The organism is Martinezella lusitana, from assembly GCF_014207095.1.
Lineage (GTDB): Bacteria > Pseudomonadota > Alphaproteobacteria > Rhizobiales > Rhizobiaceae > Rhizobium > Rhizobium lusitanum_B.
In genome coordinates this window covers 1-57671 of sequence record NZ_JACHBG010000028.1, presented here as the reverse complement: position 1 = coordinate 57671, position 57671 = coordinate 1, and the positions used below count along the sequence as shown (strand labels likewise).

Sequence of the window (57671 nt, the reverse complement as noted above, 5' to 3'; positions counted from 1 at the left end):
TTCTTCCACGATCACGCCGCCATCCATAAAGATCACTCGATCGGCCACTGTCCTTGCAAATCCCATTTCGTGAGTAACGACGATCATCGTCATGCCTTCACGGGCCAGATCGATCATCACATCGAGGACTTCCTTGACCATCTCGGGGTCAAGGGCCGAAGTAGGCTCGTCGAACAGCATCACCTTGGGCTGCATGCAGAGCGCACGCGCAATCGCGACACGCTGCTGCTGTCCGCCCGACAACTGTCCCGGATATGCATTAGCCTTGTCGGCGATCTTGACGCGCTCCAGGAGTCGCATTGCCTGAGTTCTTACCACCTCGGCCGGGGTGCCTCGGACGATACGTGGTGCCAGCATCAGATTCTGCAGCACCGTCAGGTGGGGAAACAGATTGAATTGTTGGAAGACCATTCCGACCTCTCCGTTGAGGTCGGCGATGTTTTCACAATTGGGGTGCAACTCGTGGCCATTCACCAGAATTTGCCCGCTGGTCCGCGTTTCCAAACCGTTGATGCACCTGATCAAGGTACTTTTCCCCGATCCGGAGGGACCGCACAGGACCACCCGCTCGCCGGCACGAATGCCGAGGCTTACACCCTTAAGCACTTCCAGGGCTCCGTAGGACTTATGAATCTTATCAAGGCTGATCATTGTTGGGCCTGAGGTCATTTTGCACCTCGGCCAGATCGTTCTTGCTGCGCGCTCCGGGCAGAAATCGTCGGATGGTCGACGACGCCACGATTGGAAGGCGCGATGGTCCCATCCCTGGTAGATATCAGAAAGGGCCTGAATTTCCTTCTCGCCAATGGTAACGCGGTTGCAACTGCTGGCGCATCACCGAACGGCTCGGAGTTGATGTTGATGGCATTTTTGAACATTGCAATTCCCCCTCCGACACGACTGTGTGAGTGGGGACAGGCTAGCGATCGCGAGATGCCTTCGTCTATCCGATCTTTCTGGCTCTTACATCGAAAAAAGAGATATATCCTAGCAATGCCGAGGATGGAGATGGCTCACAGCTTAGTGCGAAATCCCAAGCCGACGAACCTATCAGCCGAGTCGCCAAACCGTCCTCGCCGCCCACATGGGAAATTCGTTTTTGATGCTCCGTCGCATCTCCTAGCGTCTTTTCTTCCTGATGACGCTTTCAAGGGGCTGTATAGACTGCGGATATTCCTTGGATTTCAGAATTTTTGCTTCGCGCACCCTATTTATGAAATTTCTGATAAGAAGATTTTCTTCTGCGTTGTTTTTATGGAGAAGATAAAAGGGAGAATAGTATTCCACGCTTTCCCTCGTTGTGACCCTCGTGAGTGACGGAATAGTTTCACCGTAGTGCACAGGCAGATAGCCGATGAAGCGACCCGATTGTATCAAGAGCGCCTGGGATTCGATTTCCTCCACGACTGCGCCGGAACTGACATGCCCAACGCGCTCAAGATCGTATCGGTGTAGATAGCGACGCGCGACAAATGCGTATCGTTTAAGCTCGGCGATCTCGACGGCTTCCCGGCCTGCTAAAACATGCTCGTTGGAACAAAAGAGCGCATGCTGCTCATTGAAGAGAGGGATATAGACAATGCCGGTAGTTTTGCGGGTAAAAGCACCGGCTATAGTAACGTCTCGTGCCCCTTCGATTACCAGCCGCTCCATATTGCCGGGTGAATCCGTATAAACTTCGATTACGGTCTTCTTGGCCCGGTCGTTGAACTCGCCGATAATTGCGGACAAGTCCCACGCACGATTTGTGATCATCGCGTCCACAATACCTAGCCGCAATACACCCCTGAGCTCACCCGAAATCGAGGCAGCGGTGTTCTGAAACCTGTCGGCTGCGGAGAACAGATCCTGACAGGCGTCATAGATCTGCTGCCCGGCCGTCGTGAGCGCAAACCCTGAGCGACCTCGGTAACAGACGCGAAACCCGAGTCTTTTCTCAAGATCGGCCAATTGTGTCGAAAGTGTCGATTGTGACACGTTTAAAGTGAGCTGAGCCCCTACTACGCCGCCCGCCTCAACGATCGCGCGGAACGTACGGAGCAACTTAAGATCAAAGTCGTGAACGCGCATTTCACCTCCCCGGTTATGGATCAAGGATGTTACATCGAGCAATCCGATGCAATATGTCCTAACCACTATTTTTCTGGAGCAATAAATTCCTCATACATCCTCTGTGGTGGGCGTTCGAGGTTTGAGAACTATCGGCTTGCCCACTGCGCGCATGCCGACTGAAACCAAGGATCTGGAGAAGCCTTATGACAACCTTCAACCAACCGCTCGGTGGTAATGAAATGCCCCGCTTCGCGGGTATTACAACGATGATGAGGTTACCTCACGTGCCGGACGCCAAGGGGCTGGACGCCTGCTTCGTCGGCGTGCCTATGGATATCGGCACGTCGAACCGAAGCGGGACACGCTTCGGTCCGCGTCAGGTTCGTGCTGAATCGGTAATGATCCGCCCTTACAATATGGGAACCGGGGCGGCGCCATTCGACAGTCTGCAAGTCGCCGATATTGGTGATGTTCCCACAAACCCGTACGATCTCAAAAAGTCGGTGCGCATCATCTCGGAGTTCTTCGACGGCATCTTGAAATACGACTGCAGGCCGCTTTCCATTGGCGGAGACCACACCCTCACCTATCCAATCCTGCAAGCAATGGCGCGCAAATATGGCCCGGTTGGGCTTATCCATATCGACGCACACGCCGACATCAACGAGCATCAGTTTGGCGAAGCCATTGCGCATGGAACACCGTTCCGGCGCGCTGTCGAAGAAGGTCTGCTCGATTGCAAGCGTGTAGTTCAGATAGGGCTGCGAGGGTCCGGCTATGCTGCTGAAGATTTCGACTGGCCGCGCGGGCAGGGCTTCCGCGTCGTTCCAGCCGAAGATTGCTGGCATAAGTCCCTTGTTTCTCTCATGAGCGAAGTCCGCCAACAGATGGGCGAAGGTCCTGTCTATGTGAGTTACGACATCGACAGTCTCGATCCTGGAATTGCCCCCGGTACGGGAACGCCGGAAATCGGTGGACTTACGACCATCCAGGCCCTCGAAATTATTCGGGGATGCCAAGGATTGAACATAGTCGGCGCCGATCTCGTTGAAGTGTCGCCCCCTTATGACACCGCGGGAACAACAGCGATTACCGCTGCCAACCTTTTGTTTGAACTGCTTTGTGTCCTGCCTGGCGTGGTCCGCCGATAGCGAGTGGAGCTGGCGCGCCTCCGGGCGCGCCAGCCAGGCCAGATACTGGGATAGGTGTACCGCTCTTATTGCGATCTGATTTCGACAGAGCGAGGTTGCTACAACTTGCTGGCCAAACAGAAAATGCCGATCAGGCGCGGCGGCTTAGGCCGCTCGCATCGAATTGGTGGCAGCTTACGCGCTGATGCCGCCGGTTTGGTAGCGTGCCAGTTCAGATTTTGCGCGACGGGGTTGTTCTATTCAACGATCGCGGTCCCGAGGGGCTCGGTCATAAGGATCCGGGCAAGTCTTCTCTCCTGAAAGACGAATAGCGGACGGCCTTGGCGCATGGACCCCGCCTCCAACGCGGTGTCCGCTCTCACCCCGTCGGTCACCTGTCCGCGTTTGCGCGCAGCCAGCTCTCAAATGTCCGTAGCCAAGGCCGCTCGGCGCGCATGACGTTCAGGTCGTAATGCCAGCCGTGCCTGCCCATCCAGCGGTAACTGGAATAAGGCTTGCGCGCTAGTAGATGAATGGCGATCGTGGGGAGGTACGCCACATTTGGTTGGCGCAATGTTACAAGCACAAAAGTCTCGATGATTTGCTTGTAGGTCAGTTCGTCGCCTGCCAGCTCAATGCCCCGCAGTCCCGACTTATCTGGGCGATCTTCAGTGAGAGCCTCTGCGGCGACGCGTCCGATATCGTCTACTGCGATCAATTGGACCGGTCTGCCACGCAAACCGTGGCGCAGCAACTCAAGAATATAGTGGGCGCGCGGCTCTGAGCTTTGCAGCACCGAATCCATAAACATCACCGGCCTGACAGCTGTCACGTCAAGGCCGATCGACTGCAGGTGCCGCTCGATGATCCCCTTGCTCTCGAAATGTTCAAGACCTGTCGAGACATCTCCGGCCGCTACGGAGGCCTGTACAAAACGCCGGACACCGGCAGCCTTGGCCAGATCGCCCAGCATTATGCCCTGGCGAACTTCTGCATCTACGCCATTAGCCCACGGGTCTTGTACGCCAAAGACGGCGCCGACTCCGCTGAGGGCATGCGATATCGATTCGTGATCGTCGAGGTCACCCTTGACGATCTCTACATGTTGGGCGGCGAGTGCCTTCGCTTTCGGATTCGAGGGATCGCGTATCAAGGCACGTACTCGGGCTCCTCGTTGGAGCAGATGCTTCAGTACGGCTCCGCCTTGTTTGCCGGTTGCGCCGACTACGAGAATAGTTTTGTGGGGAATCATGGTCTTCGGGTCCGGAGTTAGTGATATGGCTGGCGTTGCCGGGCCAAGTGTATGCTGGTGGCATGTGTGCCCTCGTCGCAGACCGGACAGGATTCGACCGGAGGACTTGGTCAGCTTTTTCCAGTGGAGTCAGGCCGCTACGAGCCTAGAAACCGATCGAGTACGTTCTTGGTGATCTGGATAACAATGTGGTCATCACGAACCAGCCCCATGATCCAGTCCGAGCTTCCGGCATGGAAGACCTCGCCCTTTCCGCGCAGAAAGTGGACGATCGCTCCGCATCCCCGTTTTGTCTTCTCGATGCTCGCCTGATCAGCAGACCCGGTCAGAACCGCAGCCACATACTCCGCGTCTTCCCGGCCTAAGAACGTGTGGCCCGGCTTGATCGATTCACCCTCCTCGATGGTTGATGAGAGACCCAGAGCCAGTATTTCCATACCGTCTGGTGCGCGCGCTCCCGGAGCAACGAAGGGTAAGCCGCCACGGATTTCATAGCCGATCCCGTCGACCTCATAGCCGAACACGCCGCTTTGGCTGCCGATGATGTCTCCGTAGTAAAGGCCAGTGCGCGCGAATGCCCAATGATCCGGACGATACAGCGGGAAGCCTTTGGCGCCCCGGGGTGAACAGCCGGACCAACTCGCATACATGCCTTGCGTTGCGTTCAGGCCAAACGTTGAAGCACCCGGTCGCCCTATCTCACCAGCCTCCCATGACTCCGTTACAAGATGCCTTGGCCCTGTGTTCATAAACGGGTCTCGCTCACGAGCTGTGTATTTGTAGCAAACCTGCGTATTTCCACCGTCCTCCAGTCGGATCTGCCACATGAAGTTTCCGGCGAACCTGGCAATGCGGCCGCCACATTCAACATAAGCATCGACCGCGTCGCGCATTTCCCAGGACCAGTACTCGTCATGGCCGACCGTTGCTACGCATCGGTAGCCAGACAGGATGGTTGGATCCTCATGCAGATCGGTTTGAGATATGACGTCGACCTGATAGCCCGCTTTTTCGGCCCAAATGACAAATTGGCGTTCGAAACTCGCCCATCCCGCGGAGACATATTTTTTGCTGTAGCCATTACGATAGGCCCACTCCATGTGCGGGTATTCCGGTTCTGCCAGAATGCCCGGCTGATCCAGCAGCACGGCGCGGGGAGCCTCGTCGGGAAGGCTGACGAAACCTCGCGCATAGGGTCGCTGAACGCTGAGACGCGGGGAGAATTCATTCCCATCAGGCCCGGAGAGGCCTTGGTAATGATTAGAGCCGCCCCAATCATTGTATGCGGTCCATGTGGCTGTTGCCGCTACGAGAAGCAGTCTGTCGTTGATCTCCGTCGTCCGCGTTTGATGACCCGGCCCGATGATGACGACATGCTCGCTTTCGGCGGTAACGCCACCATCATCAGATGGAACGAAGGCCCTTATAACGAACCCGCCGGAACGCCAGCTTTCTGTCTCGGATACGATTACTGAAACCGGCCAGTTGCAGCCCAGCTCTGAACAATTGATGTTTGTGTCAGACCAGGTGCCCGGGATTCCCTCACGGCGGAACATCGCCTGACGATGGGCGCCGTCGCGGTATACTTCGAGCGAATAGCGTTGTGCGTTCGTGTTAACCGAGATCCGGATAGGATCGCCCGGTCGATATGAAATCCGGTCTGCATACAACCAGATCCGGATCGGCCCCCCCGGATCGGAGGGGGGCCTTTCTGCGTAGTTTCCCTGCACGGCCTCGTGCCGCCAGTCGGCATCAGAGGGCATAGTTTGAGATGAACCGTTCATGGTGCGAGCACCCCGCTTACTTATCGTTTCCGATGGGGAACGGGAAGTATTTGGCCCAAATCGCGTCAAACTCACCATTTGACCACATCAGATCGACGGCCTTCTGCACCTCCGAATGCAAAGGCTCATTGCCTTTCTTGATGACTATCCCGGCGCCATCTCCAATGGATGGGTCCGAAATCTTGGCTTCCGAGATTTTGCAGCAATCCTTTCCTTCGCCTTGTACCCAAGTATAGAGAGTGAGGGTATCTCCCATTACAGCATCGATGCGACCGGCGCTGAGATCGGCGTAAGCTTCAATCTGGGAGGGATAGAATTTCAACGTCGAACCTGAAAAATTCTTCTCGAGATAGGAGGCAAAGACGGTTCCTGTCTGGCCCCCAAGTGATTTTCCTTTGAACGCGGCCGGTGTCAGCTCAGATCCGTCGCTATCCTTCGGCACCAAGAAGCTCGTGGTGTAGTTGTAGTACTTGATCATGTCCACGGCCTTCTTTCGTTCGGCCGTTATCGAGTGCGAGGCGAGAACCAGGTCGTAGCGCCCGTTCTGCACGGCGGGTATCAAGCCTTCAAAGTCTTGCGCCGTCCATTCGCACTTTGCGTCGAGCTTGGCGCAGATTGCGTTCCCGATTTCGATGTCGAGGCCGCTCACCTTGCCCGAGTTGTCGACGACACTGAAGGGCGGATAAAGGCCGTCGGTTCCAATCTTGAGCGTACGCTGCTCAGCCATTGCCGAAGCGACACTGAGCGATAGCAGTCCCGTTGCGAGCAGCACATTGTAACGATTTACCAGTTTCATTTTGGTTTCTCCCAGTTTGCCTACTTGCTTCTGATCCGGGCCGCGTCACGCCGCCCACTGATTGCTCGTCTATGTTGTTCACTCAGACCAGGTGCCGTTCCCATTGCCATCGGCCTCGGGTTCGCCGTCGAAGTGATCACCATCGAAAAAATGATTGCTCCAACAACCTGAAAGCGAACCTGACATTGCCTCCGAGGTAGCGGGTCGATCGCTCCCTTCACTGCAACTCCGGTGGGGCTACGCCCTCCCTGCGTCGCACCCCACAAGCGCATCACCACGACAACGCAAGCCTGGCAGTCTCGATGTCTCGAATACTTGGTATATCCAGCATAGCGAATTAGGCCCCTTCAAAAGGAGCGCCGCCCGAATTCGCCAAGCTGTGGGAAGTTGATAGACTTATCCAGAAGATAGGTGATACCGACGTAACACAGCTTTGTCACTATTCTTATGGGCGCTCCTGAAAGTACTCGCTATTGCTTGGCCTGAACTGCAGCAACCATGGCAATCACCATCAGGCGGCCTGCTGTGATGCTAGTAATCTGATTGGGGAGATCCACCCCAGGCGCGACTTCAACCACGTCCATTCCGACCAGCTGCGCCTTGGCCAACGCGCGTACTATCGGTAGAACCTGGTCGAAGCGAAGACCACCTGGCAAAGGGGTGATAACCGCAGGCATGACCGACGGGTCCAATCCGTCTGCGTCAACGGTAAGGTAGAATGGACCCTTACCGTCGAGATGCTGAAGAATGGGGGCCACCCCCCCTTCGTGAACTTCCCTGGCCGTAATGATTTTTGCACCATAATCCTGTGCGGCTTCGACCTCCATGGCGCCAATGGTTCCAGTTCCTCGAATACCAATTTGGGTAATTCCACTGATCCAGGGCAGTTCCGATGCTCGTCGCATCGGGCTGGAATATCCTCGACGCACGCCCCGGTTCTCGTCCCGCCAATCCATATGGGCGTCGATTTGAACGAGGTGCACAGGTTGCCCGATAGCTTCCAAGGCGTGAACCACCGGAACAGTAACGCCGTGATCTCCTCCCAAAATTCCGCTGAACTTTGATGACGCAAACTGTCGCTTCAGGATCTCTACTGCCGCAGAAAAGTATTCATCGAATGACTGCGTGGTCGGGTTGAGATTCCCGCAATCCCTTCCACCGTTGGGTAGAAACGATTCGAGCGGGCCACCAATGTCAAAGTCCCAGGTGTGAGGTCCGTCACAAATTTTCCCAGACTGACCACGGATCGCTTCAGGCGCCCAAGCCTGGTCGTTGGGCCGCGGTTCGCCTGAATAGTGCTCGCTATAGGGAATACCCAGCAACGACACGGCAACCTCCGTCCATCGCTCCCATTCGGTATTCACGGACCAGTCGAGAAATGGTCGTAGTGGCGCAGATAACTTCATTTTTTCCTCACAGTATTTTTCAATATGGGGGACACCCTCTGACTGCATTAGTGAGTGCAATTCTGCGAGAATGTTAAATCCGAAGTATCCTGTGCATACATCGTGAATGTAGATGTATCGATCCGTTCCAAAGGCCCCGCCTATTCAAGCGGGCATACCCATATGGCTCGGAGCCGACGGATATGAGAAGGTACGCGACCACCAAACGCCGGCGTCGCATCGACAACGGACCCGCACGCCGAATTTGACGAAGCCCCGCAGTGCCGATGGTACTGGCCTCGCTTTAGCAACAAATTTGAGACGGATTGAACGAAGCCGCTGACACAGCATTTGCCAGGACGGTTTGCGGAGGATGCTCCTCCAAAGGACTGAGGGTGTTGAAGCGCAATCGGAGATGAAATTTCTCGAATGAGCCGCTTCGCGGGCGCCTGCCGGCGAACTGACTATCCGCAATGTACTATCGGGCAAGCCTCCATCCCACGTGAGTGGACGCGCGGTCAGAGAAGAGCCACACTGCAGAGGAACCCTATCGTGTTACATCGACCAGTCCGATGCAATACTATAGGGTCGCTGTTATCTTGATCTCAGGAGTGACAAGGTCAGCCGAATTGGCGGGCTAAAGATATTCATTCCGGTTCTCCTTGCGGCATCGTTGTTAAGCGGCATGGCGGCGGCCAAGGAGCGAGTCCGCGATCTGGGCGTTGCAATGAAACCGCGTGCGTAGGGTCGCTGGGCGCTAAGACGCGGCGTGGAATCATTTCCATTGGGCCCGGAAAGGCCCTGATAATGATTGGAGCCGCCCCAAACATTATAGGCAGTCTATGTGGCTGTGGCCGTTACCAGAGCCCGTCATTATTCCCGGTCATCCGCGATTGCGAGTTGGCCCGATAATGACGACGTGCTCGCTCTCGGCGACAACGCCATCACTATCGGACGCAACGAAAGCCCTTATAACGAACCCGCCGGAACGCCAGCGTTCGGTATCGGATACGACTACCGAGACTGGCCAGTCGCAGCCCACCTCCGAACAATTCACGTTTGTGGCAGACCAAGTTCGTGGAAGACCGGTCCGGCGAAACTCCAGCTTACGATTTGCGCTGTCCCGGTATATTTCGAGCGAATAGCGTTGGGCGTTGGTGTTGACCGAGATCTGAATGGGGTCGCCTGGTCGGTATGAAATCCGGTCTGCGTACAACCAGATCCGGATCGGCCCCCCCCCCGGATCAAAGGTGGGCCTTTCTGCGTAGTTTCCCGGTACTGCCTCGCGCCGCGAGTCGGCATCAGGGGGCACCGTTTGAGATGAACCGTTCATGGCGCGAGCACCCCGCTTACTTATCGTTTCCGATGCGGAACGGGAAGTATTTGGCCCAAATCGCATCAAACTCACCATTTGACCACATCAGATCGACGGCCTTCTGAACGTCCGAACGCAACGGTTCATTGCCTTTCTTGATGACGATGCCGGCCCCATCTCCAACTGCCGGGTCCGTAATCTTGGTCTCTGATATCTTGCAGCAGTCCTTGCCCTCGCTTTGCACCCACGTATAGAGAGTCGGGGTGTCGCCCATCACGGCATCAATCCGACCCGAGCTGAGATCGGCGTAGGCTTCAATCTGGGAGGGATAGAATTTCAGCGTCGAACCTGAAAATTTTTGCTCGAGATACGAAGCATGGACGGTTCCTGTCTGGGCTCCCACCGATTTTCCTGTAAACGCTTCCGGTGACAGGTCAGATCCATCGCTGCTCTTCGGCACAAGGAAGCTGGCTGTATTGTTGTAGTACTTCACCATGTCCACGGCCTTCTTGCGCTCATCCGTGATCGAATGTGATGCAATAACCATGTCGTAACGGCCGTTCTGAATGGCCGGGATTAGCCCTTCGAAGTCTTGCGCCGTCCATTCGCACTTTGCGTCGAGCTTGGCGCAGATTGCGTTGCCGATTTCGATGTCGAGGCCGGTCACCTTGCCCGAGTTGTCGACGACACTGAAGGGCGGATAGAGACCGTCGGTTCCAATTCTGAGTAGACGCTCCTCAGCCATTGCAGAAGCTACACTGAGCGATAGCATTGTCGCTGCAAGCAGCACTTTATTGTGAATTACCCGTTTCATTTGGTCCTCCCATTTAACATTGCTTCACCTGCGGTCGCGTCATGCCGCCCGCTTATTGCTTCCCGATATTGCTCACTCAGGCCAAGTTTTGACATCATCGACTTAGGCTTCTGGATGAGATCGATCACCATCGAAAAAAGGATTGCTCTATTGCCCTGAAGGCGAGTCTGATGGCGGATACAATACAAATATATATAACCGCTGCCCAAATATAGATTCCGATGTCAAATGTTCGTGAGTATATAACTTTGACAACTCCTAGTAATTCATAGAGAGTTACAGCCATTGTAATGGAGCTTGCCTTGATCAAGAGAACGATCTCGTTTCCATATCCCGGCAGGGCTCGCCGAATGGCTTGCGGCATGATTACTTTTCGAAGCGTAGTGAACCAGCCAAGCCCAAGGGCGGTAGCGGCCTCCCATTGCCCCTCAGGCAGGCCGTCGATTGCTCCTTTCACCAATGCGGCTGTATAGGCTGCCGAATTAAGGGCAAAAGCGAGAACGCTGCAGAAGAAGGCGTCGCGGAAAAGCCACCAGACGCCGAGGTCTTCTAATAGGGGTCGAAATTGACCGCTCCCGTAGTAGAGCAGGAAAAGTTGAGCCAGGAGCGGAGAACCGCGAAAGAAGGTGAGATAGGTTTGGGAAACAGCCCGTGGCGCCCAAGCATTCGAACGCAATCCCAAAACCAACGGCACGGTTAAAATTGCGGCGCATATGGCCGACAACCCTACCAACGCAAGCGTTAGCTTGAACCCATCGTAGAGGCGAGCGGCGTTCTCGATAACAAGCGAAGTGTCCATTATACCGTCCTCACAAGGTGACGGCTCGTTCTGAGGCTCAATCGTTCGAGAGCAAACTCCGATATTTTTGTCAGGAGGATGTAACCGAGGCAGGCAAACAGATAGAGCACAAAGTATCTATGGGTTGCCGCAACCGCCAGGTTCACTTCTCTCATAAAATCGGAGACAGATATCAGCGAGACAAGCGCGGTATCTTTGAGGAGGATGATCCAGAGATTTCCGAGTCCAGGAAGAGCAAGACGAAATGCTTGGGGCAATATTACAATTCGCAGGGATGCGATGCCCGGAAGTCCAAGGGATATTGCCGCCTCGTACTGGCCACGCCCGATGCCCGCCAGAGCACCCAACCATATCTCGCTTGAATACGCAGCGAACACCAGACTGAGAGCAAAAGATCCGGCCGCAACGCCAGGAACTGTCCAGGACGTCTGAATATTGAGTTCCGACATCAGGAATTGAATCAGCTGCGAACAACCGTGGTATATCGCAAAGATAGTCAGCAATTCTGGTATCGCCTGGAATGCATTCGCATAGCCAACCGATGCGGCCCTGACGAGGCGCGATTTGCTCCGTCTACCCAATGCGATCATGAGACCGAAAAACAGACCCAGCGGTAAGGCGAGTATCGCCACTTCGACAGTGACGAGCAGTCCACTGAGGAACGACCAGCCCCAGCCACCTGCACCAAAACCTAATAACTCCATGCAGTATGCCTCCCATCACCAACCACATGGAGTTGATTAGTCCCTGCGCTTATAAAATGTTAAATCCGCAACGTGCTGCAGAAACATCGCAATTTTCGATGTATCCAATTCGTTCGGGGCGACCCACTTGGAGCGCGTAAAGTCAAAATAAACGCGCGCAGGTGATTTGGGTCCCTTTCACACGGTACTGGGCGAGCTACCGTCCCAGCCAACCGCTGCGTACCGTGTCGAACCCATGCGATGAGCGCCTCGCCAGAGAAAACCTACTTTCAGGGGACACCTGTCCCGTCACATCGATCAATCCGATGCGATGTCCAGCCTGTCGCTATTTGTCTCTCTTTCAGCAGCGATAAGTTGGCCGAACACACAGCTTTGGGAGGTTTGGCGTGCTTAAAATATTCACTACGGGCGTGCTTGCGGCGTCGCTGACGAGCGCCATGGCGTTGGCCAATGACCGTGCCCGCGACCTAGGCGTCGAATTCGAAGGGACACCGGGCAAATTCAACGCAATTACCGACGTGCCTGGCGTCGAGGTCGGCCACGTTACCTTGATCGAGGGGGACGGGCGGACTCAGGTGGGGCAAGGTCCGGTTCGGACGGGCGTGACGGCTGTGCTGCCAAGAGGGCATGCCAGCTCGAAACCGGTGAATGGTGGTTTCTTCAACCTGAATGGCTACGGTGAGATGACTGGCCAATCCTATCTCCAGGACCTCGGCCTTGTTTATGGCCCCGTAGGAATCTCGAACACCAATGCCATTGGACAGGTCTATGCCGGGATACAGCGCTGGACCGCGGAGAAATTCGGCGAGGCGTCGACGCCTGTTGTTGCCGAGACGTGGGATGGCGGCATCAATGACATTCAGGGCTTTCATGTCACGCCAGAGCACGCGATGGTGGCGATCGAACAGGCGAAGGGCGGTCCCGTCGCCGAAGGCAATGTGGGCGGGGGCACCGGCATGCGCTGCTTCGGCTTCAAGGGCGGTATCGGAACAGCGTCACGCACGATTTCTATCGGCAAGACGCCCTACGTTGTGGGGGTGTTAGTCCAATGCAACACGGGCGCGCGCGACGTCCTGCGCATTTCAGGGGTTCCGGTCGGCCATGAACTGAACGCAAAGTGGCTGCCCTGCTACGCGCCGGTCCAATCAGCCCAGAAAAAGGAGCCGGAATGCCAGGTCGATGGCACCGGCGGGAAGCCCGTTCCTGACGACGGGTCGATCATCGTCGTTGTGGCGACCGATGTGCCGTTGAGTTCGATGGTTTTGAATCGTGTCGCGCGACGCGCGTCGCTTGGTATCGGCCGCCTCGGGTCTTTTTCCGGCAATGGGTCCGGCGACCTGGTCGTATCCTTCTCCACGACCTCCGCCGCGAACGATGCGCCCGACGAGCAACTGAAGGAAGGCCCGATGGTTGCCACGGGACAACTCGATCCCGTCTTCCAGGCAACGGTGGAAGCTACGGAGGAAGCGATCGTCAACGCTCTGGTCGCCGCCCGCACGATGACGGGCGCGGACGGCTACACCTTGTTCGGCCTGCCGCACGATGAGCTGAAGACGCTTCTGGGACGGTACGGCAGGCAGCAGGCAAAGTGACGGTGTTTCGCTCATTGCCTCGGATCAGGCATGCAAGCCTACAGGACGACCCCGCGAATTTCAGAAGCCGGCATTGACCAGTGGCGTCCTCACCGATGCCGTTCGGTTCCGCGCCAGATCACAACCCCAGACAATTTGTTTTGCGGAAGCACTCGATATTTTTTTGAAGAAATGCTCCGCGAATATGCCAGAGAGGCTACTCTTCTATGACCATTTCCCAGACGCTGTTTGCCAAGCTGAAGGATCCGTCCCTCGTCATCGACAAGGCGCTCATCGCTGGTGAGTGGGTCGCCAGGAGCGATACCGGCCAGACCTTTGAGGTCGTCAACCCTTCCAATGGCGAGGTGATTGCCACGCTACCGGATATGAATCGTGCAGAGGCGTTTCGCGCCATCAATGCGGCCTACAGGGCCCAAAAGGACTGGGCCCGGAGGACAGGCAAGGAGCGGGCCGGTATACTTCGCAAGCTCTATGACCTGATTGTCGCAAATGCAGACGATCTCGCCGCGATCCTGACGATCGAAATGGGCAAGCCATTGGCTGAAGCGAAAGGCGAGGTGCTCTACGGAGCGTCTTATGTCGAGTGGTTCGGTGAGGAGGCCAAGAGGGTCTACGGCGACACTATTCCCGGTCATCTGCAGGATAAGCGCATTATTGTCATCAAGCAGCCAGTTGGGGTCGTGGCGGCAATAACGCCGTGGAATTTCCCAAATGCCATGCTGGCCCGTAAATTTGCACCGGCTGTGGCTGCGGGCTGCGCCATAGTCTCAAAACCGGCTGCCGAGACGCCTCTTTCGGCGCTGTCGTTCGCCCTTCTTGCCCAAAGGGCAGGCGTTCCGGACGGCATTTTCAGCGTCATCCTTTCGAACGATTCGCCGTCGGTCGGCAGGGAGTTCACCGAGAACGAGAAAGTCCGCAAGCTCACGTTCACAGGCTCGACCGGAGTCGGGAAGATCCTGATGCGCCAAGGCGCAGAGCAGATCATGAAGCTGGGTCTCGAGCTTGGTGGAAACGCGCCCTTCATTGTCTTCGAGGACGCCGATCTCGATGCGGCGGTTGAAGGCGCGATGATTTCGAAATATCGAAACAACGGTCAGACTTGTGTGTGCGCTAACCGCCTGTATGTCCAGTCTGGCGTCTATGACGCCTTTTCCGAAAAACTCGCCGCCAAAGTCGGTATAATGAAGATCGGCGATGGCTTCGAGCCTGGTGTAAGCGCGGGCCCGCTGATCACGGAGGCCGCCGTGGCGAAGGTCACTGAGCATATCGCTGACGCACTTGAAAAGGGCGCCAAGGTGGCTGTTGGCGGGAAGCCAGACGCAAGGGGCGGTCTGTTTTTCCAGCCGACTGTCCTGACCGGCGTCACGATGGAAATGAAGGTTGCGCGCGAGGAGACCTTCGGTCCGGTGGCGCCGCTCTTCAAGTTCGATACAGAAGAAGACGTAATCGAAATGGCCAACAACACCGAGTTCGGTCTGGCGTCCTACTTCTACTCAAAGGATATGGCAAAGATCTTCCGTGTAGCAGAAGCGTTGGAATACGGCATGGTCGGTATCAATACCGGGCTGATCTCCACTGAAGTCGCCCCGTTCGGCGGCATCAAGCAGTCCGGCCAGGGCCGCGAAGGTTCAAAATACGGCATCGAGGATTATGTCGAGGTAAAATATCTTTGCCTCAGCGTGTGACGCCTAACGAATGGCGCGGGAAGCCGTTCGGGCTATTAGTAAGGCTCATCCAGCAACCCGTGAACAGATATTCTCCGGAAAAGGCAAAACTTGATTATCAGTTTCACCCGCGATCTCGGTGCTACGCTGATCAGCGAGATGGGCGGACGTGACGAGGGGACGAACCCGACGACGGTCCGCGCTGCAGCGTACGGTATTGATACATTGAAGGGGCCAATCCGTATCTGCGGAAAGCATTCCAGCGCTCTCAACTGACCGACAGCTTGTTTTGATAAAGCCGCCGGTCGGGCCAAAGGGGACGATGGTTCGTTACAGCGGCCTGCGGATCGGATGGCCGGAAACGCTTCTCGAGCGGACAGTCGTCATCAGTTTTGATCGTTTCGATGCGGATCACTCAATAATCATCTGGCTCGCTCGGATTGTGCAGTTCGAAGTAGGGCGAGACTGATCTCGCCAGTGTCTCTAAGCTATAATGAAGGGAAAATTGCTGGACAGAGGCTTTTATTGATCAGGCTGATGCTTCGCCAATAGCGCTGAAGGGGTCAATTCCGGTAAGCTCGTGGAAACACAACATCCTGATCGACCAGTACATTGAACTTATAGCCCGGCCGAATCTCCAGCGTCGGTTGCACATTGAGGTTTCGGCTGATCGTTTGCTCGGTAACACGGCCGAAGCTTTCCGCGAAATTCCGCCGCGCCGCATCTGAAGCCGTCTCTCGCGTTGCAAGTGTCGCGCTCTCCGGGATTGCCGCATCGATCCCCGTCCCGATCAACGCGATCAGCGCCGCCGAGCCGAATGTCCGCCAGTAGTGATTGTTGATCTTGTCGTTGAACCCGCCATAGCCCTGCGTATCCGTGCCAACCATGCCGCCGATCTGCAGCGTGGATCCATCAGGGAAGATAAGGTCCGTCCAGACGACAAGAACGCGGCTCTGGCCGAAAGATACTTTGCTGTCATAGCGCCCGAACAGTTTTGCGCCCTGCGGGATCAGCAAGAGATGCCCGGTGGCGCTGTCATAGACGTTCTGGCTGACCTGCGCCGTGATCCGTCCGGGAAGATCGGAATTGATCCCGGTGATAAGGGTCGCCGGAATGACAGAGCCGCGCTTGAGCTCGAAGCGTGATTGCGGCGGTACGACCGGGTTTGGGAGATAGCCAAGCTCTTTCAAGTCGCTGTTGAAGAATTCCTCCTTCGAGGTTTGTCCGTTCTGATCGACATTTTGACCAAGCAGACCGTTCTTCAGGGCCGCGGCATAGAGGTCGGGCATGGATGATCGTGTCGACGACCCGGTGTCCGTGTTGGCCGAGCGCTGATCGTCGGTTTTCGCGGCCGCCTCCAGTTTGCTGCGATCGATGACCAGCGGCGCGTCATAGGCCGCGTCGCTGGCCTGCAGCCGCGCCATACGCTGGCGTTGCTGCTCGCGCAAATACTGCTCCTGGTTTTCACGATGAAGCCGTGCCCGCCAGACAGCCTCGGGTTCCAGCTCCGACTTTTGCTCTTCAATTGCCGTCCGATGTGTCGGAAACGGGTTTGTGACCCGCTCTTCCTTTTTCTCTACCGGCGTTGGCTGATAGGTCACCTGGCTTTCGGGATCGCCGATAATTCCATCGGTGACGCCACGCTTGATCTGATCGGCGAAGGTGGAAGCCGGGGTGCCCGTGTTGGTCTCCAGCCCCGCGTCTTTGCTGAAGAACATTCCGCGCGAGGTCAGGCCGTAAAAGATGACGCCGAGGAAGGCGACCAGCAGCACGATGACGATGATGATCGGCAGGCGGTTGATCCGGCGCATGCCGGACTGCGCCTCCTCGTTGGTAGCGCCACCGAGTTTCAGCGATTGTACCATGATCCCCTCCCCTCACCCGCGCTTCAGGAGCGATAAAGCGCTCGCTGGCGTCGCCCCGTTCGCCGTGACGGTGTAGGCGCGCCCGAGCTCGACGTTCGCGGTTGAGAGACGGGCAAGCACCTGGCCCTCGAACGGCATGATCACATAGGTAAGTGGAATGATCTTTTGATCAGCCTTCTGGTCGGTGACAACAGCATAGCCCCAGCCTTTGAGCGCCGCCTCGAGCGCTTGGCCGAAGGGAGACCCGTCTGGCTTCAGCGCTACGGTCGCCTTACCTTGTCCGATCTCTTCGGCGAGCCGGCTGACCATGTCACCGGCGATCGCACTCGCCGCCGGCCCGGATAGGTCAGGCGGGGCATCGCTGACCATGAGACCGTCACTTCCAACGCTCTGGCATCCGGACAGGAGTGTTGCGATGAGACCGGCGACGACAAACCGGCGAGACGTCAGCATCTGAGAAGATCGCATCACCGCCCTCCCCGCTTGATCGTCACCTTTTCCTGCTTCCAGCCGACACCAGAGACCAGGACGGCCTTTTCGACGTTATAGTCGACGATCATCATATCGTTCTTCATGCGATAATTGACGATCCGGTTCTGCCCGCCCGAGACGACGAACAGGACCGGGGCGTCCTGGGCGGAAATCCGCCGCGGGAACTGGATATAGGTCTTCTGCCCATCACTGTAGACGCGCGTCGGCCGCCAGCCGGCCCGACCGGAGACCGAATAGGAGAAGCTGAGCTGCTCCGCCGGAACATTGGCGCCGGGAACGGTGCTGGCCTCCAGTCGCGCATTGATATCGGCGAGCTTTGCCGACACGTCTTCCGGATATTCGAAACCGACACGCGCCATGTACTGGGTTGGATGCGATTTAAGCTGGATATGATAGGTGCGACGCGACGTGGTCACGACCATCGAGGTGACTAGGCCTGGTTCGGATGGCTTGACGATCAGATGGATTGCCTGGCCGCCCGCCGCCCCGGAGGTCGCAGGTTCCACCTTCCAACGAACGGTGTCACCGACCAGGACATCGCGCACGACCTCGCCCGGCTGCAATTCGATATCGCAGACCTGCAGCGGTGAGCAGACTACGGACGGCTGTACCTCGCCATAGAGGAAGATGATCTTTCCATCGTCACCCTTGGTGACCAGGCCACGCGTGCCCCGCCACTTTCCCGAGATGTCGATACCTTTTCTCTCGTTGGCGGAGACCTGCTGAGCCTTCGATGGAGTTACGAGCGTCGATCCAGCGATCACGCCAGTTGCCAGAGCCAAGGCAAATCGCCCACCCATGCGTGCGCGGCCAGTCCAAAAAATCTTGATCATGGGGAGGCCACGCCTTTCAAAGCTGTGCGGTCCAATCGAAGTCCTTGAGATAAAGGCCGATAGGGTTAAGCCGGATGACGCCCTCGTCTTGGGGCGGGGTCAAAGTGACGGTGGCGATGCCACGAAAACGGCGAAGGGCGGTTTCCTTGCCTTTGCGATCGCGCTCGAACTCGGTCCAGTCGATCTGGTATGACTGGTTGGATAGGGCCACGATGTTGTTAACCTCGATGGCGACCGTAGAATTCTTCGCCTTCTCGAAGGGCGAACTGGAGCGATACCAGGCATTGACCTTTTCGGTTGCCGGATCGGACGTTCTGAGCAGGGCATAGGTCCGGTCGATATACTGCTTCTGCACCACCGCGTCCGGTGTGACGGAGCGGAAGTTCGAGACGAAGCCACCAAGGGTGGCGCGCACAACGCGGGGATCGGCATACTCGATCTGTTGCGGGAAGCCGGCCGTCGCCGCAGTTCCGAGCTTATCGACTTCGACAATATAGGGAACGAGCTTGACCTGCGTCGACTGATAGAGTGCGTAGGAAAAGCCGACAACGGCCATCAGCATACCGGTGATGCCGACGATGCGCCAGGCAGATGCCGCCTTAACATAGGAGCCATAGCGTTCGCTCCATTCCTGACGGGCGGCGAGATAGGGGTTATCGGGTGCGCGATCGGCAGCCATTGTCCCGTCCTTCTTCAAGATTTGTCATTGCGTTCGGGAGGTGGAGTGCGCCGACTGGTGCCGCTGCGGTTGCCATCGAGCTTGGCGTTGGCAAGCCCAAGGAGCGAGCCGGCATAGGCGCCCGGCGAGCCGATCGCCTTTTCCTTGGCTGCCGATCCTGCCGCACTGCCGGCAGACCAGACCCCGGAGCCCATGCCGCGAAGGGCGGCACCCGCCATGGACGATCCCGCCGAGCGGGCCGCTTGCCCAGCCGCAAAGCCCGCGCCGGCCGCACCGGCGGCGAGCGCCACGCCGCCTGCTGCAAACGAGGCGGCCTGTCCACCGTGCCGGATTGCTTCCATGCCACCGGAGACGGACGCACCCTGCACCACGCCCTGGATGATCGGCGGCACATACATGGCGATGACGAAGACAACGACCGAGATACCGGCGATGGCAAGCGTATTGATGAACTGGTCCGAATTCGTCGACGGCGTCTCGGCCAGACCGAGCAGAATGTCGGATCCGACCTTCGAAATCATCACCAGCGCCATCAGCTTCATGCCAACGGAGAACGCGTAGACGAGATATCGAACGGCAAAGTCTTTCGTGTAGGACGAACCGCCAAGCCCGAGCATGATCATGCCGGCGAGAAGGCCGACATACATCTCGACCATGACCGCGACGAAGATCGCGGCGACCAGGCTGAATGAGACGACCACGACGACCATGGCGAAAACCGCGGCGATCGCGAGTGCATTATCCTCCCAAAGCCCGAACTTCGCCTGTTCCGACATTTTGGACGCGACCCGAATGCCAGCGTCGAAGATATTGGCGGGCGACGCCGACCCGCCGCCCGCACCGATCTGGTAAAGGCTATCGACGATCGCCTTGCCAAGTGCTGGACCGCGATCGAGGATAAAGGCGAAGAGGCCGATGAACATGATCCGGCGTACGAGTTCGGCGAACCAGGTATCGAGCGAGGCGGCATTGATGGCGAGCCACACCGCAGCAATGCCAACTTCTATCCCTGCCAGAATCCAGAACAGGGATCGGGCCGCTTCGATAATCCGTGATTCCCAGCCTTTGACCGCAGCGGCGACCGAGTTCTCGAGCGTCGTCAGAACCTGCCCCTGCTGGGCGAGCGCCGGCGCGCTCGCCAGAAGAACAATGCCGATCGCGATGAAGGCTAGCTCAAGCTTGCGGGACGGACGAGCGATTACCATCTCGGTTTCATCTCCTGTCCACTCCGAACGTCACGCTCTGAATCACCACTGAAGAATTTCTCGCGATGGACGCGCTGCGCCTCGTCGGACGACGGGGTCGTGACATTGCCGCTGGTCACCTGCGCTGAGGACGATTGCCACTTCATCCAGCTCGCGCCGGCGCCAAAGCCGATGAGCCCTGCAAGTGCAAGGGCCATGATCAGCCGCGCGCTCACCAGCGTGGCTCCATGGTCTGGCCACTGCGAATATCGTGCTCCGGCGCATTGAAGAACTTCTCCCGCCTTGCTTGCGCCAGATCCTTTTGCGCCTGCTCCGACTGATACCAGGTGCCCATCATCGTCATCTGCTGCGAGACGAGACCGCGCAGCTTCTGCATCTGCGCGACCTCCTGGGCTGCGATCTGATGACCGACCTGCAGTGCCTTCATCTGGCCATCGGCGCTTTCCGACATGCCCCAAAGCGACGACATCGTTGTCTCCTCACTGGAAAACTGGTCGGCCGTGAGGTTCGCCGCCTTCAGCGTCCCGGCGATCGTGTCTCGGTTGGTGTCCGACCAGGACTGGTAGGTGGTGGAGAAATTTGTCTGCGTCGGCAGGTTAGCCTGCATATCGGCATAGCTTTGAAACCTCTGCTTCAGCTGATCGTCGATATTTCCCATCGAAAAGGCGATGCCCTGTCCCTGTCCGACAATGCTCTGCAGCTTCTTGAGATCGTCCTCGACTTGGCCCCAGATGTGGTCCGGTAACTGTGCGGTGTTCTGCAGCATGTTGTCGTAGATCTTCAGCTGGTTCTGAATCTGCTCGGCCAGCTGGTTGATCTGGGTAATCTGGTTATTCACCTGCTCGGCCGACTTGCCGACTAACGAGATCAGCTCGGCATTGTTGGCAAGCTGCGTGAACTCGGTCGCTTCGCCGGTAACACCACCAGCCGATGCCAGTGAAGGCTGCGCCAACGTTATGATGATCGCAATCGCTGCGATCGCCGGGACGCGATCAGGGGTCTTGAAGATAGGTTTCTGCATGAGCAATCCCTCTCTGTTGCAGCCAGTGAAGCGGCCAGTGTTTGCCGTAATCTGAGACAAGTGTCCGGATGCGTTTTAGGTCGTCCTTGCCCGACGCGCCGACGAAGGAGAGCGCGACCGGACCGAGCGCCATGTCGAACAGGCGCCTTCCATCCGGGGACGCGACGTAATATTCGCGCTTCGGCAATGCGGTCGAGACGATCTCAATCTGCCGCTCGTTGAAGCCGATGCGCTCATAGAATTCGCGGGTGCCAGGTTCATGGGCCGCCCCGTTCGGCAGGCAAATCTTGGTCGGGCAGCTTTCTTTCAGCACGTCTATAATGCCGGAGCGCTCGGCGTCGGAGATCGACTGGGTGGCGAGCACCACGGCACAATTGGCCTTGCGCAGCACTTTCAGCCATTCGCGGATTTTGTCGCGAAACAGGGGATGGCCGAGCATCAGCCAGGCCTCATCGAGAATGATCAGGCTTGGCACACCGGTCAGCCGCTTTTCGACGCGACGAAACAAGTAGGTGAGGACCGGCACGAGATTGCGCTCGCCCATGTTCATCAGCTCTTCGACCTCGAAGCACTGGAAGGTGCCGAGTGTCAGCCCGTCCTCTTCGGAATCGAGGAGCTGTCCCATCGGTCCGTCAACAGTGTAATGGTGGAGCGCGTCCTTGATCTCGCGCATCTGCACGCCGCTGACGAAGTCCGACAGTGACCGGCCGCGCGACTGCGCCATCAATGAGATCTGCTTCGAGATCGCGTTGCGATGATCAGGGGTCACGGTCACGCCCTGTAATGCGACTAGCGTCTCCAGCCATTCGGATGCCCAGGCACGATCGCCGTCGGTTGAGAGTTCCGAGAGCGGGCAGAAGGCGAGCCGCGGCGAGCCCTCCTCCTCTCCCCCTCTTCCCTCTCCACCGATCTCGTAATGATCGCCGCCGGCAGCAAGCGTCAGCGGCAGCATCGAGCGTCCCTTGTCGAAGGCGAACAGCTGGGCGTTCTCGTAACGGCGGAACTGCGCGGCGATCAGCGCCAGCAGGGTCGACTTGCCGGAGCCAGTCGGACCGAAGATTAGCGTATGGCCAACATCGTCGACATGCAGGTTCAGCCGAAACGGCGTCGATCCGCTGGCGACCTGCATCAGCGGCGGCGAGCCGCCCGGGTAGAACGGGCACGGCGCCACAGGGCTTCCGGACCAGACCGAGTTCAGGGGCACGAGATCCGCAAGGTTGCGCGTATTGATCAGCGGCTCGCGAATATTCGCGTAGGAGACACCCGGCAGGCTACCGAGAAAGGCGTCCGTTGCATTGAGCGTCTCGATCCGCGCTCCGAACCCTTCGGCCTGGATCAGCCGGCGGATTGCCTCACACTTTTCCTGAAGACGCGACGGCTCGTCGTCAAAGAGCACGATGACCGGCGTGTAATAGCCATAGGAAACAAGCTGCGATGCGGCTTGCGCGATCGCATCCTCGGATTCCGCCACCATCAGCATCGCGTCTTGGTCGAGCGACCGGCTTTGCGTCTGAAACAACTGATCGAGGAATGGTCGCACCTTCTGTTGCCATTTCTTGCGTGTGCGCTCGAGCCGAACCCGGGCTTCCTGTTCATCAAGAAAGACGAAGCGGCTCGACCAGCGATAAGTCAGCGGCATGAGGTCGAGAGAGTTGAGTATGCCCGGCCAGCTTTCTGCCGGCAGGCCATCGATCGCCACGACACCAAGGAAGCGGTTCTCGACGGTGGGCGTCAGACCATGGTGCAGCTCGGCCGTCACAAGCCAGTCGAGATACATCGGAATTTCCGGCAGGCGCACCGGATGGTTCTCGCCGGTCACGCAGAAGCGGATGAACTGAAAGAGCTCGTCATACCGCGCAATTCGAAACCCGCCCCGCTCTTCGGTTTCCTCAGTCACCATGCGCCGGATCGTCACGACGTTTGCAAGATACTGTTCAACCTCGCGGATGGATGTCCGGAAACTGTCCAGCGCGCTCTCGGCATAGGTGGCTGACCGACTGCCCTCATCGGCATAGACATAGCGAGCGAGCCCAGAGCGCCGCGGTTCCGGCGGTCGCCAGGTCAGGATCAGCGCATGCCGGCTCTCGAAATGTCCTCGTTCCCGCTCGAAATGCGCCCGCCGCTCTGCGTCGATGGCGCGGGAAACGGCGTCTGGGAAGTGGCAACTCTCTTCAGCCGCATAGTCGGTTGTCGGCACGCGGGCCGCTTCGACCTGAATCATCCAGCCGGAGCCGAGGCGGGACAGGATCGCGTTGATCTGACCGCTGACCTCGTTGTGCTCGGCGTCAGTCGAGCTCTCGCTATCAGGGCCGGCATAATACCAGCCGGCCATCAGGCTTCCGTCTTTCAGGAGCATGATGCCGTTATCGACCAGACCGGCATAGGGGACCAGGTCGGCAAAGGAAGGGCCGGGTTGTCGGAAACGATTAAGGGCTACCATGGCATATCCCTCAGTAACGACGCCAGGGAGTGGAGGTCGCCCGGTACGACGATTTGTACGAGACGTGGCGAAGATAGACGCGCCGCATTAGCGGATCGGATTTCGCCATCATCCGAAGGGCGGCAATGGCGACGAGCCAGAGCGCCAAGCCGAAGATCGCCGCATACCAGGTGAGCACGACGAAGATCAGGATGATGGCCGCAAGGCCACTCAGGAGGACTAGTTCCCGATCGGCGCCCATCAGCAGGTTGGGCCGCGAGAGAGCTCGATGGATCCGCGAACGCGAAAGACTGGAGCCGGTGTCAGCCACGAGCCCCCTCCCCTGCCCGCGAAGTGAAGGCAGACTGTGCGATGGCGTGGACCTGAACCTTTGGCTCGATCCCGCCTATCGTGGCGCCGGTGGCGCCGAACAGGCCGACAATCTGGGTCGCGCCTAACAGGACGCCGCCGACTAAAGCGATATAGCAAAGCCGTCGCGCGAAATCGTTGAGCTCGCCGCCGAATATCAGCATGCCGCCGGCGATCGCCACGGCTGCCAACGCAATGAACCCGGCCACCGGTCCTGTGATCGATTGCTGGATCTGCTGCAACGGTGACTCCCACGGCAGTCCACCGCCGCCCGACGAGGCGATGGCCGGCGAGGCAACGATCACTCCAATCAAGGCGGCAGCGCGGACAAGTGTATGATGATGCTTAGGCTGCATGGCTATCCTCATCGATCTGGGCATAGTGTTCAGTCTGATAGGCTCCGCCTTTGAAGCCTTCGACGTTGATGACATCGCGCACACGCCGGCCGCGACCCGTTCGCTCGATCGACACGACGAGATCGACGGCTTCGCCGATTACCTCGTGCATCGGCTGCTGGCTTGCCTCCGACGTCAGTTGCTCGAGACGGCGCAAGGCGGACATGGCGGTGTTCGAATGCACTGTCGTCACACCGCCGGGATGGCCGGTATTCCAAGCTTTCAGTAAGGTTAGGGCCGCGCCATCGCGGACTTCGCCGACAATGATGCGGTCGGGCCGCAGGCGCATCGTGCTCTTGAGAAGCCTCGCCATGTCGACGCTATCGCTGGTGTGCAGCGCGACGGCATTTTCGGCGGCGCACTGGATCTCGGCCGTGTCCTCGAGGATCACCATGCGATCCTCTGGCGCTGTCGCGACGATCTCGGCGATGACGGCGTTGGCGAGCGTCGTCTTGCCCGACCCCGTGCCGCCGGAGATGACTATGTTCAGACGGTTGGCGATGGCGCTCCGGAGCACAGAGACCTGCGCTTCGGTCATCACCTTGGCCTTGACGTAGTCGTTGAGGGGGATGAGGCGCGAGGCGCGGCGACGAATGGTGAAGGTCGGTGCGGAGACAACCGGTGGAAGCAGGCCCTCGAAACGATGGCCGCCGATCGGCAGCTCGCCCGATATGATCGGCTGCTCGTGATCGGCTTCCGACTGCAAAGCATGGGCAACACTGCCGATGATGACTTCAGCCGCCGCCGAGGTCATCTCGCCGGCCGGTGCAACCCCGTGGCCTAGCCGCTCGATGAACAGGCGGCCATCCGGGTTCAACATGATTTCGACGACGCTGGCATCATCGAGCGCGACACACAGGCGGTCGCCGAGCGCATCCTGGAGTTTGCGCACGAGGCGGGAATGGGAGAGCAACTGGGTCACACCACTCTCCGCGTCGCGGCACTCTCTGTCGGAACGATGTCCGAGCGGTATCCGATGGGCCGCAGCCGGTCGAAGCTACCCTGATCCGCAGGCAAGCTTCCGGCCACCGCTTGCGTGTCGCCAAGGGGCGTAGGCTCACCCAAGCGGGTCATCGGCCAGCCGGCGCGCTTGAAGATGCGCTCGATGCGGAGATCGGTTCCCGTCACGATCTCGCGGTAGCCGTTTGCCATCGACCACTCGACGATGCCGGCAAACATGGTGAGCGTGGCAAGGTGGAGTTGGCCGCCTCCCCTCCTCGCGTCCAGCGCCGTGTCGACGCAGAACCGGGAGCTTTCGATCATCGCGGGATGTGCGGCGAGAGATCCGTTCGCGAGCAGGTGTGGAAACATGTCCGAGAGCATGGTCGGACCCATGGCAGGGAGAAGACGGGCGCAGCCTATAACCCGATGGTCGTCGTTAACGGCCAGGACGTAGGACGGCCCGAACGCATCGTAGCGATCGCGCTCCTCCCCGTTTTTGACGGAGACCTCCCAGCCCATGCGCAATCCGAAGACCTTGGCGCGAAGCCGATGCATTTGCGCCAGCAAGCCAAGATGCTGCCCATAGCGATCCGGCGAAACGACTGTGATGTGCATGCTTCCACTCCGAGAATCGAACCCGGGCACACAAAAATCATCACGAATCGTGTGTGGCTATATGCAGATCTGCACCTACGCGTCGGCATCGAATCGGGGTTTAGTGCCGGCCAATGAAATGATTGAAGTGTGGATCAACAACCTTGGCTGCGTTTTTGGGCTAGGCATCACGAGCCAAGTTAGTTCGCCTAAGTCATGGAACTGTATGCATGAATCGAAGTGACCGCAAAATTCGAAGAGAAGGCGTTAACTTCTTGTTAACCTTAAATGTCTTGCGACTCGCTGGGAATCGGGAGATAGTTTCGCAAATGATGGCGTTCTAGCCATTTTTTCGAAAGTGACGACGTCCGGGAAATACTTCGCGAAATGAGCAATATGTTGGCCAACAGATTTGATATCGAGATCGCCCATCAGGGGTCGAAGATCTCAAGTGCGTTGCACATGTTGCGCAGCCAGCAGTACCCGCCTGACGCCCGCAAGGGCCTGCGCAAATTCCAGCTTGCGGAGGTTGCTGACTTCATCGGCGTAACGCAGACTCATCTCAGGCAGCTTCACGCTGACGGAAAAGGTCCGGAGATCGAGTCGATTGGTGGACGCCGATACTACACGGCTGACCAGATGCTACAGCTTCGTGATTATCTTGAGGCCAACAAGAAATCCGACAAGAGATTTTATGTCCCCAAGCGCCGGGAGGGCGAGCCGATGCAGGTCGTGTCGGTCGTCAACTTCAAAGGTGGCAGCGGCAAGACCACAACGGCCGCACATCTGGCTCAATATCTCGCCCTCACCGGCCACCGCGTGCTCGCGGTGGACCTCGATCCCCAGGCATCACTCACTTCCCTCTTCGGGATCCAGCCTGAGCTTGATGATACGGCGTCTCTCTACGAGGCCCTCCGCTTTGATGACGAGCGCAAGTCAATCAGCGACGTCATCCAGCCGACCAACATTCCGGGGCTTGACGTCGTGCCGGCAAACCTGGTTCTCCAAGAATACGAATATGACGTGCCGCTCGCAATTTCTTCCAAGAAGGGTGAAGACGGCAGACTGTTCTACATGCGGATCGCCAGCGCTCTCAAGCAGGTTGAAGACAAGTATGATGTGGTCGTTATCGATTGCCCGCCTCAGCTTGGCTACCTAACGATCACAGCGCTGATGGCGTCGACCGGGATCCTCATCACCATCCATCCTCAGATGCTGGACATAATGTCGATGAGCCAGTTCCTTATGATGCTTGGCGGGATCATGGGGCCGGTCGCCGAGGCCGGCGCCGAGATGCGCGTTCAATGGTTCAGATATCTGATCACGCGATTTGAACCGACGGACATTCCGCAGGCTCAGATGGTCGGGTTTATGCAGTCAATGTTTGCCCAGCAGATGCTGAGAAACCACGTGCTGAAGTCGACCGCGATTTCCGATGCTTCGATCAAGAAGCAGACTTTGTACGAGGTCGAGCGGGGCGAATTCGTCCGCGCGACTTACGACAGGGCTATGGAGAGCCTGAATGCGGCCAATTCGGAGATCGTTGAGCTCATCCACGGTGTCTGGGGGCGAAAATGATGACCTTGTCAGCCGTTTTTTTCGACATTTTGCATAGTGCATTCAATAGTTTGTCGCCTTTGACAACACGATCGGGGGGCAGTCATGTCTCGTGAAAATCCGTTTGCGAAACTTGATCTTGCGGCGATTTCGGCAAACCAAACTCCGACCAAACCGGGCTACGGTATGACGGGAGCGGCCAAGACTGTTGTCCGCTCCATTGAGGACATGGCCGAGAACACCAAGAAGCTTATGGAAGGCGAGGTGATCGTTGATCTTGATCCGCGACTCATCGACGTATCCTTCGTTGCCGACCGCCTGTCTGACGATGGAGAGGAATTCGAGGAGTTGCTCCAGGCGATCAAGGAAGCAGGACAGACGACACCTATCCTTGTCCGGCCTAGCTCGACAGATGCCAAGCGATACATGGTCGTGTTCGGGCATCGTCGCCTGCGGGTCGCACTTGAGCTTGGAGTTCCAGTTAAAGCAATCGTCAAAAAGCTCGACGACGCGACTTCGGCGATTGTGCAGGGGCAGGAAAACGCGGCCCGTTCAAACCTGTCGTTCATAGAGCGCGCATACTTCGCTCAGAACCTGATTGCGTCTGGAATGACGAAGGACGTGGTCCGATCATCGCTCGCCGTAGATGAAGCGATGCTCTCCAAGATGCTGGCAGTCGTTGAAACCGTGCCGGCAGCAGTTATCACGGCGCTCGGCGCATCCAAGAAAATCGGGCGAGACCGGTGGCTGAGCCTTCGCCAGCTGGTGCTTGCCCCTGCCCTGTCAAAGGTGGCCCTGGAGTATTCGAAATCCGGCGAGCTCCAGAAGCTTTCTGAAAGCGAACGTTTCGATGCGCTCCACAACTACCTGAAGCGATACAAGTCGAAGTCAGCCGCGAAGAAGCCGAAGGCAGACGTCCCCGTCCGGGACTGGACGTCGGACGATCGTTCCCTGAACGTGGTGATGAATTCGAAGGCAAAGAAAGTTGCTATCGAGCTTACGAATGTTGAAGCGCGGCCCTTCAGTGAATGGCTGTCTTCGCACATGAGTCGTTTGTACGAAGAGTACAAAGGATCGAAAACCGAAACAGACGGAGACTGAACCGCAAAAGAAAAAGGCCCCCGAACGGCGAACCGTGGAAGCCTCTCTCGTCATCTCTAGCAGGATCGAGAATCGCATTTCCCGGAATCACAGTCAAGAGTCTTGGCGCCGATTTGGTGAGCGGATTTCCTTTGCCTGAAGCAAGGTGAAAGAAAAATGCAGACGGGACATGTGACGACGCCCTTTGGGCGGCGGCCGATGTCGCTCGCCCTGGTACGAGGACAGATGGCGATCGAGAATCCGCAGCCTGGCACGCGTATCGAAAAGTGGAAGGTGTTTCGTGACGTGTGTCAGGCACGGGAACGCCTGGGAATCCAGGACCGGGCACTTGCCGTCCTTGATGCCCTGCTGACCTTTCACCCTCATGCGGAGCTCGATCCTAGCCACGGGTTGGTAGTTTTCCCATCCAACGCCCAGCTATCCGTGCGGGCCCACGGGATCACCGAGACGACATTGCGCCGACAACTCGCGGCGCTTGTCGATGCAGGCCTTATTCTGCGGCGCGACAGCCCTAATGGCAAACGGTACGCGCATCGTAACCGCGATGGCGAGGTCGAGCAGGCCTACGGATTTGACCTGACACCGCTGCTGGCCCGAGCCATGGAACTCGCACTGATGGCCCAGGACGTCGCCGCCGAACGCGTTCGTTTCCGTCGAGCGAAGGAAGCCCTCACGATCTGCCGTCGTGATGTGCGCAAGCTGATCTCGGCTGCTGTGGAAGAGGGAGTTACAGGCAACTGGGAGCGGGTTGAAGCTGCGTATATCGGTATTCTTTCCCGCCTTCCACGCCATCCGGACCGGATGCAGGTCGAGATCACCCTTGATGAAATGGAACTCCTGCGGGAAGAGGTTCTCAACATCTTGGAACTGCAGCTAAAAACTGAAAATATGCATGGCAATGCCGGTCAGAATGCCTGCCACATACAGAATTCAAATACCGAATCCATTAATGAACTTGAACCTGGCTCTGAAAAAGAGCGGGCCGAGAGCGCAGTGGCAGATATTCGGCCGACAAGTATGTCGCCTAAAAGGGCGAAGGCGAAGCCTGAACCAATCAAAGCGTTTCCGCTCGGAATGGTTTTACGCGCCTGCCCGCAGATCGCGGACTACGGCCCTGGCGGCCGCATTGAGCACTGGCGAGAATTAATGAAAGCTGCCGTCGTTGTACGTTCGATGCTGGGTGTCAGCCCGTCAGCCTATGAAGAGGCTTGCAATGCGATGGGTCCGGAAAATGCCGCCGTTGCGATCGCCTGCATTCTGGAGAGGTCGAATTTCATAACATCTGCCGGTGGATATTTGCGTGATCTGACGAGGCGCTCGGAGCGCGGGGAGTTTTCGCTCGGGCCTATGCTGATGGCTCTCATGAAGGTGAGTGGCGACAGTAACCGAAAAACTGCCTGATGCCCATACGGCGCAATCGACAACCCGCGAGAATAACGCGGCTCGGATCGCGATGGTGGGTGGAGCTAACTTGTCAGCCGTTTTTTTCCGCGGTTTCACCTTGTTATTCAGAGATTTATCAGGTTTGAGCATAGATGTTTGGGCAGGAACGAAGGAGAATGGGCGAGGCAAATGTCGTTTGGCGGTTGACGCAGGGATGTGCTCGTTGCGGCAGGTTATTGCACCTAGGCTGAAATTATGAGCTCGCTTTTTCCTCGACCATTCTCGAGATAAGTCACCGCAATATTGAAATATTGGCCGCCTTCAGATGCCGAAAGGTCAACATGCTCTCGTCCGTTCACAGACTTAGCCCGGTCGAGACAGTCCGGTTCTAGTTTGCGACATCTCAGCTCGGACAGAGACTTCTACAGAATCTCTCCGATATTGAGGCATCAAAAGTTCCGCAAAGGGGTAAGTATGACGCAGTGGTCGACCCGAGATTTCGTTAAGGCGGTCCAAAACCGCAACAATGGGAGGGTCATGGCTGAGCTTGGGGCACTGGAACCGCATTATGCGGAAATCGACTTCGCGGATTTAGTTGCGACGTCGGAACGAATCGTCCTTCAAGGTTCCAATGCGAAGGCTCGCGCACGCCGAACCGAGACCGTTGATTTAGTCATCGAGACGCTTCGTGGAAAAATATCCGACGAACATGTTCAAATGCTGGAAGCGCTGCGTCGCACCATAGACATCTTTGAAGATGGTTACGATCGCGTCCTCTCGGCGCTGCAGAAGACTGAGTTCGGCAAGCTAACTCCGGAGCAGCAACTTTCGATATGTCTTTGCTTCGCGAGCTACCAGTTTGATCAAGTGCGCATCGCCATTGCCTCGCGGCTGAGCGAGGCCAACGGCGCGCTTCCCTATTCCATGTCTTTCAGGGATTGGAGAGATAGGCCAATTCCTCCGGGCGCTGTCGTAGACATGATTGTCGCTGCTGCGGGAGCTACGCTTAAGATGATTGCTGCCGCGCAAAAGTGGGACGGGGCCGGCCATATCGTATTGCCTACGTTTGAGATCTTAGACGAATCTGAATGTATGCTAGGCGGAATTAATCAAACTCTGGCCCATAGCTGGCGGACATGGAATCGGCTTGAGGAGTTGCATCGATTTTGTGGTGCGCCTGTAAGCGTGACGGCCTCGGAGGAGCTTCAGGGCGCCCCGCCCGAGCTCAAGCGGATCGTCCGGTTTGGGCATTCACGTTATGTTATCGATCAGGTGGCGGCCTCTTACAGGGCCGAAGACTTGATGCATCAGAATCAAATGGAGCAGGCAGTTGCACAGTCATGGAGAAGCAAGCTGGCTCCTCCGCACAGACCGGCCGCTCTGCCGCCGGACGAAATCGTCAGCGAAGCAGAATTTGTGGCTGTCTTGGGATTGAGCGAGGTTCTGTCGTTCGCAATTATTGATGACATGGAAGAACTGAATGGATTACGGATCGTAGAGTGGCTACGGGGCCTGGCGGTGTTGAGCAACATAGCAACGTTCTATGATGAAGAGCGATCTGATGCGGACCCACCAGTTCTTGTATTGTCCGATGAGGAGATTGTGGGGGCGCTTGAGAGGGGAGGTCTGTCGGCTAGCAAGTCGGCATATTTCATTGATGCGGTGACTTTCCATCAGAAGAGCATCGATCTCTTCGATGCCCCTTTAATCTCTGTTGCTGGAGGGAAGAAGCTGTTGTTTCTGCCAACACTAATCGGTCAGAACCACACAACCGTTTTGCTATCGCTGCTCTCTCGGCAAAAGGTCAAGTTCGAGAGTAAGGGCAAGGCATTCGAAAAGCGCGTCGTCGAGTTGTTCAACAACGCAGGCATTTACGCTCGATCATTTTCGTTCAAGGAGGAGGGTGAGGAGTATGAAATCGATGCGCTCGTCGACTGGGGTGGGCGCCTCTTCCTGTTCGAGTGCAAAAACAGGACGCTTCCGTCGGCCCGACCTGTTGCAATGAGAGACTTCGAACATGAGATGCGCGATGCTGCTAAACAGGTCTTGCGGCAGAAGAGCGGCCTAGAGAAATGGCCAGATGTTGTGCGAATAAAGTTTGGGAAATCGATTGATGGTCTCGAGATTGTCCCCTGTGTGCTGAATAATCTGCCTTATGCGCGAGCCGAAGCCGACGATGGCGTTTTCTTCTATGACTTTTCGTCGTTGAAGAGGTTCATGTCGTCGGGAAGCCTGAGGCAGCGTGTGGTAGCAACGTTTAGGGGAGGGGATCGCCGTGAACTGAGAATTCCCACGATAAGGATTTGGAATGGGGCGGAACCTAAAGCTGAAGATCTTCTCAAACAACTGAAGGAACCGGTCGCGTTGCGGATCTGCTTCGCCCACATGGGGAAAGATGTCAGGACGTTCAATCTCGATGAAGAGACGTTGGTCGTCAGCGATGAAATTCATCGAGAAGATATATCCGAAAAGGCGATGGCGGAATTAGCCGGTCGCAGCTGGAACGGCATGCGTAGGCAGCAGGCGCGCTTTGTGAAAAAGGCTAAAAAGAGCCGTCAGAAAGAAGAAAGGGAAAAACAGCGGTGAAGCTGACCCATCAACGAGTGAACCGCATTCCGCTTGAACCCGTCGGTTACCGCACATCGCTCTTAGTTTGCCTCTCGCTTTCTTCGTGCTCGCTGGACGAAATAGAGCCAGTTGAAGTCCCTTGCGAGATCGCTCTCCTCCTTGAGGTTCCACAGCTCACCCACGATTGAGATCGGATTCGGAAAACCGGCTGTTGGTATCTGGCCGAGCAATGCGATGAACGAGCTCACTCGCGGTCGAGGCTTTGCGCGCTGGCTGAACTGCTCGAGCTCTTCCATGTAAAGAGTTGAAAGGTTCATTTGCCGTTGACGCCACTCGTTACCGGTGGCGAAGAGGCTGCCCATCTTAATTCTGTACGCGGCAACGTTGGGATCACGTCGCAATTCGATGATCTCGTCCCATGAAAACGCGCCGAAGTCTGGGAAGACCGACTCGTTCTCGTCCTGCCCCAGGAGGACGGCAAGAGGCGTGTGTTCAAGTGGCGTAACCTGTGCCTCGGCTTCTTTGTCGAGAAGCACAGAGTGAGCCTCAGTGAAGACCCCCATTGCCGACGGAGCGTATCGCTTGAATTCGCGCAGGCACGCCGCATCTTGCGCGACGATCAATGGAATGTTCTCCCACGTATTGCCCGCCTTACCCGCTTGGACCTCCTCGATGGTGAGGCCGAACGTGCGCGCAACAATCTCATTCGCCATCTGCCTAGTAGAGAGGCCATATTTTTCATTTAGGCGGACTTCGTTCTGGAGGTTTCTAAATGGATTAAAGCGCTCGAATGTAGGCCAAATCTCACGAACGTCAGGGAAGATCGAGGAGAATCCTCGGTTTTGCGCGAGCTTTCCTTCATTCTCTCGGCCGACATTCGTCCACGAGGCGGCCATGCTCGCATTTGAATAGTCGAAACCAATCAGCTTGCCGTAGATCCCCTTGTGAAAGAAGATATTCTCGTGAAGGATCGCTGCGTTTTTGAGAAACGCATCGGTATCAAGGCCGCACTTCTGGGCAACGTCAATCCCGATGTTGGATAAAAGGCCGTTGATCACTGGAGCTATCCTTTCAGGCGAATCCGGCCTCAAAGCTAGGTCCGACAGGAACGCTTCGCAAGTTCCGCTGTCTAGGAACTAGACCAAAAACGGAGCGATGTTTGGCAATAGGAAAGCGCGGCTATAGACCAGCCGCGTTTGTCAGGTTGACACGGAACCTGTGACGTCGGCGCTTGTATCCGCGGGCATTTCGGCCGATGCGTGACACAGATGTTTCTGGACGTAGCGCTCATCAACCTCTGCGGATGATGCGAGACCCGCGCAACGAATGGCCGGAAAACTTGAAGGCGCGCTCGATCTCGCTGAGATCGTGCGAATGCCGGCGGCCCATCGCAGCGCATTTCACAAGTCGCGCCGCCTCCTTGTTGTTCAACCGCTCCGAGCGATGCGCAATAGAAACGGTTGTAACGATGATCGAAGATCAGGTATCAAAGTTCGATTTTTGAGTGCGACATGACGAATGAAGATGCTGAGACCCCTATGATAACTGAGAAATTTGACCAAACCTTTCGAAGATATCCCGTTACATTTAGGTCAGCAGTCGAGGTGCATGCCTTGGCCGGTCGTGAGAGCGCAATTGCTATCCGAAGAGATCCAACTTCGATCGCTGATCAGTACCGAAAATTCCTCAGCGAAATCGTGAAATTATCCGGGCGAGACGAGCTAGACTACTTGGTATTCGCCCTGAGCCTAGCTATGGCCAATTTTGCTGAGAGGCACTCGAAGGCGCCCACTCGCGAAGAGGTTTTGGTCGGTCTGTTCCGAGGGGCCATTTCCCAAGCAATAACGGATTTAAAACGTGGTCTTAAAAGGAGTGGCAAGGATCCGCTTCTGCTCGAAATATTCGCGGCAGACTTGAACATCAAAAGTAGGGAGAAAAAGACGGGCGGCGACATTGCACTGATCGTCGACGTCTGCAATCAAAAGACCGGCCGGACGATCATCCCAATATGCTTTCAGGCTAAACGCGCAGCACCCAGCGGCGGAGCCTCGGTGGACATCCGGCGGTTCAACAAGTCGGATCCTGTAAGAGGCGATCACCAGCTCAAATCCTTGAAAAGCTTTGCAGAGGAAGGAGCTAACTGCGCTTACTTGTTTTTCAATAACCACACGGACTTTCGGGTTGATACTCCCATACTTCCTCTCGTAAAAGCGGTCGATGACATCGTGGGCTCCGACCATCCTCTTGACGTCGATTTGGCGGTCGAGACAATCGATGTCGCCAGTTTCATTTTGCACTTGGTCAATAATAGGAAAAACGCTGCATCGAGTATAGGCGAACTGGAGCCTATGCTGGCGAAACTTGTTGAAGGCGACGTTTCCCATCTTGTCGTCCTATCGTCGGAAAGCCAAGCGTGGGAGAAATCTCTCGAAAAATTCGGTACGAAATACACCACAGTCTCCAGATCGACATCCAATGCCGGATTCGCCGAGCTTGAACTCGCGTTCGAAGCAGCCAACAGCTACGACCTGCGTCATGACGCGGAGGCCCCCGGCTACCATCACGCGCCCGGGTCGGGGAATGGCGGTTGATCTTGTTACGATATCGGTCGCATGGTCCGCGCGAGTTGAACGACGTGTAGGTTAAGGTGCCCTATTGGACCAGCCGCAAACGCACCAGTGCCCGCAATGGAAGCGAGGTCCATCTCGGTTCGAACCTAGGAATAATGGTTTCGAAAATGGTCGAATTCGCGAAAGCAGATATGCCGATCTCTACAACACGTGCAGCGAGTTGATAACCGGGACAGAAATGCTGTCCATAACCAAAGGCTAAACTTCGCGCGTTCTGGCGACCTAATCTGCACGTCTCTGGGCTATTAAATACGCCGGGGTCGCGCCCTGCGGCGGCGATAGGCAAGATTATTAAGTCGCCTCTCGCCACCGGTTGGTTGAGCAAGAGAGTATCCTCCTGCGCATAGCGTGAGATTCCTGGGTAGACCGGGCTGTCAAATCGAACTAGTTCGCGAACAATTTCCGACACGTCGCACTGCTCTTCTCGCAGCGCAGTGAGCAGGGTTGGTGTCTTGCTCAAATTGAAGATTGATGAGCTTAACAGGTTCGCGGCAGAGTCGTTCCCGGCAACTAACATCGAGATGGCGAACCCCGCCATGTCGTCGTCTGAAACCGACGGATCTTGGTTACGAAAGAAGGAAAGGATATCCAATTGACCATCTGACACTGTGGTGCTGAGCAGCGATTTAATATGTGCACGGAACCAGGCGATTGCTTCGTCGGCCGTGATGTCAATATCTCTATCTTCACGGAGGGGCGTGAGCACCCAAGAGTTTTTAAGAAACTCTGTCCTGTCTTTCTGGGGCGTTCCAAACACCTCACAAAAGGCAAAGGCGGTCAACGGCATGCAGTAGCCGCTGACAATATCGAAGCCAAAATCGGAGAGGTTCGCTATCAGTCTTGACGCATGGGCGATCAGACGTCGCTCGACTTGCGCAAGAAGTGACCTGCTCAGCCCCGCAACCACGAAATTGCGGACGGCAGATACGTCGAATGGGGCTTGAAAGTCCGGAGGGGTTCTACCGAACTGGGGATCGGTCAAGACCGAAACGATGTCCTGATAGCGTGTGACGAGCCATGCGTTTTCACCGAATGGCAGACGAGCGCGGACTACGGGGGCTTCAGCACGTAACTGCTCGAAAATCTCATATGGTTGGTCAGCATCCGACCCGCTGTGCGGTAGTCTATAAGGACATTTTGGCGACATCACGCGGTTTCTCTATTCGGGATTGGCTAAGTCCTGCGACCCACGTAGCCAAGTCTCGCAGGCAAGTGTTTTCCAGAGGGCGATTGGTGGAGTGGGTTGACCTACTCCCAAGCAGGCGTCTCGAAAGGGCTCTTTCTTCACCATGCCGATCTTAACAAGCACAAGGTTTTCAGCGATACTCACCAGTTCCTCTGCGTTCCGTCGCCTTCCCTTGAATACATCAATTCCGAAATTAGGCTTTGTCGATCGCTCGAGAAGAGCCCCGGGAACGACACCTTTCATCGCGGTTGAAAGCAAAGGCTTATAGCTTGTCGGAACGGTTTTCTCGTCGTGTCGTACCGACAGACAAGCTTCCATTACTTGGTCATCGAGAAACGGGGCGGCCATGCGAGATCCGGATTGACGCATTAGCTGAGATGTTAAACGTATGGAATGAGCCCCCGATCTGATTCCGGATAGGCATAGATGTTGGGCCGGAGATGAATGCAAGGGCTCGCCTCGCTCGATCTGTTGCCGGAGCAGTTCTCGGACAAGCTCGGCGGTATAATCTGTGGCCCACGGCGGAAGCCTTTGCTCCAATGCCCCCCATGACGTACTCGCACTGGGACGATCTGGGAACGGCAGCCGTATCCCTTTAGCAACTTGCTCAAGATAGGCTTGCTGGGTGGGAGCCTTGGCCCAAGCCGTCGCTACGTCGATCAACGTCCACCGTCTCTTAGAGCGGAATTGGTTCAAACGGCGCGCTGCAGCGAAAGGCCTCTCGCGTATCCATTCATAGAGGTAGGTTTCTGGAGAAAGGAGAACCTCATCACCCCCATGGCCGGTTATATGCACGTTTGACCCCGCCCGTTGAAGGACCTTGGCGGTAAAATCTATCCGGCGCCACATGGCCGTTCCAATGTACGGCTCATCAACGTTCACTGCCGCAAAGTCGCCGATTCCATCAAAAGGGCCCGGAAGTTCATCACCAGGGACGTGTAGGTGCCGTCCAGGCGGAAGGCTGAGCCTCGCAAGGTCAATCCAAGGTAGATCGTCGTCGGCGTTCTCTCGTCCCGATGAAGAGAATGTAAGAAAGGGATGGCTTTGTTGAGCGCCGATAAAGCATAGAGACGTTGAATCGAAGCCGCCCGAGAGATCTGCCGAAACTTGATTACCGCAAGCCATGGCTAAATCGACTGCGGCTGCTAGACGTTCTCTTAAGAGCGGTGCTCCTTCCGCAAGTGTAGCGACTGCGTCCGGGCACTTCCACCACGGATGGAGCGAGGTCTGGCCGCTCGCACCTAGCTTTATCCAGCTACCCGCAGGCACCGACGAAATACCTTTCCACGGCGATTGAGATTCAATCCCGGCCGGCGGTTGGGGAAACATAAGTCGGCCAGCCACGGAATGGTGGTGCACGGGACGTATTTTCAGGAAGTTTAGGATGTCCTGTCTACTTGCAACAACTGGCAGGGGAGCATAGTCGTCAAGGAATATTCGTCGAAGCCCGCTGGCCGTGCCTTGAACCCGGCACTCACCGCCGAGGGACGCAATGAAATGAAAGCTACCAGGCAACCTTTCCAATAAGCCATCCAATCCGGCGCAATCGGAAACTGTGCTCCAGCCATTTTGCTTAGACCACTCTCTGGCAGCATGGAACCCAACAAATGCGAAGGAACCCATGCCGCGATTGAATGCGAAAAACTCGTCGTCGACCCAGTTGCCTGCGATCCATGGACGCCCGCTTGGATGCACTACGTGCCGCGGTAGGCTAGGGATAAGTGGCGAAAATAATCGAGACGAGGCCTCGTTGTCTGGGAAGACGACAAACCAAGTGTCAGCGAGAAAGTGTGGGGGGATATCACGGTCCACTCACACTTTCCTTTCGGCTCAGGTATTCCGGTCGCTTAGGTGGAAATCGAACGCGAGCGGCCCTGCAGACCCTAGGGTTTTCTCGGAAAATGATCCTTGCTGACGCAGAGTAGGCCGCTCATATGGCTTTCTCGCAGCTTCGACTTTCGACCCAGTTTCTATCTGTTCTTTCATGGCAGTCCTCCTTAGTGCAGTTGTAACTTGAAACCATAAAGGGAGTATCATCGCAAATGCGAACTGTGCGCTGCCTCCGGCGAGACCTCCATCATTACTGTAAAATAGCCACTCTTGAAGTTTTCTCCAATAGGAACTCCATCAGCCTCGACCCACGCGTGAGCTTCAAATGGCTCCTGTCGAGCCCCAGCACGCCAAACAGGCCAGACACCGTGAATTCGGCAGAGCATTGCGGTCGCAATTGACCTCGGCAAGCACCCTTCGCCAGCGCATGTAGTGCTGACGTAAACAATCGCATTTCTTGCCGCAGCGACTTCTTCTGGCGTTGCGGCCCGGCAACCTACACGCAGAATCTCCAGCGCCTTGATCAGCCTGCGGGGGCGAAATCGCGCCAAGACAAACGAGCAAAGCACGCAAAGGTTCGCAGCGCAGATCGTCCGCCAATTTGGCTTCATTGACTTCTGCAATACGAACTCTCGCGTCATTCTACGAGTCGTTCCTGTCTGAGGTGCCGTTCAAGTTTTTGTAAATCGGAGCCGGCCTCTTCGGCGTGAACGTCATATTCTGAACATATCCTGCGGCATACTTTATCGGACGGCTCGCCGTCGAGTAAAAGAGAAAGCGATAGCGCGCCGCTCGGGTTTAACTCCCAGTATTTTCCGGACTTTCCGTCAAGCAATATCCCGCCCACATCAGTCAATCTAAACGTGATGTGTTTGGCGAGCTTCATCTTCAGTTCTTAGCCTTCAGTTCCCTCTGAAGCCGCTCAACTCTATCTTTGTTCTCAGGAACCTCGAGATCGAGCAATTTCTTGAAATTATCCGTTTGCTTAACAAAAGCATGGGGATCTTCGATGAATTGTTTGAGTTCATCGTCAGACAATTGTTGCAGACCCATTCACTCCTCCTCTAGCTGTAAAAGGAGGTTACCACCTCCTTACTCTTTGGCAACACCTTTATGAAGACTATTAAGGACGTTCCATTGCTTGAAAGAAGTTGACGCTGGAACTGATGAAATGGCTAGACGGGCACGGCATTCGCGGTAGAAAACTATCGCTCCGAAATGGGGGGTTACAACATCCGTGCCGCACGTCCGCTGCGGCGAGTAGCGGTGTTGTAGTAACTTGACGCTTGCTGAACCGACCGATGGAGCGACTGTTCCATCGCTTCTTGGATGGGGATCCCGCGGTGGGCTGCCTCGGTCAGATACCCAGATCGCAGCCCGTGCGCCGAAAACTCCCCAGCCTCCAGCCCGGCCATCTCCGCCCGCTGCTTTAAGATCGCATTGACTGACTGCGGATCAAGCCCCCGTTTTGAAACCGTGCCCCAGCGCCCGATCCCCCTGAAGACGCTGCCCCTGCCAATTTTTGCCGCCGCCAGCCAGGCATTGAGGGCCTCGACCGGCCGACCGGTGAGATAGACGACATTGTCTTCCTCACCACTCGTCGTTTTCGTGCGGCCGAGATGGATGGCAAGCGAGGGGAGGGGAGCACCGTCGGCCACCTCGATCGGCTGCTCCTCCGTCAGCTGTTCGACGCGCAACCCGGCGATCTCGCTGCGCCGGCGGCCACCGGAGGCAAAGGCGACCATCAGGATGGCGCGATCCCGGATGTCGCGTAGGTTTTCGGTCTCGCAGGAAGCCAAGAGCTTGGCCAGGATGTCTCCGGTCACGGCCTTGGCGCTTTTCCGCTTCCGGGTCCGCGGGACCGCGCGCACGGCGAGACGAATGGCTGATTTGAGGGCAGGGGAGGTGAAGGCGCCGTCGAGGCCGCGCCATTTCGTCAGTGTCGACCAGTTGGCCAGGCGGCGGCGCACGGTTGCCGGCGCATGCGGACCCACCGATTTCAGAAAGCCTTGGGCGCGTAGATTGTCGGCGACGTCGGCCGGCATGCCGTGGCCGGGATCGGTTGCGCGCTTTTCAGGATCCCACAAATGCTGCGCGACGAATTTCAGCAGCAGCGCCTCGGGCGCCGGCCAGGGCAAGGACCGGCCGGTGGCCGCGAGCCCCCAGGCTTCGAGATAGGCAAGGTCGGAGGTCAGTGCCCGCAGCGTGTTGTCCCCCATGCCCTGGTTGACCAAGTGCCGTAGGGTCTCGACATCCTGGTCCGTCAGCAACTCGGCGAGCTCGTCGCGGCGCTCGATCGGCAGCACGGACGCGATGGTATCCAGCTCTTCGGCGCGCCGCTCTACGGACGTCTGTGATGTCTTCGCTCTGGTCACGGAACGGTCAAAAATCGCGGGTTTCGACGGCCGCTGGGACCGTGATTTGCCTCGATCATTGCTGATTTGCGACTCCAGATCAACTACCATCGATAATTGGTAGTTATCGATGGTAGACGATCGAAGTGCAAAGCATACTCGGTAAGGAACTTTAACTTATATATAGAGTTCCTTTAGAAAATCATTTACCATGATTTCAATGTCTTACGATCTCGCGAATTTACCCATCCAGAGCCTGCTCAAGCCCATTTCCGAGGCCGGAACCGCGCTTGCCCGCCTCGACGAGCGTGTTTCGCGCTCCGAGGTGGGAAGCGGCTTCCTCGAACGCCAAAATTTCGCCGATGCCTGCGCCTCGCTGTGGATTGATGGCGAACTCGTCCATCTCGAGGACCTCGTCCTTCACGATGCCAACCACGACATCCGCACGCCGACACACGAGCTGACCATCGCCCGCGACGTCTTGCGCACCCGCCGGCGGATCGCCGCGCAGCCGCCCGGCTGGGCGCTCACCCCGGACGGTCTCGGCAGCCTGCGTCGCCGAAACGTCGTTGCCGGGCAGGCGTGGCCCGCAGCATCTCTGGGAAATGGCGCTGCTGAGAGTGAAAACAGTGCGGCTCACATCGATGCGCCCGGAGAAGGAAAGGGGGACGTTCGTGATGACGATGCGTTTCTGTTCGACGCCGAGCTGGCCGCCATCGATGTGGTGTTGGCGCGCTCGGAAGCCGTGTTGAAGAGTGCGGTCGCACCAACAAGTCGGGCGCGGGAGCGTGACCCGCTCGTCTACGACCTCGACTGGGACGAGGACGCGCGGCTGGAGGAATGGCGCACCGTGCTGCGCCAGGCGGATCATCTGCCGCCAGTGTTGCGAGCTGTTGTCGCCCTCGACGCCTGGAACACGCTCGACGTGCTGCAGCACGCGCCTTGGCTCGGCCGGCTCCTCGCGGCCTCAATCCTGCGCCAGGGTGGCATTGCCGGCGCTCACCTGGTGGCGATAAATCTCGGCCTGAAAACCATCCCCGTCGATCGGCGCCAGCATCGCAGTCGCGAAGTCCGGCTGCTGGCCATCGCCGACGGGCTGATCGCCGCCGCCGAGATTGGCTTGAAGGAACACGACCGGCTGGCGCTCGCGCGAAAAATGATGGAGCGGAAGTTGCAGAGCAGGCGGGTCTCGTCAAAGCTCCCGGAGCTTGTCGATCTCGTCATGGCGACGCCGCTCGTTCATGCCGGGACGATCACGAAATCCCTTGGGGTCACGCCGCAGGCGGCGCGGCGGATCGTGGCGGAGCTCGGCCTGCGCGAGATGACGGGGAGGGGGAGGTTTCGGGCGTGGGGTTTGGTTTAGGTGGATGCTCTGCAGTCAAACTCGAACTAAAGGCATGACTCAACTCGACAGATCATCGGGCAGACTGGCCAGGTAGACGCGATATGTCTCTGGAAGGCCGTGATGGGCAGCGCCGTTTCGCAAGTGGGTCAAATAGGCAAGACTCGGAAGATGTGAGCCTTCCTGCGGTGAAGCGATATAGGTCTCAGCATCCATCGCCACTCCATCCATGCTGATCGTCACGGTCACGCGGTTATAGGCGTTTGCCAAAGGCTCCCTGTCTTGACGATAGCCTTCATTCTTGTCGAGCAATGCCAAATCTCTATCGGTGAGCTCCCAAACCACGCCCCAGGTGTCGTGGTCATTTTGCGGCGCGAGCGACGAGACGCCGCAACCGCGTTTTTTCGATCGCCTGGGAAAACAAAGGACATGGTCAGCCAGATAACCCAAGCCGACGAACTTCGCATCGGCGCAACGTTCCATCATCTGAGCCGGATCCATGTTGGACCCGTATGCGAAGTAGAGCATGCAGTCTCCTTTTCGTGCTGACCATAGTCAATTTTGTCGTCCATAATATAGCCATTAGATTTCAACATGTTGTGGTTGATGTGGCAGAAATTTACCTTTCGTTATTGAAATTTCGTCCACTTTAAGGGAGACTTGAAACTGGCATACGAGGACCTCCACACATGACGACAGCAAAGGCGGATCTCGACTCCGACATTATCAGCCTTGCGCGCCTCGCGCTCGCAGGCCGGGCTCAGGATATCCAAATGCTGGTCCAGCGCATAGCTCGCAAGACGCGCGCGGATAAGCCGGAGCTTTCCAGTTCGCTGACTGCGCTCCTTCGCGAAGCGCCATCGAAAGAAACTCCTCTTCGTCGTATGGCAGAGGTGCCAATGCCGGTCGATTCCGATTCGCGCCTTCACCTCTTGAAGATTGAGGAGGTGATCGAGATCGACCACGCTCCGATCCTTGCCCCGGCGGTGTCGTCGGCGCTCGACCAGCTGATCACCGAGCGCGGTCGCCTTGAAGCGCTTGACGCGGCCGGGCTGGATCCGACAAGGACCGCCCTTTTTGTCGGCCCGCCCGGTGTCGGCAAGACGCTTGCCGCACGGTGGCTGGCCAAGCGGCTCGGCAAGCCCCTGATGATCCTTGACCTTGCCGCGGTCATGAGCAGCTATCTCGGCCGTACCGGCGCAAATCTTCGCCAGGTTCTCGACTATGCCAAGCAGGCGGATTGCGTGCTTTTGCTCGACGAGCTCGACGCAATCGCAAAACGTCGCGACGACCGCGACGAGGTCGGTGAGCTCAAGCGGCTCGTCACCGTGCTTTTGCAACAGATTGACGATTGGCCGGCCTCCGGTTTGTTGCTTGCCGCTACCAATCATCCAGATTTGCTCGATCCGGCCGTCTGGCGGCGTTTCGAAATGAAGGTCGAGTTTCCGATGCCTGAACCACAGGCCATTCATGAACTTGTCCATGACTTGCTCAAGCCCTACGAACAGAAGGCCGAACAATGGGCGAAGGTCCTTGCGGTTGCACTTCACGGACAATCGTTCAGCGACGTCAGGCAATCGGTGGAGCGCGCCCGCCGGGCAGCTGCGATCTCCGGCGATGCGCTCGATACCCATTTACAGTCCCTGATTTTACCCGATCAGCTTTCCAAGTCGGAGCGCATCAATCTTGCAACCATGTTGGTCGACGCAGGGCTTTCCCAGCGAGGCGTGCAGAAGTTGACCGGCGTCGCTCGAGACACGGTGCGCAGCCATTCGCAGCCTGAAGCGACCCCGCGTAAACGAAAGGGTACATGATGGCGAAACAGAATTTTCTCTTGGGAAAAGGCGAGCGCCTCGTCTCTTCGGTAACAGGCGTCAGGGGCGGGGCTCCCAAACAGCATCCCTATACGTTTTCGGAATCTCGGTCGCGTCTGGCGCCAATGCTCACCCGCGCTGTCTCCTTCGTTGACCGGTTGCCACAGGCAGCGTGCCCGGACGACAAGGCCGTCCTGTCGGTTGTTCTCAATCCGGAATATATCGCAAAGTCATTTTATCCGAAGGAACTCTTCCAACAGGTTGGCGTCGAGGCGGTCGGGAGCCGTACCCGGTCGATCACGCCGCAAAAGCGATCGCTAGGACGCCCGTCCGAACAGACCCTAACCACGGAAATCTTCGTGATGGGACCGCGAGCGTCGTTGCGAAACTGGAGCACGGCGCTTCCCCAATGGAACAATGTGTCCCCGGCGACAAACGGGATCATCGCGATCGAGGAAATCGGGGCTCCGGACGCAGACGACAAGCTGAAAGGGCATCTTCCAGAGTCCGGGAACGTTACCTTCGAAGCGGTGCTGCACACCGACGAGCTCTTAGGCGAGCAGAAAATAGTTCACGCGTTTCGGACATATCTTGCGGAGCTCGGTATCGCAGCCCCCATGGATCATCGATTTTATGCGGGCGGCCTTTGCTTTGTCGAGCTCACCGCGCCTGGAGAGCGCGCGGAGGAGATCGCGACCTTTACCGCGGTCCGCGCGCTGCGTCAGATGCCCACCCTCCGTGTGCTTCGGCCGACAATTCGAGCGGCCGCGACGCCTTCGCCTCAAATCCAATATCCTTCAGAGGTAGCAATGGATCCTGGTATCCGGGTTGCCATCTTTGACGGCGGCGTGCCGGACAACCATCCGATCACGGCCTGGACGACGCCAATTGATACTACCGGGGTCGGCAGCTCGCATGAGGATCTCCGCCGCCACGGCGTGCATGTCACATCCGCGTTCCTATTCGGGCATATTGATCCGACCAAACCAATATCGAGGCCATACGCGCCCGTTGAGCACTATCGTGTTCTCGACACTGACCCCAGCCAGGATCCGGAAGGGCTTTATGAGGTGCTGTACCGGATAGATCAGACGCTTCTCAATCGGCAGTTCGATCTGGTGAATATAAGCCTCGGACCCCATCTTCCAATCGAAGATGACGACGTCCATGCGTGGACGGCGGTGCTCGACGATCGCTTTGCACGAAACGACACCTTGGCGACCATCGCCGTCGGAAATGACGGCGAACGGGATGCGGCACTCGGGTTCAACAGGATCCAAGTACCTTCCGACTGCGTCAATGCGATGGCGGTTGGCGCTGCTGACAGCCCGGACGCCACTTGGGCACGCGCGCCTTATAGTTCTGTTGGCCCCGGTCGAAGCCCGGGCCTCATCAAGCCCGATCTCGTCGACTTCGGCGGATCGCTGCAGCGGCCGTTTCTGGTCGCAAGTCTGGATGGAAGGCCGCAGCTCGAAGTTACCGGTGGAACGTCTTTTGCGTCGCCTAACTTGTTGCGCGTAGCCGCCGGCGTTAAGGCGCACCTTGGCGCCAACATCGACATGCTCGCGGTAAGGGCCCTGCTCGTCCATACGGCAGAAGAGACATCCATCTCGGCCGAGGAAGTCGGCCGTGGCCGGGTCGCCAGGACGATGGATGATATCCTATTGTGCGACGACGACACCGTCAGGGTCATCTATCAGGGGACCATTTCTGCCCGCAGCTATGTGAGAGCTCCGATCCCCGTTCCAGCCGCGGAAATGGACGGCAAGGTCAAGATAACAGCGACGATCTGCTACAAGACGCTGACGGATCCCCATCATCCGGGCAACTATACGCGAGCCGGCCTGGAAATCGCATTCCGGCCAAAGGACACGAAGCGAAAAGAAGACAATAAGCTACATGCCGACACGCAGAGCTTCTTTGGCAAGGCTCAGAAGGGACTGACGGAAGGGGATCTTCGGCGTGACGCCTGGAAGTGGGAAAATACGTTGCACGGCTCTGTCGGATTTCTTGGTAAGAGCCTGCGCAATCCGGCCTTCGACATTCACTACAACGCCCGTCTCGAGAGCCGCGATTTCGAACCGGAAGACGAGTTGCGTTATGCCCTGGTGGTTAGCGTCAAGGCTAAGCGCGTTGCGGATCTCTACGATCAGATCGTTCGGCGATATCAGACGCAACTCGAGCCGCTGCGTCCGGTCGTTGAAATTCCGGTCCGTAGATAGCGTCTATCATTCACACCACCGTATTTTCCCGTTTCGAATAAAGAAATGGGAACGGCAACCGACCTGCCGCCAGACGGAAGGATGTAGCGTGCCCGTGCCGTCCTTCTCGATCTTCGCGCGCCAGACCGCCTTCTCGTCAGCGATGAGGTTCATTTCCAGGACGGCGCCGCAGCCGCAAGGGCATACCATCGACGCCTGCCATGGATCTCCATCCTCGTTTAAGATGTAAAGCGTCTTCGGGGCAATGAACCGTGGCATGCTCCCCTCTCGAACCACGCCGCGGTAGGGGCGGCGTAGCACGACGCGGTAAATCCCCGCCAGGTAGTGTCCAGCATCCGAAAGCCAGGTCATGCGCGCGGCTCCGAAAGTTCCGGCAAGCCGAGCAGCGGCGAGATCCTCCCATGGCCGAGCCAGGGTTTGAGGAGCGCGCAATCTTCCTGCTCTTCGTCGGCAGTCAGACGCAGCTGGCCCAAGCTGAACTCTATCGAGCCGACATCGCTGTTCGGCATCTGGCGGTAGGGATGGATTCTTGCGAGGAGGTCATTTACCGCCAAGGCTGCCGCAAACATGTTGATGCTGATCACGGCGGGCCGGCTGACACTCAAGCCACGGAAATACTTATCGCGAACCTGCTGTGCTTCCGCCTCCGGATCTGCGTCGGCAAGGCCTTCTTGCGCAACCGTGCGAAGCGAGATCACATCGCGGGACATCAGGCTCGACCGCCCCGGTACGATGTAGTGGATCGTGCCAAGGATGTCGCGAATTCGACCCGTCGCATCGCCGTCGCCAGCGGCATCGAGCATAACGCCGATGTCGAAGTACGGAATGATATGGTATGTCGAAACCAGGTTCATCGCAAAGCGCCCGGTATGCGTATCGACGCAACCGAAAATGACATCGCAGACCGAGAGAGCATGGATAGCCGCGGGTGACATCAACGTCGACGCAACCTTGATGATGCGCGTCGGAAGCTCCGTTACGATCGCAGCTGCTTCAGCCACATCGACCTTGAGCCGACCCGCGCGGGCATCGGCGACGCTGCTGTTCAAGATCCGGTTCAGATTGCGGTCCTCGACGGTGTCGGGGTCGATAATGACGATTTCGCCGAAGCCGAGGCGGATGAGCTGTTCAAGCAAGGGGCTGCCGGTTCCGGAAATACCGACAATGCCGGCGCGCAGCCTCGCGAGCGTTGCGGTCGTTCCATCCCCGAAGGCCTGATCCTGAGATCGGGCGAACGGATAATTGCGATTGTGAGCGCTTGCCGGGAAGAGCCGAATGTCTGGCCCTGCAACGCTGATCATGTCCATCGACCGCATCCCGTCGCCTTGCCAAAGATAGCGGCCAAAGAGCCGCCCGCATGGTTGCATGACGATGCTGCCGTGAGGGATGTCGGCGCCGACCCAGGAGCGGACCACCGGCAAGAGCTCGCGATCGCCGACATCGTCAACTTCCGAGAACTGCGGGAAGTTGCCGGGATGGCAATGAACCTTCACCACACTCAGCCCAAGCTCTTCGGCATGATCGAGATGTGGAATGATCAGGTCGGTCGGCCAGGAGACGCGGTCGTCGAGCCTTTTGCACTTGTCATGATCGAGCCGGATCACATCACGAACAGAAAGGCGGTAGCGACTCTCATGGCTGCTACCGCCGCAGAGCAGGAGGGCGGCGGCCTCAAGGCCGTCGCCGGGGAAGAGATGATGACGCAGCACTTCATGCTGGTCGACCGTCATGCTGAGGGTAACGTTCATCGCGAAGCCTCCTGCTCGAAAATTTCCTCAATGAGGAAGACGTGGGTTTCCAGGCAGTCGACGCCAGGCACCCACAGGTTCGCACCGGAACGATGACGCGACCAACGCTGGAAGATCTTGCCTTCGATCGGCTGTTCGACCTGCGTCTGCGGAATCTCGCGCCCGTCGGTGCGAGACAGTTTGGGATAGACGTAGAGCATGTCGAGCGGGGTCATGGGGTAACCCTGTTCGATGCGGATCGCGAGCGACACGCTCTTATGGTCGAAGCAGGAGGGTACCTGGAAGTCATGAAGGATGACCCACGTCGAGCCGTCCTTGACGATATCGAAGCGATGACCATAGACCTCCAGGAAGGCAATGTCGGCGTCCAGGAGCGGCGCATCGCGCCGCCCCTGAACTTCGCCGTCGGTCTGTTCCTTGCGAATAGCGCGGAACTTCTCTGTGCCTGGATGCCGGAGGTCCACCTTCTCGTCGAGCTCCACCTTCTGCGGCTTGTGGCCGGCGAGCTTGACGCGAAGCGTATAGTTCTCGGGCGAGGTCAGGCCGGCGAGAACGAGCACTTCGCGGCCCGTGATATACGGCTTGTCCCAGACGAACGACTTATCGTTGATCTTGAAGCGGTAGCCCTTTGCAAGGGGCGGGCGCTTGCCGTCCTTCGCGTAGGCTTCCAGTTCGATGATCTCATCAAGGATGTCTTCGAGAAGATCCTCGATGCGGGAAGCCGGGTTTTCATTTCCGATGATGTGCATTTTACCCTCGTGGGTTTGCGGTTTGGCTGACCATCCCACCGCGGTCGGTCAGTGAGTGCATCATCATTCAAGCGTGCTAAGTTTGTCAAGCATCAAAATAGCATGCTTGATAAAAATAGCATCTGAGACGCATGCTTGACTTATCAAGCATGGCGGGTAGAATGCTTTGCGCCGCGAAATCCACTGACAGTGCTGGCGCCCGAAGCGCTGTCATCGAAAGAGGAGAGTCGTGAAAGTCACCCTTGGAGAATATCTCGGGTCAATCCGCACCGATAGAAAGCTTACTCTTCGCGGAGTCGAAGAGGCGACCAACAAAGAAGTCTCAAACGCTTATCTAAGTCAGATTGAGAACGGAAAAATTCAGAAGCCGTCCCCAAACATCCTTTATGCCCTCGCGAACCTGTATGGCGTGGACTACGACAAACTGATGGAGTTAGCAGGTTACATTACAACGACGCGTACAGATGTTGAGCGCCATGGGAGGGCAGCGACATTTTCTGAATTGAACTTGACGCAGAACGAGGAGGCTGAGCTGCTGAAATACCTCGGGTATCTGCGTTCAAAGAAGGATTGACCAGTTGAAACCAGACGACAGTTCGCTCACCCCGGGCGAGTATGCAGCAATACATCGCGCGGCGACCGATCTGTTGAACAAGGCAAGCGCATGGGACCGGCTACCTACGCCGGTCCCTGACCTGCTTAGCGCAGCAAAGCTGCGCGTCGCGCCAATGAGTGCATTTGATCCGCGTTCGCTTCTGCGGCACGCCCGCGAATTTGGTGAGCGGGCGGCAAAGCTCGTGAAATCGGCAATCGACAAAGTCATGGGCATTTTCGATGTGCATGACGACCTCATTCACATCGATACTACGGTCAACGAATCGAAGCAGAATTTCCTGAAACTCCACGAGGCGGGCCACAAACATATCCCTCACCAGACTGGTCTGTTCCGATGGATCCAGGACTGCGACAAATCGCTGTCGCCGGAAGCTTCTGACCAGTTCGAGCGCGAGGCTAACATCTTCGCGACCGTCGTGTTGTTTCAAGATCGTCGCTTTGCGGAAATGGCCGCTGACAGCTCGTTCGGCATCAAAGTTCCCCTCGCCTTGAGCAAAAAATTCGGTGCGTCTGCCTATGCGTCGATGCGAGAATACGTCCGGCGAAGTGAACGCGCCTGTGCGGTGATCGTTCTCAATCCGGCAGATATATGCCCGGTATTGGGCATGCGCTCCGAGCTTCGTCGGGTCGAGCTGTCGCCACTCTTTCAAGGGCATTTCGGTGATCTGAAGCTGCCCGAATACATCGACCGGTTGAGTCCGCTTGCGCTGTTCATTCCGCTCGGGGGAAAGAGAATGTCCCGACCGGGCACTTTGCCTCTCGAGGACAAGAATGGGGACGTGGTGGAGTTTGTAGCGGAAGGTTTCGGCACGCCGTTCAATACTTTCATTCTCATTCATGCGAAGGCTGGCCTGAAAAGGTCCATTTTAATGCCGTCCTTCGTCAGCAAGCCTAGCCGTACGCAAGCGGCGCGGTTCGCAAAATAGATGTGGCGGTGGGACAATGAAGTCTATCAGTGAAGCGTTCGACAGTTTTGCGCACGCACTGCGGGTCAACACCGAGCACCTCATCCGCGCTCCTGAACTTCTGAAGGTTGATCCGCAGGAAGCAGCAGGCAATCTCGATCAGGGATTATCGTCCATTCTCAATAGCTTTCATAGCATTTACGACGCTGCGAACGATGACCCGCGAATTTCGTTTTCGTGGAACCGGGAGCCGGCTACCGCGACGCTCCTTGCAATACGCAACGCTCGCCACCACAATCACGCACATAGAATTCGAAGTTTGGAGGGGTACTTCACTAGAGCCGGTCGCGCGCATCTGTCTAAAGCGTACGACCTTGTAACCTATGGCGAGGGTGACAGTGAGCGGTCACTGTTTGTCCAGGCCCTCTCATGGTCGGACATCAGTGACCTTCTCGATATGCCATTTGACATAACGCGCTTGAGCGCTGCCAAGGTGGACGCGATGCGGGCCTATCTTGGCGCCGGTTCCATCGCTTCCCATATCGCTGCGCAGACTTCGACTGCTCCTGTTTTCTTTGATGTGCTGCCGCTTATCGTCAACGCAGCAAAAGCTGCGATTGCTGTCATAGAGCCCTACCTTGAAATTTACTCGCTGGAGGGCGAAGGGTTCAAGGAGCACTTCGAGGATGTCGGGGTTGTTGACACGAGCGTCCTCAACTTTCGAATCTGCATGTTCCGTCCCTGATGCGAAGATGTCTCTTGGCCGAAAGCCCTTCGATCGTACAGGTGGTGCGAAAACCATGACTTTAGCAGACCATTTCCCAACATCCGCCAACGCGTTTCCAGACCTCTTGCCCTGGCAATTGCCGTTCGACTGGATTGAAAAGGGAGCGGCTTTTGCTGACGCCGTCTTGAGCTTGCAGATCAAGCTTCAAGAGAATGACGACCAGCTGGATGCATTTTGTGTTGCTCTTCGAGCGGACATAGAGGTGCAGACGGCGCGTCAGACTGACCGATCGGTCGCCGCTATGGTTGACGGCTTTCGCTTTGTCACCTCTCAAGTGCAGATTTGTCGGACGATGACACTGGGGCGTATGCGGACATGTTACGACTGGCTGCTCTGGTCGATTTCTCGAGAGCACGTCTTCGGTCGGACTGAAAATTATGCGATGTACGCGCTTCCGCCCTATGAAGGTGCCACAGGAACGATGAACGAGCTCGCGCTCGAAGTGGCAGTTGATTGGGTCTGGGCGGCATACATTGTCGCGCACAAGTTTGGTGGTCTTGATGACCACTGCAGGATGTTCTTCGAGGCTGCGGTTGCGATCGGTCTACAAGCCGGTTTTGGCAAAGGAACGATGGCGCTGACGGCCGTCGCCACCTATTCGGCTGCGAGAAAGCTGGAGGCCACGCAGTTGCCGGTCAAAGTGTTGTTGCAGCTTCTAGAGGATCCGGACACACCCGCGCGGGATAGAGCTCAAATCCAGATCGCTATGTCGACCCACGCTGGTTTCTATACCGATACCCGCCCGCTCGATTGGGCACGCCGCACACTTTCAGATCTAAGATCAGAGTTGAAGGAGCACGAAGCGCTGCAGCTTCTTGGGGTCACCCTGATAGACCAGGAAGCGTGGCTTGCAGCGCGGGCAGAAATCTTGTCGGAGATTCAAGCTCTCTCAAAGCTCTACCGCTCCGGCGTTTCGCGGCAAGTTGCACGGGTCTCTCTAGATTCGCGTATCCTACTGCTGCATCCGATTATCTATGCCCTATGCAAGTTCGGTTCGACCGAAGACCTGATGTCGGTTCTGCATGCCTGGTACGCGGAGCCCGACTCACCCCCCGCTGATGCCGATGTCCTTTTCGTATGTCCCAACCATGGGGATGGGGTTGCTTATGTTTGGCCCGATGATCGTCATTTTGTTTCCAATAGCGCGGCCGAATCTCTTGAAAAGGCTCTCATCGCAAACTCAAATGCGCTCAATGAGTATTTCCGCGGACCGCAAGGGGACCGGCAAATTAGAGTTGACGAAAGGCTGAAGACTACCCCGGCCTTCGAATTCGGCGCTGAGATCTGGGCGGCGATGGGTGATCACTACAGGCTGTCGGAATTGGCCGATAGGCTGCCGCGTGGCTGGGTCCCGCGATCTGTCGTGGTAATGCCAGCCCACCGTGACCCGTTGCAAGCCATGATCCTGGACCGCCTTGGCTGGATCGCCCCCTTGGAAACCTCTCTAACCATATCCAACGACCATAGGCCTATCAGGGTACTTTCGATTTGGCCCGGGTCAACGCATACCACTGAGGCCGAGGTAGAAGTTCTGATGCACGTGGCCTCTACTGCTGGCTGGCGTGCGAAGGTGGCGTCAGGAGAGCTCGATCTGAGAGCGTTTCGTCAATTTTACGAGGATTCCGACGCCGACGTACTTTGGGTCATCGGGCATGGCGAACAAACATCGGACGACGCGAGCCAGACCGGTGTCGTGATGGAAGATGGCACTATGGCGTCGCTTGCCGATATTGCAGAATTTAACGTGCCTAGCACAGGGCGCCGGCTGCTCGTCTTGAACATTTGTTCGAGTGCGACGGCGCAGACGTTTAACGGGATGGCTCGGTCGGGCCTCGCTCAAGAACTCGTCTCTCCGTCGCAACAGGTTATCGGCCATCTGTGGCCGATCGACTATTATGCTGCCTTGGCCTTCGGTAGCAGTCTGGCCATGGCGCTGACCCGCCTGCCACCGGCTATTGCCTTGAAAGAAGCCTCGCTCATGATGCGCGATCAGGGTGAGTTGATGGATTTGTTACAGGGAATTTCACCGGAGCTTCAAGCTATTCAACGGCTTAGTGGGCGGCGGGCAGCCGAGGTGTTGGGAAATGTGCTGTCCTGGGGGTGCCCGGTTATCCTGACTTAACCGCATGGAATTTGATGATCGCAAGGCGGCCGCGGAACGGTCATTTGCCATCTCGATCATGTAATCCTTAGTCTCGACCAGCTCTACCGGCCTCCGGTGCTGCTCGCGAGGAGATGAGGCGTTCGGCGCTAATCGGTGAAAACGCATTCCTCTCTTTTGAAATATTTCCGCAATATTATTGACATATGCGTGCTGACAGCAAATATTTGCACAATAGGAATTTCTGGTGGTGTGCATGAGTAAGAAAAGAGAAAAGTTTGTGGAACTTGCCGAAGCGAGGGTCAACCGCGCGATAAAGGATCTTCAACTTATCGGAAATCTTTCAAACACATCCGCTTACGAATTCACCGAAGCTGACATCCGTAAAATGTTTTCCGCCATCCAGAAGGCGACGGAAGTCGCGAAAGCGCGGTTCGCGCGTGACGGTGATGCAGGGAGTGGAGAATTCAAACTTTAAATGCGGTAAGGCAGGGAGGCAGGGGATGGCGGGGATACGCTTTCTGACGAATGAGGCAAGTAAGGTTGAGGGTCTCGGATACCCCGGTGTTGAGACATTCAAGGGATCGCCGTATACCAGCTGTGCACGAGAGACCGGGCAGAACAGCCGAGACGCAATGCGAGGATCCGGTCCTGTCCGCGTCAGCTTCGACATGCTGCTGGTTAAGCGGCAAGATATCCCTTTTGCAGATGAGCTCCAGCATTCCATTCAATGCTGTCTCGAGGCGCCACAGAACGAAAAAACGAAAGCTCACCTTGAACGCGCGCTTACTGCCATATCGGCGCCGGTGGTCAAGATCCTGCGGATATCTGACATAAACACCACAGGCTTGACGGGACCTATCGATGACCCCGGTTCCGTATTCACGGCCCTTGTGAAAGGGGATGGCATCACCAACAAGCCCGATGAAACGTCCGCCGGTTCATTTGGTATCGGTAAAAATGCGGCTTTTGCCATATCCGAACTCCAGACGGTCATCTATTCGACCTGCTATGAAGATGCAGACAATGTTGTCCAGTTCGCCGCACAGGGAAGGCTACGTCTGATCTCTCACAATGACGGAGAGCGAAAATGCTCAGCCGAGGGTTACTGGGGGGATTCAGGTTTCAGGGCCATTGAAGATCCTGCCGCGGTACCGGAGTGGATGGCCAGAGAAGAAATCGGTACCTCGATTTATGCGATGGGCTTTGATGAGCGTGATCATTGGGCATCCCGAATGACGCTGTCACTTGTTGCCAATTTCTTCGTAGCAATTGACCGCGGCCAAATCGAGTTCGTCGTCGATGGCTCCGTGATCAATAGTACTTCACTGGATACCGTGCTGGAAAATGAAGGTTTGGAGGCGCTCGCGCGTGAACATGATCAGCTTGCCGAACTGGATCGTGCTCGCCGACTTCTGTTGTGCATAAGGTCAGAAGCTGCGACCCGGCATGGCATCACTATCTCGGGGCTCGGGAACTTTACGCTCCACCTGCTCGTCAGCGAACAGCTTCCCCGCGAAGTACACGTGTTACGCAACGGCATCTACATCACCGACAATTTCGCGAAGTTTTCGCAGCCGATGCGCCAATTTCCAGGCACGAGAGAATTTATTGCCGTACTTGAACCTGCTTTGACAGATGAAGGTCGTGCTCCGAGCGCATTGCTAAAGCAACTCGAGAATCCTGCTCACGATGCGTTTGAGCCGGACCGGATTATTCACGAGAAAGATCGAGCGCTCGCGCGTGAGCAGATCAAGAAGCTTATCAGCGAGGTACGCAAGATCATCCGCTCGGTAGCCAAGATCGATGAGGTGCAAAACAGCCGCCTCGATGAACTCTCGTCGATGTTTGCGGATACCGGTACGACGCGCGATGAGGGCCGCGAAGACGAAGAACGAGATCCGGACGCTTACATCTACCAAGAGCCGCGGCGGGGGACACGTCGACAGGCCACGGGAGCGACCGGGAAGGGAAAAGCCAAAAAGCGGGGCGGCACTGGCCGCAGCCAGGTCGGTTCTAGGACAGGAGAGAGCCGCAAAACTCAACGCAGGATGGGAACCGGCGCTGCGGTGCCTCTGGATGCCATACGTTCAACGGCGAGAGCCGGCGATCCAACAATCCGTAGCGTCTGGTTCACTCCGACCGCATCTGGCAACATCGAACTCGCACTCGAGGCTTCGGGCCTTACTGATGATGTCAGTCTCGACGTGCAGTCGAGTTCTCCTGGAACGGTCAGCAAAGGGCGGATGCAAATGAGTGTTCGAGCCGGCCAGCGCGTGCAGCTTGAGATCACGCTTACCGAGCCGTTTGCGGGTCCAGTTGAGCTCAGTGCGGTCAAATTCACCGCGGCTGAAGAAAAGGAGCCCGTGTAGGATGAAAATCTCGGAAACCGCAAGCTATCCGCATCCCGTGCTAGCGCCCTGGTCGGGTGATATTGTTGGAGCTTCATTTCATGCAGAGCTCACATTGCGTGAGGATGGGGCGGCGCAGCAGGTCGATATTCATTGCAAGGTAACGCTGGAACAACCTGACCTGGTAGCGCTGATTGAGCAGGGTGACGCTTCGTTTGGATGTTTCATCACCTGCGTTGCCACAGGCTTTCGCCGCCTTCAGCGCTTCGGATTTCCCTCTGGATCACACCAGTTTGCGCCGGGTGCTTTGCTGGGCCGGGTGCAGATCCGGCCTATGGTCTGGGCATTGCGTCCTATTGCAGCCTATGCTCCAAACGGTGGCCATCCCGAGTTCGGCGGCCCTATCGATGTTGAGGTCGGACAAATACTCGCCTTGGATGACGAGCTCCGGGTTGACGTGCTGCGTCCCGCCTTACCCTCGATTGAATCGATTTTCGAAATATTTGCTTCCAAGGAGGTCCCCGAAGGAGAGTTCGAAGTCGACCTCTCGGGAGACAGGATTCACATCATGATGGGGGAAACTTCGTTCTCTCTGGTTCAGGGGTTAAGACAGACGGACGAGGCAACGCGGGGAGTGGTGATGAATGCACTGTATGTGCCGGTCGTCATGGAGGTTCTCCAGCAAATAGCTGGAGGGCCCGACCAGCACTCACACTGCAGATGGTTTGAACCCTTCCGGAAGCGCAGTGAACTCCTTGATGTCGACCTGAAGTCACCGGATTTGCTTACAGACGCCCAGATACTGCTTGGCAAGCCCTTCGCTGGCCTGAACCGGTTGATCGAACAAGAGGATCTCGTGAATGACTGAGGCCGTCAAACTTGTGTCGCAGCCGGTTGTCGATCGGCTTGCAGAGACGATAACGCAAAACATCGATCGGTATCGCACTGGTGATTTTTCCGATCTTGCTCGAGAAAACGGCTGGGCGATCGAGTCGCGGATTGCGGACTGGGATCCCGGGATTGCTTCCAAGCTCGATCCTGCCGGAACGCCCGAAGCTGAAATCCAGAATTCACTCCTCGTCTGGAATGGGTTTTCCGGCATGACGCCCGCGCTCGCCCGGGAAGAGAGGCTCTGGACACGTTTATGTCACGTTGAGTGCCTTGATTTCGCGCGCGGTCGCTGGCTAAAGGGCAACGACAAGGACGCCAACATGGTCAGGATCCATTTTTTTGCCAACGGCATCACAGGTTGCCGCGACGACAATGCGATTGGCCGGCTCTGGTGGAACGGTCACGTTGCAGCCTTGGCTTCTCCGGGGAACGTTGAGCGTGGGTTGCGTCGGTTGCTGGCCCGGGCGAACTACCGGATGCAGATCATTGAGAGAGCCAATACGGGCTTCCGTGAGCCGCTCGTACGCGGGATCGTGCGTTTGCTGGACCAGGAGCCCTGGCTCAATATAGACGATGAAGCAATTGTTGATTTCATGGTCGAGGTCAACAAACGCAGCGGTAGCTTTGTGTTCGAAGCTCTGGATGATGCGGGCATTGATCTTCATCTGCAACACTGCGTCGCGTTCGCAAAAGCTCGCAAGCCACGGGCAGCATCGGTAGCCGCTTGAGCAAGTGGGAAAAGCAAAAGATCAGCGGCTCCTGAATGACACCTGACGAGCGGGACATTATCAGGGACTTCCTGAATCAGCTGGCGAGTGAGGAAGAGACTCTTCATCGCGACATCCGGCTGGATCGCGTCGGCCTCGCGTTTCGGACGGCCATCAATGAACTTGACTGGTACGTATGGAACTACCGGCAGCAGCAAGAACCGACCGAGGAACAGGAAGAACAGTATTACCTCATCTCGCTTGGTGTAGCGCGTCTGGTTTTGCTCTCAATGCAAATACACCGCGGCTATCCCGTTCCAGCTCTCACTTTCAGGCGGCAGCGCCGGCTGTATAGCGAGGTTCTGTCGCTGGTCAGTCATCTTGGTTTTATCCAGCATGGTCGTCGAGTTTCCGACTCGGCTTTCGCGGGCTTTTGTCAGGTCACCCGCGATCCTGAAGGGCGCTTTAATTTCATTCTGCCGGCGGGCATTATCGATCACGGTGCTGTAGAAGATGATGTCAGTCACCATTTCTCGCGGGAAATGGCGCGGGTCAGGCATGATTTCATGCGAACATCGGAGGGCCGTAATCTTCAAAACGTCATTGATGAGCTACACACTGACAATGTGTTTGTCTTTCGCGAGCACTTCATGGGCTACAATGCTGACCCTCTGCTTGACGAATTTTATTTTCAGACAGCCTGGAGCGATCTTAAGAATGCGATCGGGT

54 protein-coding genes and 1 pseudogene (1 of these 55 running past the window's edge) are annotated in these 57671 nt (G+C 57.0%); 21 read left to right on the top strand and 34 right to left on the bottom strand.

Going from position 1 to position 57671, the window contains the following annotated elements; translation table 11 throughout:
* Both GGD46_RS30215 and GGD46_RS30210 read right to left on the bottom strand, forming a co-directional pair.
* A protein-coding gene (locus GGD46_RS30215) for an amino acid ABC transporter ATP-binding protein (RefSeq protein ID WP_409527721.1) crosses the window boundary here: on the bottom strand, positions 1-669 show its 5' portion. It extends 84 nt beyond the left edge of the window; only the first 669 of its 753 coding nucleotides appear in the window; its start codon is at positions 667-669; the stop codon falls past the left edge of the window.
* A 450-nt stretch (positions 670-1119) separates the two neighbouring features.
* The gene (locus GGD46_RS30210) at positions 1120-2070 is read right to left on the bottom strand and encodes a LysR family transcriptional regulator (RefSeq protein WP_184710737.1); all 951 of its coding nucleotides are present in this window, start codon (positions 2068-2070) and stop codon (positions 1120-1122) included.
* Positions 2071-2255: 185 nt separating this feature from the next.
* Between GGD46_RS30210 and speB the strand changes: the two genes are divergently transcribed.
* Entirely contained in the window at positions 2256-3203 is a 948-nt protein-coding gene (speB, locus tag GGD46_RS30205; protein ID WP_184710736.1) for an agmatinase, read from the top strand.
* A gap of 370 nt (positions 3204-3573) precedes the next feature.
* Here speB and GGD46_RS30200 read toward each other — a convergent pair whose 3' ends face one another.
* The 7 genes from GGD46_RS30200 to GGD46_RS30170 form a co-directional block, all read right to left on the bottom strand.
* Positions 3574-4434, bottom strand: coding sequence for an NmrA/HSCARG family protein (locus GGD46_RS30200; RefSeq protein WP_184710733.1), 861 nt, complete (start codon positions 4432-4434; stop codon positions 3574-3576).
* Between the two features lie 137 nt (positions 4435-4571).
* Entirely contained in the window at positions 4572-6218 is a 1647-nt protein-coding gene (locus GGD46_RS30195) for a N,N-dimethylformamidase beta subunit family domain-containing protein (protein ID WP_184710731.1), read from the bottom strand.
* 16 nt (positions 6219-6234) lie between these two features.
* Positions 6235-7014 (bottom strand): transporter substrate-binding domain-containing protein, encoded by a 780-nt coding sequence (locus GGD46_RS30190; protein ID WP_184710729.1) that lies wholly within the window; start codon positions 7012-7014, stop codon positions 6235-6237.
* A gap of 470 nt (positions 7015-7484) precedes the next feature.
* Entirely contained in the window at positions 7485-8342 is an 858-nt protein-coding gene (locus GGD46_RS30185) for an arginase family protein (protein ID WP_210325765.1), read from the bottom strand.
* Positions 8343-9748: 1406 nt separating this feature from the next.
* Positions 9749-10528 carry a transporter substrate-binding domain-containing protein gene (locus tag GGD46_RS30180; RefSeq protein WP_184710725.1) on the bottom strand — a complete coding sequence of 260 codons (780 nt, stop codon included), beginning with the start codon at positions 10526-10528 and terminating at the stop codon, positions 9749-9751.
* A gap of 124 nt (positions 10529-10652) precedes the next feature.
* Entirely contained in the window at positions 10653-11327 is a 675-nt protein-coding gene (locus GGD46_RS30175) for an ABC transporter permease (protein ID WP_184710723.1), read from the bottom strand.
* On the bottom strand, positions 11327-12031 hold the full coding sequence (locus tag GGD46_RS30170) for an ABC transporter permease (protein WP_184710721.1): 705 nt from the start codon (positions 12029-12031) through the stop codon (positions 11327-11329). The genes GGD46_RS30175 and GGD46_RS30170 overlap by 1 nt, the downstream gene beginning before the upstream one ends.
* A 386-nt stretch (positions 12032-12417) precedes the next feature.
* Here GGD46_RS30170 and GGD46_RS30165 point away from each other — a divergent pair, with 386 nt between their 5' ends.
* The 3 genes from GGD46_RS30165 to GGD46_RS30155 all read left to right on the top strand — a co-directional run bounded on the left by GGD46_RS30165 (position 12418) and on the right by GGD46_RS30155 (position 15563).
* Positions 12418-13623 (top strand): P1 family peptidase, encoded by a 1206-nt coding sequence (locus GGD46_RS30165; RefSeq protein ID WP_313206343.1) that lies wholly within the window; start codon positions 12418-12420, stop codon positions 13621-13623.
* 206 nt (positions 13624-13829) lie between these two features.
* Positions 13830-15308 carry an NAD-dependent succinate-semialdehyde dehydrogenase gene (locus GGD46_RS30160; protein WP_184710719.1) on the top strand — a complete coding sequence of 493 codons (1479 nt, stop codon included), beginning with the start codon at positions 13830-13832 and terminating at the stop codon, positions 15306-15308.
* A 90-nt stretch (positions 15309-15398) separates the two neighbouring features.
* Positions 15399-15563, top strand: a complete 165-nt coding sequence (locus GGD46_RS30155) for a hypothetical protein (protein ID WP_184710717.1) — start codon at positions 15399-15401, stop codon at positions 15561-15563.
* 287 nt (positions 15564-15850) lie between these two features.
* On the opposite strand, the gene trbI is transcribed toward GGD46_RS30155, so the two are convergent.
* Genes trbI through traI form a run of 12 tightly spaced genes read right to left on the bottom strand, consistent with a single transcriptional unit; the run spans position 15851 to position 26122 of the window.
* A complete protein-coding gene (gene trbI, locus GGD46_RS30150) occupies positions 15851-17152 on the bottom strand; it encodes an IncP-type conjugal transfer protein TrbI (RefSeq protein ID WP_184710715.1) in 1302 nt (433 codons plus the stop codon).
* Between the two features lie 12 nt (positions 17153-17164).
* Entirely contained in the window at positions 17165-17620 is a 456-nt protein-coding gene (gene trbH / locus GGD46_RS30145; RefSeq protein WP_184710713.1) for a conjugal transfer protein TrbH, read from the bottom strand.
* Complete coding sequence (gene trbG, locus GGD46_RS30140) at positions 17620-18477, bottom strand: P-type conjugative transfer protein TrbG (RefSeq protein WP_409527720.1); 858 nt, start codon at positions 18475-18477, stop codon at positions 17620-17622. The genes trbH and trbG overlap by 1 nt, the downstream gene beginning before the upstream one ends.
* Before the next feature lie 16 nt (positions 18478-18493).
* On the bottom strand, positions 18494-19156 hold the full coding sequence (locus GGD46_RS30135) for a conjugal transfer protein TrbF (protein ID WP_184710711.1): 663 nt from the start codon (positions 19154-19156) through the stop codon (positions 18494-18496).
* A 14-nt stretch (positions 19157-19170) separates the two neighbouring features.
* Entirely contained in the window at positions 19171-20361 is a 1191-nt protein-coding gene (gene trbL / locus GGD46_RS30130) for a P-type conjugative transfer protein TrbL (protein WP_184710709.1), read from the bottom strand.
* On the bottom strand, positions 20355-20576 hold the full coding sequence (trbK, locus tag GGD46_RS30125) for an entry exclusion protein TrbK (RefSeq protein ID WP_184710707.1): 222 nt from the start codon (positions 20574-20576) through the stop codon (positions 20355-20357). The genes trbL and trbK overlap by 7 nt, the downstream gene beginning before the upstream one ends.
* Entirely contained in the window at positions 20573-21382 is an 810-nt protein-coding gene (gene trbJ, locus GGD46_RS30120) for a P-type conjugative transfer protein TrbJ (protein WP_184710705.1), read from the bottom strand. The genes trbK and trbJ overlap by 4 nt, the downstream gene beginning before the upstream one ends.
* Positions 21354-23822, bottom strand: a complete 2469-nt coding sequence (locus GGD46_RS30115; RefSeq protein ID WP_184710703.1) for a conjugal transfer protein TrbE — start codon at positions 23820-23822, stop codon at positions 21354-21356. Before GGD46_RS30115 ends, trbJ begins: the two co-directional genes overlap by 29 nt.
* A gap of 10 nt (positions 23823-23832) precedes the next feature.
* Positions 23833-24132: a conjugal transfer protein TrbD gene (locus GGD46_RS30110; RefSeq protein WP_184710701.1), complete on the bottom strand. Its 300-nt coding sequence runs from the start codon at positions 24130-24132 to the stop codon at positions 23833-23835.
* Positions 24125-24526 carry a TrbC/VirB2 family protein gene (locus tag GGD46_RS30105; protein WP_184710699.1) on the bottom strand — a complete coding sequence of 134 codons (402 nt, stop codon included), beginning with the start codon at positions 24524-24526 and terminating at the stop codon, positions 24125-24127. Before GGD46_RS30105 ends, GGD46_RS30110 begins: the two co-directional genes overlap by 8 nt.
* Entirely contained in the window at positions 24516-25487 is a 972-nt protein-coding gene (gene trbB / locus GGD46_RS30100; protein ID WP_184710697.1) for a P-type conjugative transfer ATPase TrbB, read from the bottom strand. The genes GGD46_RS30105 and trbB overlap by 11 nt, the downstream gene beginning before the upstream one ends.
* On the bottom strand, positions 25484-26122 hold the full coding sequence (gene traI / locus GGD46_RS30095; protein WP_184710695.1) for an acyl-homoserine-lactone synthase TraI: 639 nt from the start codon (positions 26120-26122) through the stop codon (positions 25484-25486). Before traI ends, trbB begins: the two co-directional genes overlap by 4 nt.
* A 366-nt stretch (positions 26123-26488) precedes the next feature.
* Between traI and repA the strand changes: the two genes are divergently transcribed.
* The 4 genes from repA to GGD46_RS30075 all read left to right on the top strand — a co-directional run bounded on the left by repA (position 26489) and on the right by GGD46_RS30075 (position 32728).
* Entirely contained in the window at positions 26489-27679 is a 1191-nt protein-coding gene (repA, locus tag GGD46_RS30090) for a plasmid partitioning protein RepA (RefSeq protein WP_184710693.1), read from the top strand.
* Between the two features lie 84 nt (positions 27680-27763).
* Positions 27764-28759, top strand: a complete 996-nt coding sequence (repB, locus tag GGD46_RS30085) for a plasmid partitioning protein RepB (RefSeq protein ID WP_184710691.1) — start codon at positions 27764-27766, stop codon at positions 28757-28759.
* Between the two features lie 156 nt (positions 28760-28915).
* The gene (repC, locus tag GGD46_RS30080; RefSeq protein ID WP_184710689.1) at positions 28916-30160 is read left to right on the top strand and encodes a plasmid replication protein RepC; all 1245 of its coding nucleotides are present in this window, start codon (positions 28916-28918) and stop codon (positions 30158-30160) included.
* Between the two features lie 519 nt (positions 30161-30679).
* Positions 30680-32728, top strand: coding sequence for a nuclease-related domain-containing protein (locus GGD46_RS30075; protein WP_184710687.1), 2049 nt, complete (start codon positions 30680-30682; stop codon positions 32726-32728).
* A 62-nt stretch (positions 32729-32790) separates the two neighbouring features.
* Here the strand turns inward: GGD46_RS30075 and GGD46_RS30070 are convergent, their stop codons facing one another.
* Together GGD46_RS30070 and GGD46_RS34100 are read right to left on the bottom strand one after the other, a co-directional pair.
* Complete coding sequence (locus tag GGD46_RS30070; RefSeq protein ID WP_184710685.1) at positions 32791-33768, bottom strand: hypothetical protein; 978 nt, start codon at positions 33766-33768, stop codon at positions 32791-32793.
* A gap of 121 nt (positions 33769-33889) precedes the next feature.
* Positions 33890-34150 (bottom strand): annotated as a pseudogene (locus tag GGD46_RS34100) (integrase); the annotation flags it as partial.
* 71 nt (positions 34151-34221) lie between these two features.
* Between GGD46_RS34100 and GGD46_RS30065 the strand changes: the two are divergent.
* A complete protein-coding gene (locus GGD46_RS30065) occupies positions 34222-35301 on the top strand; it encodes a hypothetical protein (protein ID WP_184710683.1) in 1080 nt (359 codons plus the stop codon).
* A 61-nt stretch (positions 35302-35362) separates the two neighbouring features.
* On the opposite strand, the gene GGD46_RS30060 is transcribed toward GGD46_RS30065, so the two are convergent.
* The 7 genes from GGD46_RS30060 to GGD46_RS30030 form a co-directional block, all read right to left on the bottom strand.
* The gene (locus GGD46_RS30060; RefSeq protein ID WP_184710681.1) at positions 35363-36322 is read right to left on the bottom strand and encodes a cytochrome P450; all 960 of its coding nucleotides are present in this window, start codon (positions 36320-36322) and stop codon (positions 35363-35365) included.
* Positions 36323-36499: 177 nt separating this feature from the next.
* Positions 36500-38338: an asparagine synthase gene (locus GGD46_RS34095; protein WP_184710679.1), complete on the bottom strand. Its 1839-nt coding sequence runs from the start codon at positions 38336-38338 to the stop codon at positions 36500-36502.
* An 18-nt stretch (positions 38339-38356) separates the two neighbouring features.
* Entirely contained in the window at positions 38357-38512 is a 156-nt protein-coding gene (locus tag GGD46_RS34585; RefSeq protein ID WP_184710677.1) for a lasso RiPP family leader peptide-containing protein, read from the bottom strand.
* A 47-nt stretch (positions 38513-38559) separates the two neighbouring features.
* Positions 38560-38967, bottom strand: a complete 408-nt coding sequence (locus tag GGD46_RS34580) for a lasso peptide biosynthesis B2 protein (RefSeq protein WP_409527722.1) — start codon at positions 38965-38967, stop codon at positions 38560-38562.
* Between the two features lie 26 nt (positions 38968-38993).
* Entirely contained in the window at positions 38994-39242 is a 249-nt protein-coding gene (locus tag GGD46_RS30040; RefSeq protein ID WP_184710673.1) for a lasso peptide biosynthesis PqqD family chaperone, read from the bottom strand.
* 2 nt (positions 39243-39244) lie between these two features.
* Complete coding sequence (locus GGD46_RS30035; protein ID WP_184710671.1) at positions 39245-39409, bottom strand: hypothetical protein; 165 nt, start codon at positions 39407-39409, stop codon at positions 39245-39247.
* A 173-nt stretch (positions 39410-39582) separates the two neighbouring features.
* Positions 39583-40731: a site-specific integrase gene (locus tag GGD46_RS30030; protein WP_184710784.1), complete on the bottom strand. Its 1149-nt coding sequence runs from the start codon at positions 40729-40731 to the stop codon at positions 39583-39585.
* Between the two features lie 190 nt (positions 40732-40921).
* On the opposite strand from GGD46_RS30030, the gene GGD46_RS30025 reads away from it, so the two are divergent.
* Positions 40922-42073, top strand: coding sequence for an RHE_PE00001 family protein (locus GGD46_RS30025; RefSeq protein WP_184710669.1), 1152 nt, complete (start codon positions 40922-40924; stop codon positions 42071-42073).
* Between the two features lie 39 nt (positions 42074-42112).
* Here GGD46_RS30025 and GGD46_RS30020 read toward each other — a convergent pair whose 3' ends face one another.
* Entirely contained in the window at positions 42113-42580 is a 468-nt protein-coding gene (locus GGD46_RS30020) for a gamma-glutamylcyclotransferase family protein (protein WP_184710667.1), read from the bottom strand.
* A gap of 161 nt (positions 42581-42741) precedes the next feature.
* Here GGD46_RS30020 and GGD46_RS30015 point away from each other — a divergent pair, with 161 nt between their 5' ends.
* Both GGD46_RS30015 and GGD46_RS30010 read left to right on the top strand, forming a co-directional pair.
* Complete coding sequence (locus GGD46_RS30015; RefSeq protein ID WP_184710665.1) at positions 42742-43866, top strand: ATP-binding protein; 1125 nt, start codon at positions 42742-42744, stop codon at positions 43864-43866.
* Entirely contained in the window at positions 43866-46088 is a 2223-nt protein-coding gene (locus GGD46_RS30010) for a S8 family peptidase (protein WP_184710782.1), read from the top strand. The genes GGD46_RS30015 and GGD46_RS30010 overlap by 1 nt, the downstream gene beginning before the upstream one ends.
* 6 nt (positions 46089-46094) lie before the next feature.
* On the opposite strand, the gene GGD46_RS30005 is transcribed toward GGD46_RS30010, so the two are convergent.
* From GGD46_RS30005 to GGD46_RS29995, 3 genes are read right to left on the bottom strand one after another with little or no spacing between them, the layout of a single operon-like run.
* Positions 46095-46439, bottom strand: coding sequence for a DUF6527 family protein (locus GGD46_RS30005; RefSeq protein ID WP_184710663.1), 345 nt, complete (start codon positions 46437-46439; stop codon positions 46095-46097).
* A complete protein-coding gene (locus GGD46_RS30000; protein WP_184710661.1) occupies positions 46436-47836 on the bottom strand; it encodes a ThiF family adenylyltransferase in 1401 nt (466 codons plus the stop codon). The genes GGD46_RS30005 and GGD46_RS30000 overlap by 4 nt, the downstream gene beginning before the upstream one ends.
* Positions 47833-48585, bottom strand: coding sequence for a multiubiquitin domain-containing protein (locus tag GGD46_RS29995; protein ID WP_184710659.1), 753 nt, complete (start codon positions 48583-48585; stop codon positions 47833-47835). The genes GGD46_RS30000 and GGD46_RS29995 overlap by 4 nt, the downstream gene beginning before the upstream one ends.
* 229 nt (positions 48586-48814) lie before the next feature.
* Between GGD46_RS29995 and GGD46_RS29990 the strand changes: the two genes are divergently transcribed.
* The 9 genes from GGD46_RS29990 to GGD46_RS29950 all read left to right on the top strand — a co-directional run.
* Complete coding sequence (locus GGD46_RS29990) at positions 48815-49159, top strand: helix-turn-helix domain-containing protein (RefSeq protein ID WP_113159258.1); 345 nt, start codon at positions 48815-48817, stop codon at positions 49157-49159.
* A 4-nt stretch (positions 49160-49163) separates the two neighbouring features.
* On the top strand, positions 49164-50126 hold the full coding sequence (locus GGD46_RS29985) for an ImmA/IrrE family metallo-endopeptidase (RefSeq protein ID WP_184710657.1): 963 nt from the start codon (positions 49164-49166) through the stop codon (positions 50124-50126).
* A gap of 16 nt (positions 50127-50142) precedes the next feature.
* The gene (locus GGD46_RS29980; RefSeq protein ID WP_184710655.1) at positions 50143-50850 is read left to right on the top strand and encodes a hypothetical protein; all 708 of its coding nucleotides are present in this window, start codon (positions 50143-50145) and stop codon (positions 50848-50850) included.
* A gap of 55 nt (positions 50851-50905) precedes the next feature.
* Positions 50906-53014: a CHAT domain-containing protein gene (locus GGD46_RS29975; RefSeq protein ID WP_184710653.1), complete on the top strand. Its 2109-nt coding sequence runs from the start codon at positions 50906-50908 to the stop codon at positions 53012-53014.
* Positions 53015-53249: 235 nt separating this feature from the next.
* On the top strand, positions 53250-53471 hold the full coding sequence (locus GGD46_RS29970; protein WP_184710651.1) for a hypothetical protein: 222 nt from the start codon (positions 53250-53252) through the stop codon (positions 53469-53471).
* A gap of 25 nt (positions 53472-53496) precedes the next feature.
* Complete coding sequence (locus tag GGD46_RS29965) at positions 53497-55365, top strand: hypothetical protein (RefSeq protein WP_184710649.1); 1869 nt, start codon at positions 53497-53499, stop codon at positions 55363-55365.
* A gap of 1 nt (position 55366) precedes the next feature.
* Positions 55367-56212: a hypothetical protein gene (locus tag GGD46_RS29960; protein WP_184710647.1), complete on the top strand. Its 846-nt coding sequence runs from the start codon at positions 55367-55369 to the stop codon at positions 56210-56212.
* On the top strand, positions 56205-56963 hold the full coding sequence (locus GGD46_RS29955) for a DUF6339 family protein (protein ID WP_184710645.1): 759 nt from the start codon (positions 56205-56207) through the stop codon (positions 56961-56963). Before GGD46_RS29960 ends, GGD46_RS29955 begins: the two co-directional genes overlap by 8 nt.
* A 35-nt stretch (positions 56964-56998) precedes the next feature.
* Positions 56999-57671 (top strand): hypothetical protein (locus tag GGD46_RS29950; protein WP_184710643.1); only part of this gene is annotated, 673 nt, incomplete at its 3' end.

Coding starts and splice junctions, on each gene's coding strand:
- GGD46_RS30210 (WP_184710737.1), bottom strand. CDS start 2,070: ATGCGCGTTCACGACTTTGATCTTAAGTTGCTCCGTACGTTCCGCGCG.
- speB (WP_184710736.1), top strand. CDS start 2,256: ATGACAACCTTCAACCAACCGCTCGGTGGTAATGAAATGCCCCGCTTC.
- GGD46_RS30200 (WP_184710733.1), bottom strand. CDS start 4,434: ATGATTCCCCACAAAACTATTCTCGTAGTCGGCGCAACCGGCAAACAA.
- GGD46_RS30195 (WP_184710731.1), bottom strand. CDS start 6,218: ATGAACGGTTCATCTCAAACTATGCCCTCTGATGCCGACTGGCGGCAC.
- GGD46_RS30190 (WP_184710729.1), bottom strand. CDS start 7,014: ATGAAACTGGTAAATCGTTACAATGTGCTGCTCGCAACGGGACTGCTA.
- GGD46_RS30180 (WP_184710725.1), bottom strand. CDS start 10,528: ATGAAACGGGTAATTCACAATAAAGTGCTGCTTGCAGCGACAATGCTA.
- GGD46_RS30175 (WP_184710723.1), bottom strand. CDS start 11,327: ATGGACACTTCGCTTGTTATCGAGAACGCCGCTCGCCTCTACGATGGG.
- GGD46_RS30170 (WP_184710721.1), bottom strand. CDS start 12,031: ATGGAGTTATTAGGTTTTGGTGCAGGTGGCTGGGGCTGGTCGTTCCTC.
- GGD46_RS30160 (WP_184710719.1), top strand. CDS start 13,830: ATGACCATTTCCCAGACGCTGTTTGCCAAGCTGAAGGATCCGTCCCTC.
- trbI (WP_184710715.1), bottom strand. CDS start 17,152: ATGGTACAATCGCTGAAACTCGGTGGCGCTACCAACGAGGAGGCGCAG.
- trbH (WP_184710713.1), bottom strand. CDS start 17,620: ATGCGATCTTCTCAGATGCTGACGTCTCGCCGGTTTGTCGTCGCCGGT.
- trbG (WP_409527720.1), bottom strand. CDS start 18,477: ATGATCAAGATTTTTTGGACTGGCCGCGCACGCATGGGTGGGCGATTT.
- GGD46_RS30135 (WP_184710711.1), bottom strand. CDS start 19,156: ATGGCTGCCGATCGCGCACCCGATAACCCCTATCTCGCCGCCCGTCAG.
- trbL (WP_184710709.1), bottom strand. CDS start 20,361: ATGGTAATCGCTCGTCCGTCCCGCAAGCTTGAGCTAGCCTTCATCGCG.
- trbJ (WP_184710705.1), bottom strand. CDS start 21,382: ATGCAGAAACCTATCTTCAAGACCCCTGATCGCGTCCCGGCGATCGCA.
- GGD46_RS30115 (WP_184710703.1), bottom strand. CDS start 23,822: ATGGTAGCCCTTAATCGTTTCCGACAACCCGGCCCTTCCTTTGCCGAC.
- GGD46_RS30105 (WP_184710699.1), bottom strand. CDS start 24,526: ATGCAGCCTAAGCATCATCATACACTTGTCCGCGCTGCCGCCTTGATT.
- traI (WP_184710695.1), bottom strand. CDS start 26,122: ATGCACATCACAGTCGTTTCGCCGGATCGCTATGGGCAGCATCTTGGC.
- repA (WP_184710693.1), top strand. CDS start 26,489: ATGAGCAATATGTTGGCCAACAGATTTGATATCGAGATCGCCCATCAG.
- repB (WP_184710691.1), top strand. CDS start 27,764: ATGTCTCGTGAAAATCCGTTTGCGAAACTTGATCTTGCGGCGATTTCG.
- repC (WP_184710689.1), top strand. CDS start 28,916: ATGCAGACGGGACATGTGACGACGCCCTTTGGGCGGCGGCCGATGTCG.
- GGD46_RS30075 (WP_184710687.1), top strand. CDS start 30,680: ATGGCTGAGCTTGGGGCACTGGAACCGCATTATGCGGAAATCGACTTC.
- GGD46_RS30065 (WP_184710683.1), top strand. CDS start 34,222: ATGACGAATGAAGATGCTGAGACCCCTATGATAACTGAGAAATTTGAC.
- GGD46_RS34585 (WP_184710677.1), bottom strand. CDS start 38,512: ATGAAAGAACAGATAGAAACTGGGTCGAAAGTCGAAGCTGCGAGAAAG.
- GGD46_RS34580 (WP_409527722.1), bottom strand. CDS start 38,967: ATGAAGCCAAATTGGCGGACGATCTGCGCTGCGAACCTTTGCGTGCTT.
- GGD46_RS30040 (WP_184710673.1), bottom strand. CDS start 39,242: ATGAAGCTCGCCAAACACATCACGTTTAGATTGACTGATGTGGGCGGG.
- GGD46_RS30035 (WP_184710671.1), bottom strand. CDS start 39,409: ATGGGTCTGCAACAATTGTCTGACGATGAACTCAAACAATTCATCGAA.
- GGD46_RS30025 (WP_184710669.1), top strand. CDS start 40,922: ATGATTTCAATGTCTTACGATCTCGCGAATTTACCCATCCAGAGCCTG.
- GGD46_RS30020 (WP_184710667.1), bottom strand. CDS start 42,580: ATGCTCTACTTCGCATACGGGTCCAACATGGATCCGGCTCAGATGATG.
- GGD46_RS30015 (WP_184710665.1), top strand. CDS start 42,742: ATGACGACAGCAAAGGCGGATCTCGACTCCGACATTATCAGCCTTGCG.
- GGD46_RS30010 (WP_184710782.1), top strand. CDS start 43,866: ATGGCGAAACAGAATTTTCTCTTGGGAAAAGGCGAGCGCCTCGTCTCT.
- GGD46_RS30005 (WP_184710663.1), bottom strand. CDS start 46,439: ATGACCTGGCTTTCGGATGCTGGACACTACCTGGCGGGGATTTACCGC.
- GGD46_RS30000 (WP_184710661.1), bottom strand. CDS start 47,836: ATGAACGTTACCCTCAGCATGACGGTCGACCAGCATGAAGTGCTGCGT.
- GGD46_RS29995 (WP_184710659.1), bottom strand. CDS start 48,585: ATGCACATCATCGGAAATGAAAACCCGGCTTCCCGCATCGAGGATCTT.
- GGD46_RS29980 (WP_184710655.1), top strand. CDS start 50,143: ATGAAGTCTATCAGTGAAGCGTTCGACAGTTTTGCGCACGCACTGCGG.
- GGD46_RS29975 (WP_184710653.1), top strand. CDS start 50,906: ATGACTTTAGCAGACCATTTCCCAACATCCGCCAACGCGTTTCCAGAC.
- GGD46_RS29970 (WP_184710651.1), top strand. CDS start 53,250: ATGAGTAAGAAAAGAGAAAAGTTTGTGGAACTTGCCGAAGCGAGGGTC.
- GGD46_RS29965 (WP_184710649.1), top strand. CDS start 53,497: ATGGCGGGGATACGCTTTCTGACGAATGAGGCAAGTAAGGTTGAGGGT.
- GGD46_RS29960 (WP_184710647.1), top strand. CDS start 55,367: ATGAAAATCTCGGAAACCGCAAGCTATCCGCATCCCGTGCTAGCGCCC.
- GGD46_RS29955 (WP_184710645.1), top strand. CDS start 56,205: ATGACTGAGGCCGTCAAACTTGTGTCGCAGCCGGTTGTCGATCGGCTT.